The 57671-nt window shown below is 43.8% G+C and carries 52 protein-coding genes, 4 tRNA genes and 1 pseudogene (2 of these 57 only partly in view); 47 read left to right on the plus strand and 10 right to left on the minus strand.

Annotated elements, in window-relative coordinates:
• The 3 genes in view from EYS00_RS06490 to EYS00_RS06500 are tightly spaced (at most 31 nt apart) and all read left to right on the plus strand, a layout consistent with a single transcriptional unit that may run on beyond the window.
• Window positions 1-84 carry the end of a 7-cyano-7-deazaguanine synthase gene (locus EYS00_RS06490; RefSeq protein WP_130635754.1) on the plus strand. 1590 nt of this gene lie to the left of the window's left edge, so only the last 84 of its 1674 coding nucleotides appear in the window; the start codon falls outside the window, past its left edge; its stop codon occupies window positions 82-84.
• A gap of 31 nt (window positions 85-115) precedes the next feature.
• On the plus strand, window positions 116-661 hold the full coding sequence (locus EYS00_RS06495) for a heme NO-binding domain-containing protein (RefSeq protein WP_130635755.1): 546 nt from the start codon (window positions 116-118) through the stop codon (window positions 659-661).
• Between the two features lie 8 nt (window positions 662-669).
• Window positions 670-2139, plus strand: coding sequence for a sensor histidine kinase (locus EYS00_RS06500; protein WP_130635756.1), 1470 nt, complete (start codon window positions 670-672; stop codon window positions 2137-2139).
• 16 nt (window positions 2140-2155) lie between these two features.
• On the opposite strand, the gene EYS00_RS06505 is transcribed toward EYS00_RS06500, so the two are convergent.
• The 4 genes from EYS00_RS06505 to EYS00_RS06520 form a co-directional block, all read right to left on the minus strand.
• Entirely contained in the window at window positions 2156-2656 is a 501-nt protein-coding gene (locus EYS00_RS06505) for a DUF4199 domain-containing protein (RefSeq protein WP_130635757.1), read from the minus strand.
• Between the two features lie 267 nt (window positions 2657-2923).
• On the minus strand, window positions 2924-4243 hold the full coding sequence (locus tag EYS00_RS06510; protein ID WP_130635758.1) for an HD domain-containing phosphohydrolase: 1320 nt from the start codon (window positions 4241-4243) through the stop codon (window positions 2924-2926).
• Window position 4244: 1 nt separating this feature from the next.
• Entirely contained in the window at window positions 4245-4667 is a 423-nt protein-coding gene (locus EYS00_RS06515) for a response regulator (protein ID WP_130635759.1), read from the minus strand.
• The gene (locus EYS00_RS06520; protein ID WP_130635760.1) at window positions 4655-5593 is read right to left on the minus strand and encodes a glycosyltransferase family 2 protein; all 939 of its coding nucleotides are present in this window, start codon (window positions 5591-5593) and stop codon (window positions 4655-4657) included. Before EYS00_RS06520 ends, EYS00_RS06515 begins: the two co-directional genes overlap by 13 nt.
• 229 nt (window positions 5594-5822) lie before the next feature.
• Between EYS00_RS06520 and EYS00_RS06525 the strand changes: the two genes are divergently transcribed.
• From EYS00_RS06525 to EYS00_RS06590, 15 genes are all read left to right on the plus strand, one after another.
• Window positions 5823-6989 carry a glycosyltransferase gene (locus tag EYS00_RS06525; protein ID WP_130635761.1) on the plus strand — a complete coding sequence of 389 codons (1167 nt, stop codon included), beginning with the start codon at window positions 5823-5825 and terminating at the stop codon, window positions 6987-6989.
• The gene (locus tag EYS00_RS06530; RefSeq protein ID WP_130635762.1) at window positions 6986-8395 is read left to right on the plus strand and encodes a lipopolysaccharide biosynthesis protein; all 1410 of its coding nucleotides are present in this window, start codon (window positions 6986-6988) and stop codon (window positions 8393-8395) included. The genes EYS00_RS06525 and EYS00_RS06530 overlap by 4 nt, the downstream gene beginning before the upstream one ends.
• Complete coding sequence (locus EYS00_RS20850) at window positions 8392-8742, plus strand: hypothetical protein (protein ID WP_242618672.1); 351 nt, start codon at window positions 8392-8394, stop codon at window positions 8740-8742. Before EYS00_RS06530 ends, EYS00_RS20850 begins: the two co-directional genes overlap by 4 nt.
• Window positions 8743-8819: 77 nt before the next feature.
• Window positions 8820-9749, plus strand: coding sequence for an O-antigen ligase (locus EYS00_RS06535; protein ID WP_242618673.1), 930 nt, complete (start codon window positions 8820-8822; stop codon window positions 9747-9749).
• A 2-nt stretch (window positions 9750-9751) separates the two neighbouring features.
• Window positions 9752-10465 carry a DapH/DapD/GlmU-related protein gene (locus EYS00_RS06540; RefSeq protein ID WP_242618674.1) on the plus strand — a complete coding sequence of 238 codons (714 nt, stop codon included), beginning with the start codon at window positions 9752-9754 and terminating at the stop codon, window positions 10463-10465.
• Window positions 10462-11616, plus strand: a complete 1155-nt coding sequence (locus EYS00_RS06545) for a glycosyltransferase (RefSeq protein WP_130635763.1) — start codon at window positions 10462-10464, stop codon at window positions 11614-11616. Before EYS00_RS06540 ends, EYS00_RS06545 begins: the two co-directional genes overlap by 4 nt.
• Before the next feature lie 274 nt (window positions 11617-11890).
• Complete coding sequence (locus EYS00_RS06550; protein WP_242618699.1) at window positions 11891-13297, plus strand: sugar transporter; 1407 nt, start codon at window positions 11891-11893, stop codon at window positions 13295-13297.
• Entirely contained in the window at window positions 13297-14379 is a 1083-nt protein-coding gene (locus tag EYS00_RS06555) for a glycosyltransferase (RefSeq protein WP_130635765.1), read from the plus strand. The genes EYS00_RS06550 and EYS00_RS06555 overlap by 1 nt, the downstream gene beginning before the upstream one ends.
• Before the next feature lie 55 nt (window positions 14380-14434).
• Window positions 14435-16195 (plus strand): sugar transferase, encoded by a 1761-nt coding sequence (locus tag EYS00_RS06560; RefSeq protein ID WP_258313020.1) that lies wholly within the window; start codon window positions 14435-14437, stop codon window positions 16193-16195.
• A gap of 138 nt (window positions 16196-16333) precedes the next feature.
• A complete protein-coding gene (locus tag EYS00_RS06565) occupies window positions 16334-16663 on the plus strand; it encodes an STAS domain-containing protein (RefSeq protein ID WP_130635767.1) in 330 nt (109 codons plus the stop codon).
• A gap of 9 nt (window positions 16664-16672) precedes the next feature.
• Window positions 16673-17545, plus strand: coding sequence for an OmpA family protein (locus tag EYS00_RS06570; protein WP_130635768.1), 873 nt, complete (start codon window positions 16673-16675; stop codon window positions 17543-17545).
• A complete protein-coding gene (locus EYS00_RS06575; RefSeq protein WP_130635769.1) occupies window positions 17542-19626 on the plus strand; it encodes a polysaccharide biosynthesis/export family protein in 2085 nt (694 codons plus the stop codon). Before EYS00_RS06570 ends, EYS00_RS06575 begins: the two co-directional genes overlap by 4 nt.
• A 3-nt stretch (window positions 19627-19629) precedes the next feature.
• Window positions 19630-20343, plus strand: a complete 714-nt coding sequence (locus tag EYS00_RS06580) for a hypothetical protein (protein WP_130635770.1) — start codon at window positions 19630-19632, stop codon at window positions 20341-20343.
• 1 nt (window position 20344) lies between these two features.
• Window positions 20345-21859: a response regulator gene (locus tag EYS00_RS06585; RefSeq protein WP_130635771.1), complete on the plus strand. Its 1515-nt coding sequence runs from the start codon at window positions 20345-20347 to the stop codon at window positions 21857-21859.
• Window positions 21860-21916: 57 nt separating this feature from the next.
• Window positions 21917-23434 carry a sigma-54 dependent transcriptional regulator gene (locus tag EYS00_RS06590; RefSeq protein WP_130635772.1) on the plus strand — a complete coding sequence of 506 codons (1518 nt, stop codon included), beginning with the start codon at window positions 21917-21919 and terminating at the stop codon, window positions 23432-23434.
• Window position 23435: 1 nt separating this feature from the next.
• Here the strand turns inward: EYS00_RS06590 and EYS00_RS06595 are convergent, their stop codons facing one another.
• Complete coding sequence (locus EYS00_RS06595) at window positions 23436-24455, minus strand: glycosyltransferase family 4 protein (protein WP_130635773.1); 1020 nt, start codon at window positions 24453-24455, stop codon at window positions 23436-23438.
• Here EYS00_RS06595 and EYS00_RS06600 point away from each other — a divergent pair.
• Window positions 24454-24801, plus strand: coding sequence for an Hpt domain-containing protein (locus tag EYS00_RS06600; RefSeq protein ID WP_130635774.1), 348 nt, complete (start codon window positions 24454-24456; stop codon window positions 24799-24801). The genes EYS00_RS06595 and EYS00_RS06600 overlap by 2 nt on opposite strands.
• Here EYS00_RS06600 and yvcK read toward each other — a convergent pair.
• Window positions 24760-25719 carry a uridine diphosphate-N-acetylglucosamine-binding protein YvcK gene (gene yvcK / locus EYS00_RS06605; protein WP_130635775.1) on the minus strand — a complete coding sequence of 320 codons (960 nt, stop codon included), beginning with the start codon at window positions 25717-25719 and terminating at the stop codon, window positions 24760-24762. The two genes, EYS00_RS06600 and yvcK, sit on opposite strands and share 42 nt — an antisense overlap.
• 182 nt (window positions 25720-25901) lie before the next feature.
• Between yvcK and EYS00_RS06610 the strand changes: the two genes are divergently transcribed.
• The 3 genes from EYS00_RS06610 to EYS00_RS06620 all read left to right on the plus strand — a co-directional run bounded on the left by EYS00_RS06610 (window position 25902) and on the right by EYS00_RS06620 (window position 28132).
• On the plus strand, window positions 25902-27560 hold the full coding sequence (locus EYS00_RS06610; RefSeq protein ID WP_130635776.1) for an ATP-binding protein: 1659 nt from the start codon (window positions 25902-25904) through the stop codon (window positions 27558-27560).
• Window positions 27561-27586: 26 nt separating this feature from the next.
• The gene (locus tag EYS00_RS06615; RefSeq protein WP_130635777.1) at window positions 27587-27913 is read left to right on the plus strand and encodes a response regulator; all 327 of its coding nucleotides are present in this window, start codon (window positions 27587-27589) and stop codon (window positions 27911-27913) included.
• Window positions 27914-28040: 127 nt separating this feature from the next.
• Window positions 28041-28132: transfer RNA gene (locus EYS00_RS06620), tRNA-Ser, on the plus strand.
• 45 nt (window positions 28133-28177) lie between these two features.
• On the opposite strand, the gene EYS00_RS06625 is transcribed toward EYS00_RS06620, so the two are convergent.
• On the minus strand, window positions 28178-28996 hold the full coding sequence (locus EYS00_RS06625; protein WP_130635778.1) for a response regulator transcription factor: 819 nt from the start codon (window positions 28994-28996) through the stop codon (window positions 28178-28180).
• A gap of 491 nt (window positions 28997-29487) precedes the next feature.
• Here EYS00_RS06625 and EYS00_RS06630 point away from each other — a divergent pair, with 491 nt between their 5' ends.
• From EYS00_RS06630 to EYS00_RS06700, 15 genes and pseudogenes are all read left to right on the plus strand, one after another.
• Complete coding sequence (locus EYS00_RS06630; RefSeq protein WP_165399332.1) at window positions 29488-30105, plus strand: gluconate 2-dehydrogenase subunit 3 family protein; 618 nt, start codon at window positions 29488-29490, stop codon at window positions 30103-30105.
• A 13-nt stretch (window positions 30106-30118) separates the two neighbouring features.
• Complete coding sequence (locus tag EYS00_RS06635) at window positions 30119-31849, plus strand: GMC oxidoreductase (protein WP_130635780.1); 1731 nt, start codon at window positions 30119-30121, stop codon at window positions 31847-31849.
• Window positions 31850-31935: 86 nt separating this feature from the next.
• Entirely contained in the window at window positions 31936-34950 is a 3015-nt protein-coding gene (locus EYS00_RS06640) for a TonB-dependent receptor (RefSeq protein WP_130635781.1), read from the plus strand.
• A gap of 111 nt (window positions 34951-35061) precedes the next feature.
• The gene (locus EYS00_RS06645; protein ID WP_207301687.1) at window positions 35062-36639 is read left to right on the plus strand and encodes a tryptophan halogenase family protein; all 1578 of its coding nucleotides are present in this window, start codon (window positions 35062-35064) and stop codon (window positions 36637-36639) included.
• 1 nt (window position 36640) lies between these two features.
• On the plus strand, window positions 36641-38041 hold the full coding sequence (locus EYS00_RS06650; RefSeq protein WP_165399333.1) for a tryptophan 7-halogenase: 1401 nt from the start codon (window positions 36641-36643) through the stop codon (window positions 38039-38041).
• Between the two features lie 26 nt (window positions 38042-38067).
• Entirely contained in the window at window positions 38068-39570 is a 1503-nt protein-coding gene (locus EYS00_RS06655; protein WP_130635783.1) for a tryptophan halogenase family protein, read from the plus strand.
• Between the two features lie 128 nt (window positions 39571-39698).
• Entirely contained in the window at window positions 39699-40556 is an 858-nt protein-coding gene (locus tag EYS00_RS06660; protein WP_130635784.1) for a sugar phosphate isomerase/epimerase, read from the plus strand.
• A 148-nt stretch (window positions 40557-40704) separates the two neighbouring features.
• Complete coding sequence (gene ovoA, locus EYS00_RS06665; protein ID WP_130635785.1) at window positions 40705-42804, plus strand: 5-histidylcysteine sulfoxide synthase; 2100 nt, start codon at window positions 40705-40707, stop codon at window positions 42802-42804.
• A gap of 222 nt (window positions 42805-43026) precedes the next feature.
• Window positions 43027-43670: pseudogene (gene uvrY, locus EYS00_RS06670) on the plus strand (UvrY/SirA/GacA family response regulator transcription factor).
• A complete protein-coding gene (gene uvrC, locus EYS00_RS06675) occupies window positions 43670-45490 on the plus strand; it encodes an excinuclease ABC subunit UvrC (RefSeq protein ID WP_130635786.1) in 1821 nt (606 codons plus the stop codon). Before uvrY ends, uvrC begins: the two are co-directional and overlap by 1 nt.
• A gap of 130 nt (window positions 45491-45620) precedes the next feature.
• Entirely contained in the window at window positions 45621-46187 is a 567-nt protein-coding gene (gene pgsA / locus EYS00_RS06680; protein ID WP_130635787.1) for a CDP-diacylglycerol--glycerol-3-phosphate 3-phosphatidyltransferase, read from the plus strand.
• 172 nt (window positions 46188-46359) lie between these two features.
• A tRNA-Gly gene (locus EYS00_RS06685) sits at window positions 46360-46435 on the plus strand.
• A 6-nt stretch (window positions 46436-46441) separates the two neighbouring features.
• Window positions 46442-46515: transfer RNA gene (locus tag EYS00_RS06690), tRNA-Cys, on the plus strand.
• Between the two features lie 65 nt (window positions 46516-46580).
• Window positions 46581-46667: transfer RNA gene (locus EYS00_RS06695), tRNA-Leu, on the plus strand.
• Between the two features lie 205 nt (window positions 46668-46872).
• Window positions 46873-47655, plus strand: a complete 783-nt coding sequence (locus EYS00_RS06700; RefSeq protein ID WP_130635788.1) for a hypothetical protein — start codon at window positions 46873-46875, stop codon at window positions 47653-47655.
• 35 nt (window positions 47656-47690) lie between these two features.
• Here the strand turns inward: EYS00_RS06700 and EYS00_RS06705 are convergent, their stop codons facing one another.
• Complete coding sequence (locus EYS00_RS06705; RefSeq protein WP_130635789.1) at window positions 47691-49025, minus strand: MATE family efflux transporter; 1335 nt, start codon at window positions 49023-49025, stop codon at window positions 47691-47693.
• A gap of 25 nt (window positions 49026-49050) precedes the next feature.
• Window positions 49051-49503 carry a MarR family winged helix-turn-helix transcriptional regulator gene (locus EYS00_RS06710; protein WP_130635790.1) on the minus strand — a complete coding sequence of 151 codons (453 nt, stop codon included), beginning with the start codon at window positions 49501-49503 and terminating at the stop codon, window positions 49051-49053.
• A 157-nt stretch (window positions 49504-49660) separates the two neighbouring features.
• Between EYS00_RS06710 and EYS00_RS06715 the strand changes: the two genes are divergently transcribed.
• The 10 genes from EYS00_RS06715 (at window position 49661) to EYS00_RS06760 (ending at window position 56880) form a co-directional block, all read left to right on the plus strand.
• Window positions 49661-50419, plus strand: coding sequence for a hypothetical protein (locus EYS00_RS06715; RefSeq protein WP_130635791.1), 759 nt, complete (start codon window positions 49661-49663; stop codon window positions 50417-50419).
• Between the two features lie 27 nt (window positions 50420-50446).
• Window positions 50447-51061, plus strand: a complete 615-nt coding sequence (locus EYS00_RS06720; RefSeq protein WP_130635792.1) for an alpha-ketoglutarate-dependent dioxygenase AlkB — start codon at window positions 50447-50449, stop codon at window positions 51059-51061.
• Window positions 51062-51166: 105 nt separating this feature from the next.
• Window positions 51167-51850, plus strand: coding sequence for a tRNA-uridine aminocarboxypropyltransferase (locus EYS00_RS06725; RefSeq protein WP_130636019.1), 684 nt, complete (start codon window positions 51167-51169; stop codon window positions 51848-51850).
• A 101-nt stretch (window positions 51851-51951) separates the two neighbouring features.
• Window positions 51952-52446 carry a thiol peroxidase gene (gene tpx, locus EYS00_RS06730; protein WP_130635793.1) on the plus strand — a complete coding sequence of 165 codons (495 nt, stop codon included), beginning with the start codon at window positions 51952-51954 and terminating at the stop codon, window positions 52444-52446.
• 15 nt (window positions 52447-52461) lie between these two features.
• On the plus strand, window positions 52462-53256 hold the full coding sequence (locus EYS00_RS06735; RefSeq protein ID WP_130635794.1) for a sulfurtransferase: 795 nt from the start codon (window positions 52462-52464) through the stop codon (window positions 53254-53256).
• Between the two features lie 19 nt (window positions 53257-53275).
• Complete coding sequence (locus EYS00_RS06740; protein WP_130635795.1) at window positions 53276-53989, plus strand: NAD-dependent deacylase; 714 nt, start codon at window positions 53276-53278, stop codon at window positions 53987-53989.
• A 2-nt stretch (window positions 53990-53991) separates the two neighbouring features.
• On the plus strand, window positions 53992-54624 hold the full coding sequence (locus EYS00_RS06745; protein ID WP_130635796.1) for a LysE family translocator: 633 nt from the start codon (window positions 53992-53994) through the stop codon (window positions 54622-54624).
• Between the two features lie 93 nt (window positions 54625-54717).
• Complete coding sequence (locus EYS00_RS06750; RefSeq protein ID WP_130635797.1) at window positions 54718-55461, plus strand: stress protein; 744 nt, start codon at window positions 54718-54720, stop codon at window positions 55459-55461.
• Complete coding sequence (locus tag EYS00_RS06755; RefSeq protein ID WP_130635798.1) at window positions 55454-56245, plus strand: glucosaminidase domain-containing protein; 792 nt, start codon at window positions 55454-55456, stop codon at window positions 56243-56245. Before EYS00_RS06750 ends, EYS00_RS06755 begins: the two co-directional genes overlap by 8 nt.
• Window positions 56242-56880, plus strand: a complete 639-nt coding sequence (locus tag EYS00_RS06760) for a DUF2987 domain-containing protein (protein ID WP_130635799.1) — start codon at window positions 56242-56244, stop codon at window positions 56878-56880. Before EYS00_RS06755 ends, EYS00_RS06760 begins: the two co-directional genes overlap by 4 nt.
• Here the strand turns inward: EYS00_RS06760 and EYS00_RS06765 are convergent.
• Window positions 56869-57671, minus strand: the 3' portion of a protein-coding gene (locus EYS00_RS06765) for a patatin-like phospholipase family protein (protein ID WP_130635800.1). Its footprint extends 202 nt past the window's final position; only the last 803 of its 1005 coding nucleotides appear in the window; its start codon lies off the right edge, out of view; its stop codon occupies window positions 56869-56871. The genes EYS00_RS06760 and EYS00_RS06765 overlap by 12 nt on opposite strands.

Consider the following 57671-nt stretch of genomic DNA (forward strand, 5'->3'; position numbering starts at 1 on the left):
TTTCTTTGTGTTCTACACTGTTTAAAGGTGAAAAAGTCTACGTCACAAATAAACTTTGTAAACAAGATAGTTTCTTGGCATTAATGTAAAGCATTGCAAGTAAGGGAGTAATTGTATGAAAGGTGTAGTATTTGTTCAGTTCGCTGATTTTATCGAAGAAAACTTCGGCCTATTGTTCTGGGATCAGGTGTTAGAGGTCGTGGATCCGCCCAGTGGAGGTGCATACACAACGGTGGGAACTTATCCCGACGAGGAGTTTCTGTCTTTGCTGTCTCACATATGTGAAGTTAAGCAGCTTGACAGTGGTGATGCGCAGGTTATGTTTGGGCGTTGGCTTTTTGAAAAGTTGCACGCAATTGCGCCGCCAGGCAATAAAGCACAAGGCGACCCGTTTGCTTTTCTTAGACGAGTGCAAGATGTTATTCACGTTGAAGTTAAAAAGCTCAATCAAGATGCTATTCTCCCAGAGTTTCGGTTTATCTCAGAAACAGACACCTGTATGACTATGGAATACATATCACCAAGACATCTGAATCGCTTTTGTGAAGGCTTGATCCTCGGATTGGGTGATTACATGTCCCAACCACTTGAAGTTGTTCACAAGCAAAGTATTCTCAATGGAGACCCAGCGAGTATTTTTGATGTAATAAAGAAAGGGTAGCCAGTTATATGGATGATAAAGACGCACTTGTCGCTGCGTTAATGAAAAAACTCACGAGAGAAAAACGCGCTAGGGAACTTGCCGAAAAGCAGTTGGAGCAGTACTCGTTAGACATTTACAACACCAATACTGAGTTGCAGTCGTCTCTACTGAAGGCCGAGCGTAATCAGACAGAATTGAAGTTCCTGAATGATATATCGTCGGAAATATCCTCAGATACGTCCATCAATGAATTATTCAATAAAACACTGAGTTTAATCTCGACGTTTATGGAATCGAAATACGGTTACTATATTCATGTGTTAGATGGAGAGAAAAAGCTCAGTGGTCAAATAGCACCACCAGATTGCGATGGTAGTCATGCTTCCGCGTTATACCGTCAACTCTCAAGTTTCTTGGATATCGATGTTAAGAACGTATCACATCGTTGGCTAATTAACGTTTTTGAGCATGAGGAGTTTCCTGACATTCACTGGTTGCTTTCTACTGCGGTATCAATCAAGGAAAACGAGGCATTGTGGCTTGTCGTACCTTATCATCAGGACATTCTTGATGAAGAATATTTATACGTCCTAGATACTGCCAGAGCACAACTTAAAACCGGTTTAAACCGAAGGATTAATGAAGCAAAAATACTGACACGAAACAGGGTATTACAAGAGACTATCGCTAATTTAGAAAGCGCGAGAAAGCAGTTAATTCAGTCAGAAAAAATGGCATCTTTAGGTCAATTAGCGGCAGGTGTCGCTCATGAAATTAACAACCCTATTGGTTTTATTCAGTCTAATCTTCAAACGCTTAAAGAGTACACCAAAGATTTACACACCTACTCAGATAAGATAGGAAGTGCGATTGCTGAGAACACTGCTGATGATGGTTTTCATCAATCATTGAAGAAAAAATTAGATATTGATTATATTTTTGACGATGTGGGGGATCTTATTGATTCAAACTTGCAGGGTATTGAACGGGTCTCTGAGATCGTACTCGGCTTGAAAACATTTACCCATGGTGGGAATGAAAAAGAGTTTATCTCTGTAAAAATAAACGAAGTGATCGAACAATCGCTTAAAATAGCGTGGAACTCGATTAAATATGACTATACCTTAAATAACGAGCTAACAGAATTACCCGCAATTCAAGGTAACCCTGGGCAACTCCAGCAAGTATTTATTAATCTGTTTGTTAATGCCATTCAGGCGATGCCAGAGGGCGGTACGCTGAGTATTACCGAAGAGAGACTGTCCAACGCTTTCATTATTAACGTGACCGACACGGGCATGGGTATGGATGAAAAAACGCTCAATCAACTGTTTACTCCGTTTTATACAACTAAGCCTGTAGGAGAGGGCACGGGCCTGGGCCTCTCGATTTCCTACGCCATACTCGAAGCTCATAATGTTGAAGTTAATGTGCGTTCAGAAGTAGACAAAGGAACTACGTTCAGCCTGAAGTTTTTGTTGGATAGTGGGGCATAAGCTTTTTCGCGTTTGATTAATCCGCAGTGGTTTTTGTCGTTCGTTTTACAAACACCGAGACTACTGCTGCGGTTATTGCACCCATCACAATGGCACCAACCATACTTTGAACAACATAACTTTCGTAATTGAAATACCCTTCTGCCTCCTCACGAGTCATTTGTCCGTTGGCCACGACGTATTCGATAATATTAGGGAAATAGTCTGGGGAGATAACATTACTGATAAGCCATTGAGTGAGAGGACTAACGACGCACACAACAACAGCGATTATCAGGCCACTGGTAAAACCTTGGAAGTAAGTCATGTTGCCCTGGTAGTCGGCTTCCCGTTTGTTTCTGAGTGCAAAAACATAAATAGCGATTGCAGGGATCATAATTAGGTTTGTGACATACATATGTAGGTCAATGCGTTCACCATGAAAACCACCCAAACGCTCCAACACCATCCAGCACAAGAGCATGGCGACGAAGATTAGACCCCATTTTACTTCAGTAATAATAGATTTGACTTGCATTGTCTTACCCTTGAAAGCAGTACTGTTAAGCACAGCTTAGAATATTCTTCGCAATGATCCCATGGATTTTTAATCTATTGATGCGGGTGTAGCGAGTTTGGTTTTTTTACGACGGATCGTTTCGATAGCAGCTTTAGAGATAGAGAGCTATTTATTACTCTGAAATCTCAGCGATCTCCATAGATCTGCCTATTCCTTGCAACGCTAATTTAATAGTGATTTTTTTTACAAAAAAAGAGAGGGTTGACCTCTCTTGTTGTAGTGCTTTTACTCAATGATCAGGGTTTTGTCAGCATCATTTGGCTCAATCGTTTTAACGTTGAATTTGAACCTCGTATTCTGTCGTGCTTCATATTGTCTAATGCGTTTAATGGTATCCTCTGAAAACTCATGGCCCTCTACGAGTACCATACGATGTTTTTCTGAAAAGACACCTTCAAGTAACACCATACCGGGCGCTAGCTCCAGACTGGATACCTGTTCCCCATAATGTGCAGAAATCAGTTTGTCGAAATCAGATTCTAGGATATTCACAATCGTAGGATCATAACGTTTAGCTCTCGCTTTTTTGAGCTGAGATAGGGCCGCTTGATAGTCGAGTTTTTCATCGACGATTCGCCCTTCAACCCAGCGCCAAAAATCTCTCGACACTGACAGAATCCTTGCCCCTAAACAGATATCTTGATCACTTCGTTGACCTGGAAAACCCTGACCATCCCAACTTTCATATTGCTGCGTAATAATATCAGTAACGTCACTCAAATGAGCTGCTGGTAATAGTAGTGTGGATGCATCGTTAATTTGTTCAAAATAAGCCTCCCGCTGCTGAATATTCAAGGTTTCGAACGGCTTTAATACATCTTCTGAATCAGCACCTAAAAGACCAATTTCACATAACATCGATGCCATTTGGATCGAACTGACCGCTCTAGCAGGAAGCCCCATTTTCCGAGCAATACTCGATGCTAAACGACTCACCTTGATCGCGTAATCACTACTCAACACATTGTGTATACCGATAAAGTTGAACAAAATTTTAACCGTGTCTTTTCGTTCATCTTCAATGCGTTTAAGCGCGACTTTTATTTGCTTGGTACGCTGTACTACTTTTCCTTCCAGCGCTTGGTTGGCTAGTTTTAGTCGCTTGTTTTTAACCTTGATGAGTGAGTTTAATCGTGCGTTTTCGTCCTTCAACGCAGTGTATTCGATAGCTTCTGTAACTGCGCGAGTAAGTTCGTCGTTACTCCAAGGTTTTTGCAGAAAGCGCTGCACGCTACCGCGGTTGATAGAATCTACAATGCTATTTAAATCGGCAAACCCTGTCAGTATCATTCTGTAGGTATCTGGGCTGTGTTTACACGCCCAAGAAATGAGTTCTGCTCCTGACATTGATGGCATTTTCATGTCTGAAATAAGCACATCTATTTTACATCTGCGCATGATTTCGCAGGCTTTTTCACCACTGTCAGCAGTGAAAACCTCTGCCGGCAGTGGGCGAATCGCACGGAAAAGCGCTTTGATGATTTCAGGTTCATCATCAACAATAAGAATTGTGGGTATTGGCTGATTTTCGTGATTGTAGTTCATGTTAACCTCCACCTTCTAACTGCTCAGACAACGAAGCAATCTGCTGCTTTAATTGTCTGTTCTCTGCGAATAACTTGACGATACATTTCAGTTCAAAGTTATCCCATGGTTTGGGAATGATGTATTCAAAAAGTCCCTGCTCAATAGCTTGCTGGCAACGGTCGATATCGGCGTATCCCGAAATACACAAACGGGTAATATCCGGCGCTTGTTGTTGTATTTTATCCATCAAGGCAAAACCATCCATAAATGGCATACGAATATCGGACAAAACAATATCTACAGGGCCGCCTTGCTCAATATGTGTGATGCAGTCAGCACCGTTATCAAAGATCTCTACATCAAAATCATGTCGGAAAAGACGCTTCAGCGCGCGCAATATTTCTTGCTCATCATCAACAACTACTAGGGTTAAACGCGCCATAACTTACGCTCCTTACCGATAACTACTTGTTTAATATCAAAGCACAAGTGTTTAAACATGCGCAAGTGTGGCGACAGATAAAGCGCCTTTACATCGTGAATTATTGCTTGTAAGTACTGGGCGTGTTCACGATTGAATTCAGCATACCCTTCATGAATGTTCGCTTGTGCAATGTTAAGTGCATTAGCATTAGCGATATCTTGTACTCTCGAGACAATGATTTCCATTGCCGATAGCCGATTCAACCTGTTTGCCGTTATGGAACCTTGGCGCATTAGGTATTTCATCAGCGGCGCAGAGCAGTAAGCAAAGCAGCCTTTTTGAGTTAGCTTCAACCACATATCCCAATCGCTAGCTGAGTTTAAGGTAGGGTCGAACAATCCCACATCAATCATGGATTGCTTTCGCGCAATTACGGTAGAAGTGCCCACAATATTAGCGCTAAGGAGCACGTTAAGGGGATCATGTAGTCCCACGAATTGCATGGCTGAACTTTGATTAAGGGCGGGGTTTTTCCAGTAGCTAAAGCAGTCGATAATGTCATTACCAGCTTCGTCGATATGATCGTAATTGGTAAAGGTTAGTACGCAGCCCTGATGCCGCTTCATGTAGCTAACTTGAACAGATAGCTTATTCGCTGTCCAGGTGTCATCTGCGTCTAAAAAGGCAATGAGTTCACCTTTTGCAGCAGCGATACCTGTGTTTCGTGCTTCAACTACACCTTTGTTCGCTTGGCTGATCACTTTTAATGGCGCATAGATACGCGCTTTCTGTTCCAGCCACTGTGTACAACCGTCTGTTGAACCGTCGTCAATAACAATGACCTCAATATTGTCCATCTCTTGTGCGACAATACTGTCGATACATGCTGGCAAGTAAGCCATACAATTGTATACCGGTATAATTACGCTCAAATCCACCTGCATTTTAAACCTCAACAATAACTACGTATTAACCTCTGCTAATACAGTGGCAAGCACCATGCCAGCAATTTTGTGCCTAAAACCCTCGTTAGTTGCATAACTCCATTGCATTTTGCAGTGGATTTTCCTCTGTCGTTGCATTTTGCCACTGATATCCGTGTTTACACGCTGAAAATTCTCGGCATGGGTTTTGTTATCTCAGTGATAAGCACAGACATAGTTGAGTAGAAAGATGAAGCACATCGGTATAGTAGTTCCAACGTTTCCAGTAGCGTCAGAAACTTTTGTGGTCACTGAGATAAACGCTTTAGTCGCCCTGGGACACAAAGTGACGGTATTTGCTTTTGAAAAAGGACCTGCGAATCACCTAGAAATAGCACCTACTGTTGAGTGCCACTACGCAAACGATCTTCCGGATGCATCTTTTAAGGATGTCGTTTCCTTGCCAATACGGCGAGTATTAAATGCGTATTGCGCCGCGTCGAAACAATCCAAGAGTGCCACTCTATCATTGCTTCGTTTTGGAGCTCGATTGGGAAAAGCCGCTCGTAGTGTTGGGATTGACCACTTACATAGTCATTTTTTAACGTCGTCCCTGGCTCACGCCGTTGTTGGTGCTGCATTGTTTGATTTACCCGTGTCGTGTGTCGGTCATGGGCACGATGTATATCAGACGCCTGTTGATCTTCCTGCAAAATTAAAATACTGCGATTTTGCTGTCGCGGTATGTGCTCATATGCAAAAGCAATTGTCCGCACTCACCAAAACACCACTTCATGTTGTGCACTGCGGTGTAAATACTGATGCTTTTTCTTTTCGTACTCTTCCGAAAAATACCACAACACGCTTCCTATTTATCGGTCGTCTTGTGGAAAAGAAGGGATTGAAGTACGCGATAGAAGCACTTGCCAATATTCCAGCGTCAAGTCGTCCTTCTTTTCATATCGTGGGGGATGGAGAAGTAAAGGACGCTTTAATGAACATAGTGCAAAAGTATCAATTGGAAGCGAGTGTGAAATTCTTGGGATACAAACCACCCCAGTGGCTTCAGGACAATGCAGGTTATTACGACGGACTGATTGCACCGTTTTGCGAGGCAGCGAACGGTGACCGAGACACTGGCCCCGTGGTGTTAAAAGAAGCAATGGCAATGGGGCTGCCCGTAATATCTACAGTATTTATGGGCTGTCCTGAAATTGTCGATAACGCATCTGGTTTTCTTGTTCCTCCCAAATCAAGTGAAAAGTTAAAAAGCGCCATAGAACACTTTTGCACTATGAGTTCTGTGGACAAAAAGCGGATGCGCGAGTGCGCGCGCCAACGGGTTGAAGATGCGTTTTGTGCTAGTAAACAAGCCAGGCAGCTTTCTCGTCTGATTAATGGGGGAGGTGCAGTATGACAGCGTTAAAATCTATGGCGTATTACGGGATCTCTGTAGCGATTATCAAAGGTAGCAGCCTGATAATGTTGCCGATCACAACGTCTTTTGTGGATATTGCCTCTTACGGTGTGCTTAATCTCTTGAGCAGTTTTGTCTCAATTGCGGGGCTAATCTTAACACTGGGGTTAGGAGAGTCTCTCTATCGATTCGCGTCGGACAAGCGCAGTAAGCGTCCAGCAGATGTGTACAAATGGTGTTATACCGTATCGCTAGTGGGCTGTTTTTCACTGGTTTTTATAGCTTACCTATTTAATGACTACCTAATTTCACTGTTTCCATTGGAAGTGGAAACCTACCAGTTCAATTGGGTACTCACAACCTTGCTATGTTCGGCATTGGCGACTGTGCCCTACGCGATGTGGAGGTATCAAGGTCAAGTACAAAAGTATTTTGCTTTTGCCGTTGGCGTTTCTCTTGTTCAAACAGTCATCACACTGGTACTGCTTAACATGGGAATGGGTATAGATGCTGTTTTGCTATCTGGTGCACTCAGCAATGCGTTTTTCACCGGAATACTTTTATTGGTCCATCGAAGACTCTTTTCACTTCAGGTGTTGCAAAAATCCGTTGTTAAATGGCAGTACTCGCTAAGTATCATGCTTGCTTCTTGTATTAGCTTTGTGTTGCAAGGCAGCGAACAATGGATCATAGCCAGTAAACTTGGGGCAACATCTCTTGCGAGCTATTTTATTGCGGCTCAATTGGGTGTTGCCGTGTCTATCGCGGTTGAACCCTACAAACTGTGGTGGTTTGCCCGTAGACACAAATCGGTGGATAACCCAGACATTAACAACCCTCTGTTTTCTGTATTAGGGGTGGAGCTAACGCTCATTTCTGCCCTTGTGATGATGGCCGTTATGCCATTACTACTTACCTACATTATGCCTGAAGCTTATTTGGGAGCCATAGAATGGCTAGGGTGGCTGTGCGTTGTCGCCGTTATCAAAACTCATGCAGAGATGCTCAATCTTGGCTGTTATGTAAAGCTTGGTGGCAAATCTCCACTCGTTATCAATGCAATAGCTGCGGTTTGCATGCTCTGCTTATCTTTGAACTTAGTTCAACCACTTGGTTTATTGGGAATAATCATCTCCGTAGCATTAAGTCATAGTGTGCGCGCGATCCTATTTATTGTCGTTAGCCAGAAGCTGCTTCCTCAAGCTTATTCTAGATTTCGACTCCTTACTGTCGGCACTTCACTGTTGGCGGGATTTATTGCTTATCAAACTGCAAGTTTTGGTGCGGTAGTTGCAATTACCTGTTTATACGGTGTGTCAGTGTTGGTGGCATACAAAGATTTATATCTAGAACGACTGATGCGCAGCATACGCAGGCACCAAACACAAGCAGTAGGTAAGTTATGATTAATGTAAAGCAAATAGATCAACAATGGGCGATAGCTATCATGGGTACCGCACTCATTGTCGCAGCCTTCTATTCAGCGGGTATTTTGATTGCCTTTGCTCTGGTTCTACTGCCTTTTGCAGCCACTATGGCGGTGCGTATCAGCAGTGTGTTTTTAGTGTTGTTCATTCTTTTTTCTTACTTCCGCCTACATGAGGCATTTCCCGTCCTTATGCCCTTTAAATTTCCAAAATTATTGGCATTGGCGTCGCTGGTAGGTATTGCCTGGCACCTAATTGTTACTCAGCGTTTAACACCTTACTGGCACTCTAGTTTGTTGATTTTTGCATGTTATTTGGCTGGCTAACGGTGTGTACTTTTTTGGCGGCGAATCCTGGCGTAGCTATCGCGTACTGGAGTGGCACCCTTACTAAGGTATTTATCATGGTGTTTGCTATAGCTTGGTGGATCAAAAGCGAAGTCGCCTTCATGTGGGTGAGGTTAGGCATCATGGTATCTGGCGTGTCGGTAGCCCTCGTCGCACTCTACAACAAGGCCAATGGTATTGGATTGGTTGAAGGCACCCGAGTCACTATATCGCGCGACTTACGCTCGCAGTTGGGCGACCCTAATGACCTCTCTCTCGTGCTTATGTTTCCTGTATCGTTTTTGGCCGCTGAAGCGTTTAATACTTCAGGCACACGTACGCAGAGATTCTTTGGTATTGCAGGCTTACTCATTGTAATTAATGGCATTATTGCTACACAAAGCCGTGGTGGTTTGCTGGGTATCTGCGCGGTACTTGGTTACTTTTTCTATCAGAGAGTCCGCAGTATTTATATCACTGGTATTGTAGGGGTGATAGGGATCATGTGCCTTGCTGTAGTTGCGGGTATATCCGACCGTTCAAGTGGTGGTGCGGCGGAGGGGGGAGTCGACGCCTCGGCAATGGGCAGACTGTATGCGTGGCAGGCGGCCTTCAATATGGCGGTAAGAAACCCATTTACCGGTGTCGGTATCGATAATTTCTATGCCAACTACTATTTCTACAGCCCTCATTGGGACGGAAAAAATCACGCGGTTCACAGCACCTGGTTACAGGTAATGGCTGAAACCGGTTTTGTTGGTTTTACCCTCTTCGTTACGCTTATCGTTGCTATTTACAAGTTACTTCGACGTTCTCAACAACTTCTAGACACACATGCAGACGCTGGTCTTTTAATGGTAAATCGCTCGCTGCAAGCGGGACTCCTAGCATTTTGCGTATCTGGCACGTTTCTTACACAAGCTTTTACATGGCCCTTGTATATTATTCTGGCTTTATCTGTCGCTTTCGAGCGTATGGTTCAAGCCCGTTCTTCGGATCGGAGGTAAGTATGATTCCCTTAACCCTTGTAAACTGGATAAAAAACGACGATTCAACACCCGCTAAGCTCTCACGCGCGTGTTACTACAATGCTAGGAACTTCAGCATTCCACCTGTGAAGGCTATCTATGTACCCTTGCGTGTGTTGCATAATGCAATGCGCAATACCTTGCAGTCGTTCATGACAAAGGTTTATTTCACGCCAATGTTTAAAACCTATTTAACGAACAACCCGAAAGATCTGTTTTTGTACAGTGGTATGCCGCAAATCCTCGGTACCTTAGAGATTACCGTTGGAAACAACGTACGCATATCAGGTATTTCTACGTTTTGCGGACGAACTGCAGCAAAACAAACCCCTCAGCTAGTGATTGGTGACAATGTTGACATTGGTTGGCAAAACAGCATTTCTGTGGGTACTCGAGTAGAAATTCAAAACCATGTAAGACTCGCCGGTAAGGTATTTCTTTGTGGATTTCCAGGGCATCCGTTAAATGCGGAACAACGCCGCTTAGGTGCACCCGAAACCGATGCACAGGCTAAACCCATTGTACTGGAGGAAGATGTGTGGGTAGGCACTGGCGCGACGATCATGGGGGGAGTATCCATTGGAAAAGGCAGCATTGTGGGAGCCGGCGCTGTAGTGACGCAATCAGTGCCACCCTATTGCGTGGTGGCAGGTAATCCGGCCAAAGTGGTAAAATCACTGGAGGCATATCAATGAACAAGCTTGTAATATTTGGTGAAGACTGGGGAAGTCACCCAAGCAGTACTCAACATCTGGCTAAGCACTTGTTGCAGGCACATGAAATTGTGTGGGTAAACTCGGTTGGCATGCGCGCACCATCATTTAGCTTTAAAGATGTTCAACGTATTTTGCAAAAAGCGGTAATGATGTTTAGTAAATCTTCAAAAAGTACTGAGAGTACTGCTAGCCAATGTGTCAACACTGATCTTAATGGCAAGCTCCGCGTTATCAACCCGTTCACGCTGCCATGGCACAACAATCTAATGGTTAATAAGTTCAATCAGCGCCAAATTAACAGAGCGATTGGACCTGCAATGCCCAATGAAAAGCGCACTTATTGGCTAAGTCTGCCAACGGCAATGTCTATGATTGACCCCACGCCGCAAGATACGCTTGTTTATTACTGTTGTGATGATTTTCATGCTCTCGATGGTGTGGATCAGCGTATGACTGCAAAGTGGGAACCTGAGCTTATCGCCCGTGCTGATGTCATTCTTGCTTCTAGTGAAAAGCTCCTAAAGAAAATGCCTACAGAGAAGTCACATTTGCTCGAGCATGGCGTGGATTATTCGCTGTTTGCAAATCGAGTAACACCTCATCCAATACTTAATACCCAACGTCCGATTATAGGTTTTTACGGTAGCATATCGTCGTGGGTAGATACGGATTTGCTATACCGCCTTGCTACCGAGCATCCGGAATACGACATCATGTTGGTTGGTAAAGTGAAAACTGATGTCACTTCACTAGTGTCACTGCCTAATGTTGTATTTGTTGATGCGGTCAATCACGCTGAACTCCCTCAGTTTTCTCAACACTGGGATGTGCTAGTGATGCCATTCAAAGACAACGAGCAGATCCGAGCGTGTAACCCGTTAAAACTTCGCGAGTATCTCGCTGCTGGACGCCCAGTGGTAAGCACGTATTTTCCAGCGGTAGATACCTATAGTCACTTGGTACATATTGCTCAAGATGCAACCTCCTTTGTTACTTGTGTTAAAAACGCTGTCGCTTTCAGTGATGAGCAATGCAAGGTACTCAGGCACAGACAGCAAGAAAGCGTAGCTCACCACGACTGGGCGCAACGTGCGCTACTGGCCAATAAACTCATTACTAACGTCGCCTAAGGCGTACTCTCCCTGAAACTTCGGCGCTGATTTCAGCGCCATTTTTTTATTCACCATTTTTCAAAGTTGGCAATGATATTGCGATATCTACTGTAACTAAGCCAAACAGGAAAGAGTATTTGCAATTTGCAACGGTATTTACGATTAGACGCCTTAATCGTTGTAATTTGCAAAGTACTTATTGAGAACAATGACGGTAAGACAACAAATCAAGAGACTGATTTATATATTGCTTTACGCTCTGTATCGAAGAGCGAGGCTTTTTGTTGTGCCTATGCTTATTTTACCTGTGGTTGTCGTTTTACAGGGCATAAGTAGCGAAAAGTATTATGTAAGCCATGCTTCCGTACTTCTGGAAGAATCATCATTATTGAATCCATTCTTGGATGAACTGTCTTTTTCTTTTGAGTTAGAAGACAGAATCGACGCATTGAAAACGCTCGTGCTAAGTCGCGATGTGTTATCGGAAGTGGCTAAAAATGCGGATTTAATGCCAGATGAATTGGGTGTTGTTGAAAAAGACATCCTTATTGAAAAACTTAAATCAAATCTGTCAATTACAGTGGTAGGTGATGAACTGGTTAGAATTCATTTTCGTTGGAATCAGCCAGAGAAAATGGTGCCTGTACTAGAAGGCGTTGTCGACGCCTTTGTAGAACGCTTGCTTGCACCTACCAAAACTTCACTCGATTCTTCAGAGCAATTCTTTGAGGTTCAAATTGAGCACTTTCGCGAAGACTTAGAAGAGGCCGACGACAAGCTGGCTGAATATCGCGCCGCACACAGTAGCGAACTTCCACAGTTATTTATCAGTAATCAAGAGGCGCTTCAAACTATAGAGCGTCAGCGCCAACTCAAGTCTGTTGAGTTGTCTGGTGTGAAAGCGCGGCTAGATATGCTCGAAAACAAGTTAGGTAAAGCAAATCCGGTATTAGGCATACTTGAAGATAAAATAATTCGCGCTGAGTCAGAACTTGCGCTACTTCGAACAAAATATACCCTCAAGCACAGTAAAGTCGCTGCAGTGGTTAGAGAAATTGAAACACTGAAACAACGTCAACGCGAGATCCTTCAATCGCCCGAGAGTACTCAAGATCTGGACATTGATCGCTTGTGGCAACTTGCGAATACCTTGCCCGACAGTGGCAACCCCAACGAACCAAATTTATTGGTCTCGCAAATCATCGCTTTGCAAGAGGCTAGAAATCACTACGCCCAGGTGATTGAAGAAATGACCATGCTAGACCTCCAGGTAGAAGAGCTCAGTAAACGATTGAGTTCCTCAAGCGAGGTGGAGCGTCAGTTGCGTATTTTGGAGCGCGACTACGAGGTTAAGTCTGACCTGTATAGAGACATGTTGTCACGTTACGAAATGGCAAAGATTTCCGGTGAACTAGTGCGTTATGAAGGGCCAGACAAGGTCAAGCAGATTGAACGTGCGTATAGCCCCACGCAGTCAACTAATGCGCCATTTATTGCCATTCTGTTGACTGGAATTGTCTTGGGTGTTGTGGCTGGTGGTCTGTTTGTCTTCGTCGCTGAGCTGCTAGATGCCTCTATTAAAGACAAAGTTACCGTAGAAAAACTCACGAATAAACCTGTGTTGGCGATATTGCCGGTGATTCCGGTAGCGAGCGCAGTATCGAATAATCACTATGCTATCCCGAGTAGTAAGGAGTAATGATGAATATTTTGCAAATCGTACAACACTTAAAAACTGGCGGTCTTGAGACCATGGTGTTGGATCTAATGAAAAACAGCCAGTATTGCGATACGACGTACATTGTTGCTTTAGAGGGAAACAAAGAAGACGCGTTAGCCGCTTTCCCGCAGCTACAACGTATTGAGCACAGGATCATTTGCTTGAACAAAGCACCAGGATGGAAGTTAGGTGTAGTAGAGCAGCTCACCACTATCATAAAAGAAAAGCGCATTGATGCATTACACAGTCATCATATAGGCCCGCTTATTTACGGTGCTATGGCGCAAAAGCAATGCAAAGGGGTCGGCCATATTCATACCATTCATGATGCGTGGTTTCTTAATACTCGCCGGTACCGTTTTATGTTCCAGTTTATCGTCAAGATGACTAATGTGACCTTGGTGGCAGATGCAAAAACTGTTGCCAATGACATCAAAGATCTTGCGGGGATCAATGTAGATGAAACCATATTGAACGGTATCGACATTACACGTTATTCCTCAGGCGACAAGATGCGAGCTCGTCAGTCATTAGGGTTACCACTGTCAGAGTACCTCATCGGTTGTGCGGCGCGCCTTGCACCTGGCAAGGGCCATAAGGCGCTCATTGAAACACTAGCTAAGCTACCCGAGAGCGTTCACCTTGTTCTCGCGGGTCAAGGAGAGCTAGGGGAATCTCTAGAAGCCCTGAGCCAACAATTGAAAATTGCTCATAGGATCCATTGGTTAGGTCAATGTGAAGATATGCCTTCTTTCTACCAAGCCATCGATAGCTTCTGCTTGTTTTCCGAGCGGGAAGGCCTGCCTCTCAGCGTGATGGAAGCCATTGCGAGCTATAAACCGGTGGTATCAACCAATGTAGGTGGAATTCCCGAGGTAGTCACGAGTGATGTTGGTATGACTCTTGAACCTACTAATACACGTTCTTTGCATTCTGCATTACTTGAAAGCTTAAGAACGCCCGTTGATAGAACGAAAGTTAAGGCATTGCGCAAGAGAATCGACGTTAGAACCATGTCAGCTCGGTACGATGCCTTAGTCAAACCAATGAGTTTCCAATAGGAGCACCGCTATGACGACGTTATGGGTACTATTTACAATTTGCATTGCATTATTCATGTACCACCATTTTATATACCCGCTGCTATTGAGATTTGTTGCAAAACGCCAAAAAGTGAAACATTTAGCACCTAATGCGGTTCAAACGCTTCCCAGAGTAGGCATAATCATGTGCGCATATAATGAGGAAGCATACATACGCGCCAAGTTAGATAACCTAGCGATGCTTGACTATCCACCCACGGCGTACGATATACACATCGGGCTCGATGGTTGTACTGATAACACAGAGGCGGTGATCAACAGCGTCTCCCAAGATTTGGTTCAAAAGCGAATTCAATGTACACCGCATGTATTCACTACTAATCAAGGTAAAGTGAAAACACTCAATTATCTAATTGAGAAAACCAAAGACCAATATGATGTTTTGCTTTTCACCGATGTTAGTGCGCTTTTGAGTATTGATGCGCTACGCAACGTTGCACAGGCTTTCCAATCTCCTAATGTCGGTGTTGTTTCGGGCGACTATCAGTTTTTAAACCCTGCTCAGCCAGAACAAACTAAATATTGGCAATATCAAAATAAACTAAAACGCGATGAGGGCGCTCTAGGTGCTGTTATTGGTGTTCCAGGTGCTATGTTTGCCGTGCGCGCTAAGTTAGTTAAAACCGTACCTGAAAACACGATAAATGATGATTTTGTCATTCCTATGCGTGCGATAGAGCAGGGCTACGAGGCTATTGTTGATCCTGATTTAGGCATTGTAGAGCTAGAGAGTGACACTAGTGATCAAGAATTAAAACGTCGTGTTCGTATTGGCGCAGGCAACCTTCAACAACTTGGGTTTTTAAAGAGCATGTTGCGTATGCGTAATGGATGGAAAGCGTTTAATTTCTTTTCAGGTAAGGCTATGCGTGCAGTTATGCCAATTATTATCGCGGTCGGCAGCATCAGTATAGTGTCATTAGCTGCACTTGGTAGTACATTCGCTCAAATAGCGACTGCTGCTACGGCGGGAACGTTACTTGTCGAGAGTGCACTCAAGCACGGTTTAGGCATTAAGAAAGTTCCCGTATTGTCTTCACTGAGTTATTTGGTTGTGAATTATGCCTATGCGTTAGTTGGCATAGTTAAGTGGTGTTGTGGGCATTACGCTAAATCTTGGAATAACGGTGGCAAACGTGATCTTGATTATGTGCCTTTATCGGTTCGTTTTGGCAAGCGCACCATTGATATCCTTGGAAGTGCGAGCGGCTTACTCATGTTAATGCCCCTAATGATCCTAACGGCTGTGGTGGTAAAAGTATCTTCAAAGGGACCTGTATTTTACAAACAATGGCGTGTAGGCAAGGCGTCAGGCTCATGGGTATCGTTGTTTTATATGTATAAATTTAGAACGATGGTAGTCAATGCAGAGCAAAACACGGGTGCAGTGTGGTCTAAAAACAATGATCCTAGAATCACCCGAGTCGGACGCTTTTTGCGAAAAACTCGTATTGACGAGTTACCCCAACTCTGGAACGTACTCATTGGTGATATGTCGTTAATTGGCCCACGACCCGAACGCCCTGATTTTCATAAAAAGCTCGAATTTCACATCCCGTTTTTCAGTGAACGAACTATGAATGTAAAGCCTGGTATTTCTGGTTTAGCACAAATAAAAGAAGCGTACGCTAACGACATCAATGGTATGCGCCAAAAATTAGCCTGGGACATGGCCTACACGTTGAGCTTGTCGAGCCCTATGCGCTGGATAAAAACTGAAATTACCATTGTGTTTGCAACGCTAAAAGTCATGCTTTTAGCAAAAGGGCAGTAAGGCATATTGCAAAAACACAGATTCGCAATATGCAAATAACAAATGCTATATCTATTAAGTTGTTGATAATTAACATTAAATAAAGTTGGCCTCCAAATTGTACTGTAATAAATAGCAGATGAATTTGGAGGCTTTAACATGACCAATACACTAAACACCCAAGTAAAAAACGACACCATTTCAGTTCAACTACCCGAAGAGTTCGATGGTTTTTCAGTGGATAAAGCCAGAGAGCAGTTAGACAGCATAGCGTTAGATATGCATCACCACGTGGTTCTTGATTTCGCAGATACACAATTCATTGATTCTTCTGGCGTAGGCGCCATCGTGTTTTTATTTAAGCGTATCACTAAGCAAGGTCGTACATTGCAACTCGTTCATGTGGAGGGGCAACCTCACAAGCTTCTTTCAATGTTGCATGTTGATAGAACGATTTCAGTTAACGCTGCTACACCAATGAGCGCTTAGGAGAGCACCATGAAACACTTACTTGTTGCTGCACTTTGTTTACTTACTTCAGCATGTGCGAGCTGGCCAAAAGAGGGGCAGGGCGGATGGGCTGAGAACTTTCACTATGGAAACGAGACACCATCGGTGTGGTATTCCCAAAGCCAAGGACTACTGCAGCATGACTTTGACCACTTGAGTTTGCGACTTGAAATTATGCGTGCAAGTGGGATCCGTCAGTGTATGCCAGCACAGCATAAATTAGCGACCTTGATGCAGAATCGTATTCAACGTCAAATGGCAGCAAGTATGTTTTCTCAAAGCCAGCACGATATTGTGGTGTTTTATCATCAAATAAATTTGCTGCAGAATCACTTCACTGAGGTGAATGAAAAAACCGGCTGTGCGTCATTCACTATGTCTAATACGCTCGTATCTGACACACGTGATGCTGCGCTAAGTCTGCTTAACAGCGACAATCAGTTCGCGTTTGCAGATGACAATCTTACGCCCAAATATCGCGATAAAATTAAGCAAGCTGCAGAGCTACTTAAATTGTTTGATAGTGTTGAGCTATTACTCGTTGGGCATACAGATCACATAGGTACACCTTACGATAATATTCAGCTTGGCATAGACCGCGCTCGTAAAGTTGCTCAAGCATTACAAGACGAAGGATTAACCAACGCAACCATATCAACGGTATCTCAAGGAGAAAGCGCGCCTTATTCAAATGAAACAACCGTTGCGGCACGTTTATCTAACAGAAGAGTCGTTGCGCACATTCTCTCAGCTAATGGAGAAAATCCAACGCATCAGACAGGGAACTCAACTTATGGCACGAATATTCCATTGTTGTATTGGACTCAAGCACTAAACAGTGAGCAAGGAGAAAGACAATGAAATTCTCAAGATTTACTTTATTCGTGATAATGATGGCATTTTCGATTAGCGCACTGGCTAATCAAGACGTCATCAATGTTGGCAACAAAGTATACCTAAACATGCCTGGCGAAGAAGGATTTGAAGAACTCTTTATTGTTAATGAAAAAGGCACGTTAACCTTACCTGAAGTAGGCAATGTACACGTAGCTGGAAAAACTGTTCAGGAAGCTGAGCAACTCATTAAACTTAGCTTGTCTACTGTATATGTTGATTTAACGACCTTCTATCTTGAAGTTACATCAAGGGACATTAGCGTAACTATTTTGGGCTATGTTAATACGCCAGACAGATACGGTATTCCAGAATATGGCAATGTACAAATGGTAATCAATGCTGCTGGCGGCTTAAAACCTGGTGCACAGTTAGACAAGCTACAATTACGCAGAGGTGAAGAGTTCGTTGAGTTTGACTACAAAGCGTACTTGGACTCAGGCGACGTCCGTATACTACCCACACTGGTAAGCGGCGATATCTTATTTGTTCCTGCATCACCTCTTATCGGTAACGTACAAGTAGACTTTGATGCACAAACACTCAGTGCTGCTGGCGATGCTTCAGACAGTTCCTTGGCCATTACCTTGATTGGTGAATTACATAACCCAGGTACCTTCTCTTTCAAGCCAGATATGACTATCGTCGACGCGCTTATGCGTGCTGATGGGGTTACGCGTTACGCTGATGTGACCAGTATTCGTGTGATAAACAATGAAGTTCCAACGTCTTTCGATTTAAAGCAATACTTAGACAGTGGTGACAAAACGCTACTTCCTGATATCGCTGGTGGCACCATGATTTACGTTCCCATTATGGTAGAAGATGTAAACACTACTGCTCGCACAGTGTACGTTATGGGTGAAGTTCAAGCGCCGGGTGCATATGAAGCAAATGAGCAAGTTGGCTTAATGGATATTCTTGCGAACGCGGGTGGTCCAACTCGTTTCGCTGAAACTCGCCAAATCAAAATTCTAAAAGAGTCGGGTGAAAATCAATTATTTGACTTGTCTGCCTACAGCGAAGGACTTGTATCCGTTGAAATCCCTCCGATTGCTCCTGGTGACGTTATCTTTGTTCCTGAAAAAACAGACATGAACGAAAAGAGTTGGTTAAAAGTAGCACCCAACCGCGCGGTAAAGGTGATTGGCGCCGTTCACTCTCCGGGCCGTTACGAGTGGAGTGATGAAATGGATTTAATGGACTTGTTAGCACACGCTGGGGGCCCAACAAAAGGCGCTAACGTGAACGATATTAAAGTTATTCGTGAAGGTGAGGCAACGTTTCGATTTAGCCTAACTTCTTTCGCACAGCTTGAAGGCGAGTATGCAACGCTTCCTGAAATTATTGCTGGCGACACAGTAATCGTTGAAGAGTTACCTCACGATCCTAAAGACAACAAATCTCAATGGGTTCGTCAAAGTACTGAACAATCGATTTACGTGATGGGGCAAGTTGGCGCAGCTGGCCGCTATGCATTCGATAAGAAATTCCACTTTTTAGATATTTTGGCCGCTGCCGATGGTCCAACAGGAACTGCTGATATTCGCAATATTCGCATTACGCATCGCAATTCGAATCAAGCACGAGTTACAAAGCTAGATCTGGCCCTATATTTCGAGACTGGTGACGAAACATTGTTCCCGACCCTTAGCCCTGGTGACACCATTTATGTACCAGAGCGTGACAAAGAGTGGTTGAGTCGTCCGAAAGAGGAGGTGGTAAGACTGATTGGTGCGGTGAATCGCCCTGGTCGTTATACCTTCAATGACTCAATGACATTGTTAGACCTTATCGCAGAGGCAGGTGGTCCGCTCAATACAGCAATGATCGACAAAATTGTAGTGGTAAACCACACATGCTGTGCAGACCAAGCACGTACGTTTGACTTGGATAAGTTTATGAAGCGTCCAGATGCTTACACCATTCCTGTGTTACGTGCTGGTGATACGGTGTTTATTCCTGACCAGTCATCAGATTCTTTCGCAAATTTCTGGAAAGACACTTTAGATGTTCTAGCCGTAGTTGGCATTGTAGCGGGGTTATAAATCATGAAAACTAAGCCACAGTTTTATCACGAGTTAGATAGCATTATTCATGAATCAGCAGAAAAAAACGCGCGGTGTATCTGTTTGTTTTCACCGTGCGGCAAGGCTGGAGTAAGCAGCTTAACGATTTCATTGGCGTCTCGCTACAAAGATGCGTCGCCTAGAATTCTTGTATTAGACTTGAATCATAAAAACCCAATGTCTTCAGGTTTCTTTAGTCATGAAGGCCCTGCTGAAAAGTGGCAGTTCGATACCATCAGTGCACAGCTGAATGTGAATGATGACGAGGGGATATACTATTTGAGTATCACGGAACTCGATTACAAAGACGCACTTCATGATATCAGTGTCATAGATGATGCGTTTGCTCGATGGAGAGTCGAATTTGATTATGTCATTGTTGATTTGTCACCTTTGCTAACAAACGACACCAGTGCGATTCCTCCCAATGTTTTTGCCCATGTAGCAGAATTAACTTTGCTTATGGTTTCAACAGGAGAAACCACAGAGGAACAATTAGTCATGGCGTGTCAAAAGCTCAACGAATTGAACTACAAAAACGTAAACATGGTGGTATCGCAGGTAAAAATGCCACCTCTAGGACCCTTACTAGTAAAAAAAGTACAATCATTGTCGTTTATTCCTTTTAAATTCAAACGTATGGTGATCGGCTTTATTGAGCGCCAGTACTGGTTGTTTAGGCCCATCGGAGACTGATATGTTGGTTTACTCAACCCGCTTTTCCCTGGCGTGGTCCATATTGGGTAATGTGAGAACAAATTTATTCCACGTTTTAAGGCGTTTGTCGGTGGAGGATCACGACATCGACAACATTGGCCTGCTGCTCACAGAATATCTCACTAACCTTTTAAGACATGCCAATGGCGAGGGTGCTAGCGTTTGTATCGAGATGTTCCGCTCGGGTGGGAAAATTACACTATCGATTAAAGACCAGACCAGTTTCAACGATTCTCTAGATAATAAATACAACGAATGTGATGAGGAATCGTCTTCGTCAGATGCGCCCCATCCGTTAAAAGAGGGAGGTATGGGTTTAGATCTAATACTCGGACTCTTTCCGTCGTCGAGATACTTCTATAGTGATGGCGTGAACCAATTTGAGTTAGAGGTTTCGATATCAAACGAACGCAAGCCGCACATTGTTATTGTGGACGACTCTGAATCGAGTATCTTGCTGCTCACCACTTACCTTAACGAAGGGTATGATGTTACGAGTTATAAGGACCCTTCTAAAGCACTTCGAGCCTTAGTCCGCAATCCACCTGACATCGCAATCATCGATATGATGATGCCAGAAATGGCAGGGGATGAACTGATTGATCTACTGCGAACCCACGAGAAACTCAGTCAGACGAAAATCATTGTGAATACTGGAGAGCCCAACAGTGCAGCGGCTCAACGGGCGAATGGCCTAGGGATACATGCCCTGGTACAGAAGCCAGTGACTAAAGCCCAATTAAACCAACTGGTTGAAATGCTGTTGAGTAATAACCTTAGAGACGGGCAGTCAACACAATCAACGAGTACCGCAGAGACGTTCAAAATGGGTAACATTAATTGTTTTCCTCGGGGAGCAGTTAATACCAAGCAAAGTGGTGACATGCTGTTTCATTTTCCCACTAGTACGGGCGACCTTTTAATTTTATGTGATGTTATGGGGCATGGCGCATCTGCGAGTGTGTATCGGGACCGATTATTTGGTTTATTTAATGGAATGATAGTGTCGGGTGTAACGGGGGCTGCCAATATTGTAAAACGATTTGCTGACGCTATGTATCCTGGAAATTTTACCGCAGACTCAGTGGTATCATTATTGTGTATTCAAGTGACTGATCAAAAACTTACCTGGGTTTCAGCAGGGCATCCTGCGCCTATTGTACTCTCACCAAATCAGGTGACCTTCAATCAAGACCGTGTACAGCCTTTAACGGGGTTGATGGAGTATTATGAGTACACTGAAAATGTCATAGTGCTTGATGATACCACTCGCGTTCTATTAGTTAGCGACGGGGTTTATGAAAATATTGATAAGCAGTTATTGACGGCAACCAATATAAAATCTCATTTAGAGGGGTGCTCTAGTTGCACCAATAGCCTAAACTCAGATAAGGTACATCGAAAAGATGCCGATCTGGTTAATTGTTTATGGAGCAATAGTTTATCCTTGTTGAGCCAGGCGTCTGATGATGCCAGCGTAGTCTTGCTTTCGTAGTATGAGGTTACGTGCTAAATAAAAACCACATTCGGAACCGATTTTACAGGGAGTCCCATGTCAGTCAGTGTACTTATTGTTGAAGATACCCGTTCTTTAGCTGCGCTTTATGAGAATTACCTTATCCCTACCGGTGTTAAAACAACGACTGTTGGTTCTGCCGAAGAGGCGAGAAATGCGATAAGCCAATCAAATTTTGATTTGGTGTTGCTGGACGTCATGCTTCCAGATGGAAACGGTATCGATGTACTCGCATGGATAAATACCTTACCGATAAAACCACAAGTGATTGTGGTGACTGCCCATGGCACCAAAGAATTGATTGTAGAGTCAATGCAATTAGGCGCGGTGGACTTTGTCGAGAAACCTATCGAGGCTGACCGGCTCAGAGTCACTGTTAACAATGCTCTCAAAATTAAGCGCTTAGAGAAGAAAGTAGCGGGATATTCCACTCATCGCACTGAAAACGGTTTTTGCAATATGGTTGGCCAATCGCCAGCTATGGAATCTGTCTATCAAATTATTCAAAACGCTGCTCCCAGCAAAGCCAGCGTGTTTATTACCGGCGAAAGTGGTACGGGTAAGGAGCTTTGTGCTGAGGCTATTCACCAATGTAGCGACCGCAAGAACGGAAACTTCGTGGCATTGAATTGTGCTGCGATTCCAAAAGATTTGATTGAAAGCGAGATTTTTGGTCATGTGAAAGGTGCTTTTACTGGCGCAACTTCAAGTCGTGATGGTGCGGCTGGCCAAGCCAATGGCGGTACGCTGTTTTTTGATGAAATTTGCGAGATGGATATCAATTTACAAAGCAAGCTCCTCCGTTTTATTCAAACAGGAAGCTTTCAAAAAGTCGGTGGTGAGAAACTCGAACAAGTGAATGTGCGATTCGTCTGTGCAACCAATCGAGATCCATGGGAAGAGGTTATAAAGGGAAACTTCAGAGAAGATCTCTATTATCGACTTCATGTAGTGCCCATTCATTTACCGCCTTTGCGTCAACGAGATGATGATGTAGTGGCCATCGCTGACGCGCTGTTTCGGAAGATTTCCAATGAAGAGGGCAAAGTCTACAAGGGCCTAACGTCCGGTGCAGAAGCTCTAATTCGTAATTTTGGTTGGCCGGGCAATGTGCGTCAGCTCGAAAACACCATTCGGAACGTGGTGGTACTCAATCAAAGTGAGTTTATTGATGAGACCATGTTTCCTTTACTCAGAGACAAAGCGGATTCAGGACAAGCTGCACCAGTAATTCCTCCAGTGTCAGCTCCACCTCAACCCCAAACTGTGCCTTCTGCTCAACCCAGCTATCAACAACCGGTAAGCCAATCTTCACCGGTGTCTAACCATTCTCATAACAGTCTTAGTGATACTGCTAGCCCAACCAACGAATTTGACGAAGTAGATAATCCCTTCGCTCAACAACAGGTGCAAGCAATGTGGATTATTGAAAAACGCTACATTGAACATGCCATTGGTCTGTGTAATGGCAACGTCTCTAGAGCGGCGGGTTTACTTGAAATAAACCCATCCACTATTTATCGAAAAATGAAAGAGTGGGGCAAGTCAGCGTAAGCTATACAAGCCCATAGAACTTACTGTAGAACGACCATTGGTCTTCTCCAGAGCAGAATCGTCTAACATAGTTGTGTGCGTGCAGCTTTAGTTCGTCAGACTGACGTTGATTGAGGTCTATAAACTGATTTAGCGCGCTAATGAGTTCATCAACACTGCTATTGGAGGTAACAATACCCCGGTTAGTGCTGAGTAGGTCGGGTAGTGCGCCGCAGGGGGTAGCAATAACGGTGACGCCGCGCATCATTGCCTCTATTGCCACCATCGGCATGCCTTCTTGACGCGAGCTGATCATGAGCACATCTAGTTCATTCCAATGGTTTTCCATGTCGTTGCAAAAACCTTTGAATTTAACGTTATCTGTAGCGTTGGCCTCCAGTTCAGCGCGCATTGGGCCGTCGCCAAACATGGTAAACGTGAAGTGTTTAAAGTTTTGCAGTCTGTTGGCACATGCAAGAAATATATCAGGGCCTTTTTCGTGAGACAAACGACCGACAAAACCTATGTTAACTTGGGCGTTTCTTGGTTTGTTTACCAAAGATTCAGGGCTGACAAAGTTATTGAGCACTTTAGCCCTATTGCCCAGCCACGCATTAATACTCGAAGAGACCGCAATATTAGTTGAGAGGTGAGCGGTGTATCTGTCTAACCAAGTATATAACGCAAGTAGGCCTGTGCCCGTGTCACCCGCATGATAAGTGGAATTACAGTACTTGCCGGTTAATTTACAAAACAATCTGCACAGTATTCCTGCTTTGTAACCATGACTATGAATGATGTCACGGGGATTGAGTGACTTAATAAACTGATACAAACTCATCGGCGTGCCCTTTAAACAAATGCACTCGATACCCCGTTTTTTGAGCTTTTGTCTCAAGAGGTGTTCACCGTAATCTTTATAAAAAACGAGAATAGGATGACCTTTTTTCCGTTTTATTAGCTGAGAAAGATGAAAAAGATGAGACTCTATGCCAGCATAATGTCTAGAGTCGACTACCAAATAGATTTTTTTATCTACCATGAGTTATTCTCCCAACGAAAACGAAATTAAAGATCCCGACGTACTCTCAAGACTTGAGGCTGAAGTAGGGGATGCGTTACTAAACGACTTAATAAACCTGTTTATTAGTGAAACCCAGTCATTGCACACACAACTTATTGATTCGCTGGCAAGTGCAAAAAATGATGATGCAACTAGATTTGCCCACAGCATAAAAAGCGGTGCTCGCACGTACGGTGCTAACGCGTTGGCTGACAGTGCAGCCATTGTGGAGAGCGCACTTCGTGAAAATGATGTAGACCTAGCAAACCAAAACATGTCGAACCTACACGCAATGCTCTTGGCTACTGTCGAACAATACTCGTGAAAGATTCGACAGCGCCTTGGTGTGTTTTAGTTTGTAGTGATAGGCATCCGAGATACACAAGCTAAGTGCCAACGCGAGAGACAACCTCGAAATGTCATGCTTGGGTTCTTTTGTCCATTTGAGTTGTTGTGCATGAGTCGCTAGCGAATAAGTGACACCGTCTATTATCACATGGTCTTTCATCAATTGACCGTTCACGATGCCTTCTCCCACTTGACCTTCAAGCCATTTAAACTGCTTTTTGGCATCGAGGACACTTACTGGACTGGCTTCCGGCTGACAATTGTGAATTAGCAATTTCAATCCTTGATGAGCCTTAACTGCATTCTTGATTTCTGGGACTAAAAGTGGTGGTAATACACTCGTAATTAGGCTGCCTGGCCCCAGACACAGTACATCGGCATTTTTGATTGCTTGAACAGCTTCAGTGGGCGCGTGTGCTGGTCTATCTAGTAACATGGTCATTGGCATATCTGCCATGCTATCTACATTCTCTTCACCGTAGACAAGTGCACCGTTTTTATTAATTGCCATAAGATCAACAGGGTTATCGGCCATTGGGAATACGCGGTTTGTTACACCTAACAGATCACCTAATGCATTGATAGCAAGTAGAACATCGCCGTTTTGCTGGTAGAGTGCTTCTAACATGAGGTTGCCGAAGCAGTGACCAGTTAATCTGCCCAGCTCTTCGTAGCGTTGACCAAGAGTTTTCGTCAGCGAGGTATTGGATGACATGGCTACTAGAACCTTGCGGATATCGCCCCATGGGATTGGGCTACCAGCATGACGTAACCGACCACTACAGCCACCATTGTCTGTAGTTGCTACTACAGCGCTTGGATTTATTTCGAGTTTAGTCCATGCTTTAACCGTAGACGATAAACCTGTTCCACCACCAATGCATACAATATTCACGGTTTTTTCCTATCAATGGGTTTTGTGAATAGCTGTTACAAGTTAAGGGCCAATGTTGAATAATCTCTCTAACTTGTTGAATAATATTATTTTTTGTTTTTGGTGTTTAGTGGAATTATTTTTATTTGCAAAATGCAACGCATTTTCCCGACAATACAGTGCGCAATTAATGGATAAATGAAATGGATAGCAGCGTAATACTCACAATGCTGGATGAGCTTGCAGATGCATCATCACTCGAAGATGCGTTTGCGCTGTCGCAAAAGTTTTTTCGGGAGATTGACTACCGGTACAATGATTTTTCTATCCTCTCAAAAGATACTGACCAAACAATAAAAGTTGTGGCGTCTAATAACAGTGGCTTAATGCACACACTGTGGCCGATTAACGAGGTATTGATCCCGTTGTGTGAAAAAGGAAGTTGTACTGTAGAGCGAAACACTTCACCGCCTTGGCTTGAGGTTCAAGTAGCGAGAGTACGAGATCAGATCCACAGTGCCCACCTTGTTGATGTTGATGGTTTTGTTTTAATGTTTTCTCGATGGGCTGAGCCTGCATTCTCTAGTCATGATGAAGAGATTATTTCTCAAGTTACCCCGCTATTACGTCAACTTGTCAGTGTGCTTAAAACCCATTTGGGTGTGCTTGAATCTGACCAAAGGCATAGTTTGTCTGTAGCGTCTGAAAATGAAAAACGTTTTAGGGTCTATGCAGAACTTGCGTCGGATTGGTTTTGGGAGTCAGATGAGGCGTTAAACTACACCATATTATCGCCCAATCAAAAGACTACCTTTCAAGGCTTTGATGGCTTAGCGGGAAAGACGCTGTTTGATATTAGGGCTAAATCAGAAACACGTTTACTCAAAAAGTGGAATCACTTTCTTTACCTGACAAACAAACATCTACCGTTTAAAAACTTCGAATTTGAGATAGAAGTTCCTGGTGGAAATCGATGGATTTCGATAAGTGGACAGCCAACGTTTGATGATAGCGATGGGTTTACTGGCTACTTGGGAACTGCGACGGACATTACCTACATCAAACAGCGTGAGCTTGAGATAAATACGGCTAAGCAAGGCGCTGAAAAAGCAAATGCTGCTAAGTCTCAGTTTATTGCGGTAATGTCTCATGAACTCAGAACACCTTTAAACGTCGTGTTGGGCAATCTAGAACTTTTATTGCAAACTCAACTCGATAACGAGCAGCAGAGCATGCTGGAGTTCACGCAAACCAGTACCAAACTACTGCAGGCTATTATCTCTGATGTTTTAGATTTTTCGAAGATTGAAGCGGGCACTCTTGATATTGAAAAAGAAGTTGTCGACCCAGTTAAACTCGTCAACGAAGTAGTCGCACAGTTTCAACGTCAGGCAGAAATGAAAGGATTAGCACTTAACATAGTGTTCGAATCCACGGTTGATGAAAAGGTCTTTATTAGCGCCATTCGAGTGGCGCAAGTGTTGTTCAACCTTATCGGTAATGCCATCAAGTTTACCGATAAAGGTGAGGTGGTTGTTTCTATCGAGCAAATCAGTAAGAAACTCGTATTTAGCGTCAAAGATACTGGATGCGGTATTGATAATGCCGACCACGGAAAAGTGTTCAAACCCTTTGAACAAGTGGCTGAAAACCCCAAAAAACGCAGAGAGGGTGCAGGTCTTGGCTTGAGTATTAGCCAACGTCTGGTTGAACTCATGAAGGGTGAAATTAAGTTTACCAGCTCGCCAAATAAGGGCTCGACTTTTACCTTTTCCTTCCACTCGTTCCCGTGCCTGAATCGATACCTGTTAATGTTAAAACCGATAACCAGAATAGTAAAACGAGATCCCTTACCATTTTAGTCGCTGAGGATCACGTTGCGAATCAAATGCTAATGACAGCCATGCTCAAACAGCGTGGCCACAATGTAGTGATTGCAGAAAATGGAAAAGTTGCAGTAGAGCAGATTCAAGCTCACGACATCGACGTTGTTCTTATGGATATGATGATGCCAGAGTTAAATGGAATTGAGGCAACACAAGCCATACGGGCGCTAGGCGATTTTGACAGTGTTCCCATAATTGCACTCACCGCAAATGTGAGCCTTCAAGATAGACAGGCATGTACAGACGCAGGAATGAATGACTTTCTTACAAAACCCTTGAGTGGCAGTGCGCTAGATAACGCTTTGGTGAAATGGACGAGGGCAAACTAATGCCTTCTGAGTTCATTAAATCGCGGTGAATTTAATCAGTATGATCAATAAAAAAGCAATCAGACATTTTATGTGAAATTAATGCTTTACAGCGCAAATAATATCATTAAGATACGCATCACTTCTCGGAGAGATGGCAGAGTCCGGCTGAATGCACCTGACTTGAAATCAGGCGAAGGGTCAAACCTTCCGGGGGTTCGAATCCCTCTCTCTCCGCCATATTATGAAAGGCCCGCACTTGTTGCGGGCTTTTTGTTTTCTGTGCTAATTCAATGATTCTTGAAGTGCGCTTTGCGCCAATACTGATTCTCTTGTTGCTGGTAGTTCTTGCTGAGACGATTGCTTTATCATTTGCTCTCTAAGTGCAGAGGGCAGGGTACCAAACATCTTTTTAAACTGGCGGCTAAAGTAACTGTGTTCAGAAAATCCGCATCGATAAGCAATTTCTACTATTGGAAGTGCAGTATCTGTAAGCATACGCCTAGCGTTTTCTAGCCGGACTTCGTTGACGAATTGCTTTGGTGTTTTACCCAAGTGTTTCTTAAATCTGCGCTCTAATGCACTCACAGATAAAAAAGACACCTTTGCCAGATCTTCCACCGTAAAATCTTTCTGATAGTTTTCTCGAACAAACTCTACGGGTGCTCTGATTGCATCAATACTCGACAGCGCTTGAGAGGTTTGTTCGAGGTGATGAGTGAAGCCATATGTACCAACAATGGTGCCATCGTCATTCTGTAGCGGACGTTTAGACGTTGAGTACCAGCCGAATTCTCCACTAGATAGCATATTGAGTTCAATCCGGTTAGTTACTATGTCACCGGTCATGACTTTGCGGTCATCAAGAATGTACTGACGAGCTAAATGGGGAGGAGAGATTGCATAGTCTGTTCTGCCAACAATTCTCGATAAACATCGCATTCCGCTATGCTCAATAAATACCTGATTTGCATGTATAAAACGGCACTGTTCATCCTTGATCCAAAACAGCGTATTGGGCACAAGATCAAACATTCCAATGAGTGTTTGGACATTAATATCGTTAACAACTAACTGGTTTTTACTACTTTTTCCAACACCCATTTACTTCTCCTTTTTGTACTAATAAGTAACTGTGATGCGCCGATTATCTTGCATAGAAAACCGAATTTGTCATAACGCAATTTGGATGCGCTTAGCAATAATATTACACAATGTTTACATAAGTCCATTGCCTAATTTTTACATTTTTTAGAAATGCGGTTTAGGTTTTTTCTTATGGTTTACATTTTTAAAATTGCGTATTCAAAGCATATGAGCGCTGAAAACTTTTGTAATTATCTATTTTATAATAGGTTTAATTGATTTTTTCAGCGTGTGTATTTAGTAATCCGGTTTTTTATAGACTACATTGAGTGGACAGTTGTAAAACTCGCTTTATGTGGTTGGGCGAAAAGTTACTAGTGTACAGTTGTTTGAATGTAAATATTGCGTTAAATTGGAACCGCTACCAACTTTTGCTTGCTTTGTGATGGTATTTTATACAGCGCCGATTGCGTTTCACTAAGCAAGACCGTGGTAAAAGGAGCATGAAAATGAGTGATGTGACAATGCAGAGCCCATCGAGTGAACTCAGAAGATCAATACTAAAACGTATTGGTGCGGCTATTGGTGTAAGTGCCACTGGGATAGTAACAAATACGTCGATTTGTTCCGCGGCAGCTTTCTATCAAGGAAGCGCAACGCACTCTACTAATACCAATCCTTTCACTCGTGACGAAATGCTTACGCTGCGTTCAGTGTGCGAAACGGTTATCCCAAAAACCGACACGCCAAGTGCTGCAGATGTCAAGTGCCACGAATTTATCGCTCATCAACTCGTTGCGTGTCATACAAGCGATGAACTTGCCAATGTTAAAAATATCATCTCAGCAATCGATAGCTTTTCGAAGTCCGAATACGGCAATTCATATATTGCGTTAGACAGTCAAATACAAACTGTAGTGCTTGAATCTATTGAAGGTACCAAGGGGTTTGACCAGGTCAACGCGCAACATTTTTCCTTTCTCAAAGGCCTTATTGTTTTTGGATACTTTACCAGTGAGGCCGGCGCAACCAAGGCGCTAAGTTATCAAATGGTTCCCGGTGGCTACAAAGGGTCAATTCCCGTTACACCGGAAACCAAATCTTGGGGTTCGTTGAATTATTACTGAGTATGAATCTAGCATGACTGAACTTTATAACAAAAATACCCGCGAAGAATTTGATGTACTAGTAGTTGGTTCTGGTATTACAGGTGGTTGGGCGGCTAAAGAGTTTACTGAGCGGGGTTTTAAAACCCTAATGATAGAACGTGGTCGCAAAGTTGAACACCGTAAGGATTACCCGACAGAAGGCAAGGGCCCTTGGCTTTTCTCAGAGCGGACCAAGGTGTCGAATGTTTTACGAGAAGAAGAGTACCCCGTTCAATCAACCTGCTATGCATTTAATGATTCAACGAAGCATTTTTTTGGTAGTGATAAGGACCTTCCTTATTCTACAGAAGAGGGCACTGATTTCCGCTGGATACGAGGGAACCATTTAGGTGGTAAGTCACTTACTTGGCATCGTCAGTCATATCGCATGAGTGATTATGATTTAAATGCCAATAAAGCGGATGGTCATGGCAATGACTGGCCCATTCGTTACAAGGACCTTGCACCTTGGTATTCATATGTAGAGAAGCATGCTGGGATCTCAGGGAATAGAGATGGACTTGCCCAACTTCCAGACAGCGATAGCTTACCTCCTTTTGAAATGAATTCTGTCGAGAAGCATCTCGTCGAGAAGTTCGCCCAACACTATCCAGATAGACCTATGGTTATCGGTCGGTGCGCGCATTTATCTCAAGCAACGCCAGAGCATATGTCTCACGGACGAATTTCATGTCAAGCAAGAGATGAATGTCAAAAGGGCTGTTCATTTGGAGCCTATTTTTCAACCCAAAGCTCGACGCTTCCCTTCGCCATGGCCACAGGCAAATTGACTATTGCCACCGACAGTGTGGTGCACAGTCTGATATACGACGAAGCGACAAATCGCGTAAAGGGTGTGCGAGTCATTGATAACGAAGACCTTACTGAACGGGAATATTATGGTTCAGTTGTCTTTTTATGCGCCTCTACACTAGGCTCTACTCAGATCATGCTTAATTCTGTGTCTCGCAGATTTCCAAAAGGCATCGCGAATTCTTCTGGTGTCTTGGGTCACTACTTAATGGATCACAATTACAACGCTTCTGTTGGTGGTGTTATCGATGGGTTTGACGACGAATATTATTCAGGTCGCCGCCCAACCGGTATCTATGTGCCTAACTTTCAGTACGAACCCAGCCGCTACAAAAAGCACTATGTGCGTGGCTATGCAATGGGCGGTGGCGCATCAAGAGGTAATTGGAAGTCTGGTCAACACAGAAAGGGTATTGGAGCCGGTTTTAAAGACAGCTTAACTCAACCTGGTGATTGGTATTTCGGTATGTACGCACAAGGCGAAATGCTACCGAGATTTGACAATCAAGTCGCTCTTCATCCTACGAAAAAGGACAAATGGGGGATCCCGCAGCTCCATTTCAATGTGTCTTGGTCAGACAATGAACGCTTGATGATGGAAGACTGTGCCCAAGAGTGCGAAGCCATGTTGAAGAAGGCTGGTGCTAAGTACGTCAGTAGCAATGTGTCTATATACGACAGTGCACCAGGGCAAGCGATACACGAATTAGGTACTGCAAGAATGGGGCGTGACAAGAAAGATTCTGTACTTAACGGATTCAATCAGACCCATGATATTCCAAATCTATTTGTTACAGATGGCGCTTCTTATTGTTCGTCGGCAACCGTTAATCCATCGCTTACTTTTATGGCATTAACGGTTCGAGCAGTGGACTATTGTGCGAAAGAGATGGCGCAGAAAAGGATTTAAACAACTTCGGTGCAACTATGCACCGAAACATATTGTTAATAGCGCCCATACGGGCCGAATTAACACATAAAAACAAGAGGGTTCGTATGAAAACCGAAAAGCAATTATTGCTACCAACCAACAAGCGATTCAAATATTCCGTGCTTGCGTCTGCTGTATTGGGACTATCAGCAGGTCAAGCGTTCGCACAGGAGGCAGAGGAAGAGTCAACGGAGGAACAGGCTGTAGAGGTTATTGATGTTAGAGGGACACGAGCAGATTTGTTTAATGCTCAGAACATCAAACGCTTCAGTGAAACCGTAGTAGATGCACTTGATGCATCTGACATTGGCGGCTTTCCAGACCGCTCCGTACTAGAAGCGATTTCTCGTCTACCGGGTATTACTATGGGGCGTTTTGCGGCACCGAACGATCCAGACCACTTTGGTACAGAAGGTAGTGGCGTCGTCATTCGTGGTTTAACCCACGTTCGTAGTGAATTCAATGGCCGTGACAGTTTTACTGCGGACTCTGGACGCGGATTGAGCTTCCAAGATGTTCCTCCAGAACTGATGGGCTCAGTTCAAGTATTTAAAAACAGTACTGCCGATATGGTTGAGGGTGGTATAGCCGGTACGGTAAATCTTATCACGAGAAAGCCATTTGACACCGACGGTCAAATGATTGCTTTTTCTGCCGACGCAACGTATGCCGACTTTATTGAAGAAACCACACCAACATTTTCAGCGCTTTACAGTAACGTGTTTGAAAACGATAGCGGTAAGTGGGGTCTACTATTAAACGCGTCACACTCAGAGCTAAAAGCGCAATCTGATGGCGCCATGGTGGGGCAGTATTGGCCACAAGCGGACAATGACTATCTTATCCCAGAAGGTGCACGTTTAACGCGAAAGCAAGATGACCGTACTCGTCAGGGTTTTGCAGCAGTAGTGCAGTGGCAAAATCCAGATCGCACCATACTCGCCACTGGTGAATATATTCGCAGTGAGTCTCAGTTAGCGTGGACTGAGAATGCGGTAGAGATGGATGATGGCGATGCGCAAGATGGCTTGATCCCCATTGACGGTACGCAGTTTGAGTTCGACTCAAACGGGTACTTTGAGCAGGGTATTATGACATCAAATGAAGGCTGGCGTGGTAACGAAGGTGATCGTACGCCAGGCGGTATTTTTGGTATGAACCACGTGCTTCAGTCCCGTTTTCGTGACAACGAATCTTTGGTTGAGGACCTGAGCTTTAACGTTAAATATACCCCTAATGATTCTTGGGCGTTTAATTTTGACTTGCAGTTCGTAGAGGGCACCAATGACGTTATCGACTTCTCGATAATGGGTGCGACAGATGCCGTTGTTGGCCTTGATGTAACGGGTACGGGCAAACCTACCATTGATTTTTATGCGCCTACATACAATGGTCAGGCGGATTTTGATAGAAACAACAATCACTTCACTGATCCAAGCCGTTCGTTCTTTAGAAGTGCAATGGATCACATATCAATGAACGAAGGTGAAGAGATTGCAACTCGCTTTGATACCAAATATACCTTTGATGACGGTGCGATAACGTCAGTACAGTTTGGTGCTCGTTATGCTAAGCGAGAACAAACTACTCGTCAGTCTACATACAACTGGGGTGTATTGTCAGAAGCCTGGACAGGTGACGTAGCATGGTATGATTCTGCAGCTGGTTCTCAAGTACCTCACGAAGAAGTGAGCTTTGATAACTTTGCTCGTGGTGGTGTGTTGAACGTAGACGGCGGAAACTCATTCTTGTTCCCAGCCATGTCACTGGCAGAAAACTACAGAAGTGCAGCTTCAGCGTTGGCACCTGTTTCTAATGGTTGGACGCCTCTTTCAGCACGCAATGCTGATGGTTCGGACTTTATCAACAACGAAATCAACCAGACGGACGAAGTTAATACTGCGGTTTATATCAAGGCCAACTTCGAAGGTGAGTGGGGCGATATGGACTACTCGGGTAACTTTGGTTTGCGTTATGTCAATATCGAAAACGACACCGCAGGTTTCATCGTATTCCCAGATAACGTGCCGGATGATCCAAGCGATCCTACAGAGCAAGACAACTATCTACCTGATGATCAAAAAGCTTTTGGTAATGCAGCGTCAAGGTCACTGGTAGCGTCAAGTGATTACGATAAGATTTTACCAAGCTTCAACTTCAAGCTTAATATTACCGATGAAGTACTCATGAGATTCGGTGTTGCTGAAACTATTGCACTGCCTCAACTTGGTCTGTTGCGTAACTATGTAGCGATACAAGAGCAAGATAGAATCAATGTGGTTGGTGATGACAATGATGGCGATGGTCAACCAGATCTCGTTTCTTCAACTATTGGTCGTTACACCGCTAACTCGGGTAACCCTTTCCTGAAACCCATGGAAGCAGTTAATTACGACCTTACGTTGGAGTGGTATTTTGCGCCAGTGGGCTCTTTGACCTTCTCGTATTTCTACAAAGATTTAGAGAACTACTTTATCAGTGGTACTCGGACTGAGTCATATACAAATAACGGAGCAACTCAACAAGTTGAGGTTGCATCGGCACTCAATGGTGATGAGGGCTCAGTTCAAGGTTTCGAGATCGCTTATCAGCAATTCTTTGATATGTTACCAGCACCTTTTGATGGCATAGGCGTTCAAGCAAACTACACCTATGTGGATGAAGAAGGTTCACCGAATGCAGGTTTGTCTGCAGATAACCCTGATACAACGGCGAATGCTAACTTTGCGTTTGAAGGCCTTCCACTAGAAGGACTATCAGAAGACAACTACAACCTAGTGCTAATGTATGAAAAATACGGCTGGAATGCCCGTATGGCTTATAACTGGCGCTCGGCATACTTGTTGACTACCCAAGACGTTATTACTCAGTTACCTATTTTTAACGAGGACATTGGTTTCTTGGATGCGTCAGTATTCTATGATGTTACTGACAATATCAAAGTAGGTATTCAAGGTACAAACCTGACTGACGAAGTTACGCGTACAGCAATGCAAGTGGACCAAGAAGGAAACCGCAGACTCCGTGGCGCATTTGTTAACGACCGACGCTTTAGTCTAGTGCTTAGAGGTGTGTTCTAACAAGAAGCATCACCTATGTTAGCGGTGTCTACCCAGTGGTAGGCACCGCTGTTGTGCTTTGTGTGTTTTACCCTATGATATTAAAGATAAAAAATAACAACGAGGTAATGCGTGTTTAAAGCGCCTACCCATCAAATTAAACGAATTGTCATTTTAGGCGGCGGAACTGCTGGCTGGATGACGGCTGCTGCGCTATCCAAACTTCTCAATCCTAACCTTTTCACCGTAACCCTCGTAGAGTCTGATGCCATTGGTACCGTGGGAGTAGGAGAGGCAACCTTACCCCATTTACGCTTTTTCAATCAGCGATTAGGTATTGATGAGGGTGAATTCATCAGAGCGACAAACGCTACCATCAAAGCCGGAATAGAGTTTTCCAATTGGGGAAACATTGGTGATGCGTATATTCATCCCTTTGGTGATTACGGCGAACCGCTCAACAACGTCGGCTTTCATCACTATTTTTATCAGGCGCAAAAGCGCAATACTGCGCTGAGCTTAGATGATTACTCGCTACCTGTTATGGCGTGCAAACAAGGTAAGTTTGCCTTTCCGACTTCAGAGCCGAATCTATTAACATCGACATATTCTTATGCGTATCACATCGATGCTGGGCTATACGCAAAGTACTTACGTGGATTCTCAGAAAAGCTAGGTGTTGTTAGAGTTGAAGGGAAAGTAGAGAGCGTGGCTATGCGCAAAAGTGATGACTCAATAGCATCGCTCAAACTCGATAATGGTGACATTATTAACGGTGACTTTTTTGTCGATTGTTCGGGGTTCAGAGGGCGTTTGATAGAACAGTGTTTACACGCTGGCTATGAAGATTGGTCTCATTGGTTACCTTGCGACCGAGCGATTGCTGTGCAAAGTGAACATAACGGAAAGCCGTTACCTTACACTAAAGCCATTGCGCAAGAAGCGGGTTGGCAGTGGCAAATTCCATTGAAGCACAGAATGGGCAACGGTTATGTGTATTCAAGCCAATATATAAGCGACGATACTGCGCTACAAACTCTGCTTGATAATCTACCCGGTAAACCCACGTCCGAGCCAAACCGATTGAGATTTACCACAGGCAAGCGTAAATCGAGCTGGGTAAAAAACTGTGTTGCCATAGGGCTGTCCAGTGGTTTTTTAGAGCCTTTAGAGTCGACCAGTATTTATCTTATTCAAGCGGCCATTATGAAGTTGGTTGAGTTGTTACCACAGCGGGAAAATCTTGACGCTAAGCGCAGCGAGTATAACCGCTATTTCAGCAATGAAATGGACAAGATCCGTGACTTCCTCATCCTTCACTACCACGCGACGAAAAGGGAAGACACGCCTTTTTGGTCGTTCTGCAATCATTTGAATATACCGCAAAGCCTTGCTGAGAAAATGCAACTTTATAAAGAGATAGGCGTTATTGAAGACTACAAGTATGGGCTTTTTCTCACACCGTCGTGGTTGGCGGTATATCATGGTCAGGGCGTTACGCCATCACAGGGTGATGTGCGTGTAAATCAAGCCACGCTAGCCCATGCTGAAAAATACATGAATTTGCTAAAACCTAATATTCAACGGTGTGTCAATAAGATGCCGACCCATGAACATATTGTGGCTATGTTACACGAGACTGAACACAACAACCCCACAGCGTCTCAGTTAAATCGACCAGCTAACTTTAGCTTGTATGGACGTAGTTAGTATGAGCGATTTACACATTAACGGCGAGCTACAGCAAATAAAGGTGATCAGTGATGAGCACAGTGCGTTTGGTGGGTGGTTCACTGCGGCAATGGCAGCATTTGCCCTTAGAGATACTGAAATATCAATAAGCCATGCTACCTGCAAAGATTTTACACTGAGTCACGGAAGCCTCACGTTGCAAGCGGATGTACTCTTAGCACTCCAAGACGTCGGCATAACTGAACAGGTACTAATTGAACAGGCGAGTGCAACGCCATTTCTTGCAAATCAGTACATTGGCTGGGGCAATAATGCACATTCATCTCTTGCTGGGCTTGCAAAGTCGGGAGTACCGCTGAACGGCGTAGGTTTTGTTCATTATCTGACTCGCTTACGCAATGAAACGCACGACAGCCAATGGAATATAGAAGCGTTTTCGCTCAATACTATGTGTGCGGCGCACAACACCTTTACTCGGCCTAGTGCTGATCCTCGCTCAATTCTCTCCAGTTTAGAGTATGGGCTTCGAGTTAACGCTAAGTCTTTATGTGCGTTGCTTAAGCAAGTCGCAGTAACTCATGGCAAGGTGTTGGAGCTATGCTCGTCGAACCTAGAATCCAATAATAAAGACAGCGCGAGTGTGGTGACTTTAGATTGTCGCTTGTGCGTCAGTGTAGATTCAAGTGATAGCTTGCCGATAGACAGCATCAAGATTGTTGGACACGCCCCCAAAGAAGCTAGTTTGAGTAATGTATTGGAGTGCTTAGACAATGGCTATGTTGAGCGCCAATACCTGCAGAGTAACTGTTATTCCAGATGGTTCAGTTCGTCAGGGATTGAGAGTGGGGAAGTACTAGTTGAGAGTGAATCAAACAACGACAGTCGACAAATTTCGATTGCACCTCTAGCGAGTGACACATGGCACTCTGATAGCTCTACTATCTACCTATTTGAAACAGGTGTGCACCAATTGTTGGATGACGGCGGGTTGGGGTACAGAACACAACAGCTCGCTTCCCTTTGGCCGCTGTTAAGTGGCGCAAGGCTTTCGGACACAGCGGCAAAATATTTTTGTCGTTTGTCAGCCCAGCGCTATAAGTACTGGCGTGACATAGCGGTGTTGCCAATGTATTTGTGCAACAAAGATAACACCGCGTTTTGGCAATCAGCGAAATCCCAATTGGTTAACGACGACCTTAGTTATCTTGTTAACTTTTATATTGATACTGGCGTGTTGCCCCAGCTCGAACACTATCCAGAAGACTTAGGTTCGCTTGAGAATACCCTGTTGGCATTTGAACATTACCCGCGAAACGCTGACCCTTTAAGCTATGTTTGGGATCTCTCTGAGCTGGTGTCGCGGTTAGATAAACTTCGTCAACAAATTAAGCAAACCGCTGTGCAGTTGCCACAGATTTAACAAAAAACGATTGAACAGGATTTATAATGCGAGCAGTAAATAAAGTCGTTATTTTAGGAGGTGGCAGTGCTGGGTGGATGACTGCCGCAGCGCTAGCCACAGTGTTGAAGAACCAATACGCCGAAATCGTTCTTATTGAATCTCAGAGTATCGGCACCGTGTCGGTTGGCGAGGCCACTATTCCACAAATTGCACTGTTCAATAGTATTTTAGGCATTGATGAAAACGAATTTGTTCGTGAGACTCAAGCAACGTTTAAGTTAGGTATCGAATTCGCTAATTGGAAGCAAAAAGGGCATGCGTATATGCATCCCTTTGGCAGTTTCGGTACGGATATGGATGCCATCCAATTTCACCACTATTGGTTGAAGATGTTTCAGCAAGGCCAAGCTCACGATCTCGATGCTTACTCTCTAGCAGCAGTTGCCGCTAAACAAGGCAAATTTATGCGCCCTGAAAATCGGGGTAATTCGCCCTTATCGAAGATTGCATATGCCTTTCATTTCGATGCAACCCTTTACGCTAAATATTTAAGAAAGCTTGCAGAGGGCCGTGGTGTTAAACGCATTGAGGCCAAGATGGAAGATGTGTGTTTGCGTGATACTGACGGTTTTATTGATAGCTTGGTATTAGATAACGGCCAGACTATCAGCGGTGACTTATTTATTGATTGTTCGGGTTTTAACGGCCTGCTTATAGATAAAACACTCAATGCAGGGTTTGAGGATTGGTCACAATGGCTACCATGCGACAGTGCCGTGGCTATGCCATGCTTAGCAAAAAACAGCGTTTATCCATACACAGTGAGCACTGCTCAAGACGCCGGGTGGACGTGGCGTATTCCGCTTCAACATCGTATTGGCAATGGATACGTGTTCCCAAGTCAATTTGTCGATACTCAAAAGGCGGTTGATGTATTAACGCAGCAAATGGAGAACGAGCCGCTCAACGAGCCGAATATTCTCCGTTGGAAAACGGGGATGCGCAAAGAATTTTGGGTTAAAAACTGTGTTGCTATTGGCCTTTCCGCTGGATTTATCGAACCCCTGGAGTCTACTGGGCTACATCTCATTCAAGCAGGAATTGCAAAGTTACTAGGTATGTTCCCGCATCAAGGGTTTGAGCAAATTGATATAGATACCTACAACCAACAGACTGCAGTAGAAATGGAGAGGATCCGAGACTTTATTATTTTGCACTATAAGGCAACCGACCGCGAGGATACTGAGTTTTGGCGATATTGCAAACACATGACAATTCCAGAGTATTTACAGCAAAAAATTGATCTTTATAAAGCTAATGGCCGCATTTATCGACAAGACGTTGAACTATTCAATGAGACCTCCTGGTTAGCGGTAATGCATGGGCAAGGCATCATGCCTAAAGGCTACCACCCGCTGGTTGATACTTTACCTGAGGCCGAAATACATTCTAGGTTAGAGCATATCAAGCAAGTGATTGATAATTCAGCAAATGTAATGCCGAGTCAGGCTGCTTTTATTGACAAGTACTGCAAAGCGAGTGGGTAGGGTTGGTCGATGGTAATGGCGCCGAATTTGTCTTACTGATAACCGATTTCGGGCTAGGGTAAATCTTTGATTGTGCGTTAAGTTTACAAACTGATAACAAATCCAAGTGACAGGCAAAAGAGGACAATATGGCTAAACGAAGGGGTATACTAACCACAATTAAGGCACTAAGTGCGTGCCTTGTTCTTTCATCTATGGCTCAAGCTCAAGAGCTTGGCGTACAACTCTACAGTCTGCGCCACCAAATGGCAGAGAGCGTTCCCGATTCAATTGCGCAACTCAGTGAGTGGGGCATTCATGCAGTAGAGGGTGGTGGGAATTTGTATGGTCATTCTGTGAGTGATTTTAAAGCTATTCTCGACAAGAACCACATTCAGATTGTTAGTGTTGATACCAATTATGAAGAAGTGAGAGATAACCCCATAGCTATAGCGTACAAAGCACAGTTTTACGGCGCCAGATTCGCTACGTTTTATTGGATCCCACACAATGGTGAATTCACAATAGAGCACGCAAAAGAAGCGGTGGACATCATGAACAAAGCTGGGGCTCTGCTTAACGAGAACGGAATTACACTTCAGTATCATCCACACGGCTACGAATTTGGTGCTTATGGAGACGGTACGATTTTGGACTACATGCTAGAAAACGTTGAAAATGCCAAGTTTCAAATGGATGTGTTCTGGGTAAAACACGGTGGGCAAGATCCCGTAGCCATGCTCAATAAATATCCGGGTAAATTTACCTCGCTTCATATTAAAGACCGAGCCCACGGTACACAAAATACGTTAGACGGCAAAGCCGATCCAGAGACCAACGTAGTGCTCGGGCAAGGGGATATTGGTATTCCCGAGGTACTTGCCACTGCCCGTCAGCACGGTCTTGCGTATTACTTCATCGAAGATGAGTCTTCGAGAGTGTTAGAGCAAATTCCGGAAAGTATGAAATTTTTTATGGAATTGAATGGTCAAAATATTCCTAACTAGAGTAATCACTAGTATCTGGACCCGAAATGCGAAACATCGAGTTTCGCAGTTTTTTTTATCTTACTTTTATGCATAGCCTAGACTGTTACCTAGAAGTAACACTTGTATGGTTTTATTGCGGGGATAGAAAGCATCTACTGGAGGAATAATGAAGTCGTTGCGTACACTACACTTGTCTGAGGGAAGCCCCGAACAGAAAAGAAATGAACTTCGTGAGTATTTTTTGGATTCTTTTGACACTTACGAGTCACTTTTCAGCGTGCTAAATCACAACGACGCATTCTACCAAAGGCCCGAAAAGCTCCGTCATCCGCTGATTTTCTATTTTGGTCATACAGCCACCTTTTTCGTAAACAAGCTCATGTTGGCTAAAACCATTTCAACGCGCATCAATCCGAAGTTTGAAGCTTTATTTGCTGTGGGTGTCGATGAAATGAGTTGGGACGACTTAAACGAGCGAAATTATGATTGGCCCAATGTTGAGGAAGTGTGGGCGTACCGCAATACGGTAAGGGATTTGGTGTTATCGCTCATTGAAACTCTACCGGTATCATTACCCATAACCTGGGAAAATGTGTTTTGGCCCATCGTGATGGGTATTGAACATGAGCGCATTCACCTAGAAACCTCTTCTGTTTTGATTCGACAGTTAGATTTAAAATGGGTGAACCCAAGCGAAGATTGGCCAGTGTGCACAGTATCTGGCCCCACACCGGCTAACCGCTTTAAGCCAGTGCCATATGGTGCGGTAAAAAGAGACAAACCTCTCGATGATAGCTACTACGGATGGGATAACGAATACGGTTTCCACTCGGCAGAAGTTGATCGCTTCGAAATGACTCAGCAGTTAGTCAGCAACGGTGAATTTCTTAATTTTGTGAAGGATGGTGGGTATTATACCGATAAGTACTGGGAAGATGAAGGCAATCAATGGCGCACCTACACCAAAGCTGAACACCCCACCTTTTGGCGAAAAACTGAGGGCGGTTACGTTTACCGCAGTATGCTTGAAGAGCTTGCGTTACCCTTGGATTGGCCCGTTGATGTTAACTATCATGAGGCCAAAGCCTACTGTAATTACATGAGTGAAAAACTCGGTGAGAGCGTTAGGCTACCAACCGAAGACGAATGGTCTCGTATGGTTGATTATAGCGGTTTCAAAGGCCGTCTGTTTGAAGAGGGTCTTAATATAGGGCTTGGTAAATACGCATCAAGTGAGCCCGTAATCAATAATAAGCAAGGAGAGTTCTTCGATATTGCCGGCAATGTATGGCAATGGACTGAAACGCCCATTTATCCCTTTGACGGCTTTAAAGTTCACCCCTTATACGACGACTTTACAACGCCCACTTACGACAACAAACACAATTTGATCAAAGGTGGCAGCTGGATCTCTACGGGCAACGAGGCTAGTAAAGACAGTCGCTATGCTTTTAGACGTCACTTTTTTCAACATGCAGGATTTAGAATGGTGAAATCAGACACTAAAATTACCGTCACAGATTTCGATTACGAAAGTGATACGCAAGTGTCCCAATACTGTGCGTTTCATTATGGCGCCAATCGATTAGGCGTAGAAAACTTTGCCAAAGCCAGCGCTGAATACTGTATTGCACAAAACCACGGGAAATCTTTTGGTCGCGCATTAGACTTAGGTTGCGCCGTCGGCCGCGCGAGTTTTGAACTTGCAAAGGTATTTGACCACGTTGACGGCATTGATTTTTCTGCACGATTCATAAAAACCGCTATATCCATGCAGGAACGTGGCGAAGTGCGCTATAACACGATCACTGAAGGCGAACTAACTCACTTCAACGTTAACAAAGCCTCTGATTTAGGGCTTGTTGACGTGCTCAGCAAAGTGAATTTTCATCAAGGGGATGCGGGAAACTTAAAACCGCAGTTTGATAACTACGACCTAATATTCATGGGTAACCTCGTGGACCGGCTATCAAACCCTGCCGAAGTGATAAAAGAAGTGATTAAAAGGGTCAATGTTGGTGGACTGCTTATTATCGCTTCACCGTTCACGTGGCTTGAGGAATACACTCCCCGAGAAAACTGGTTGGGCGGCTACAAGGATGACTCTGGCGAGACCCTGTCGAGTACGCAGGCGTTAATTGATACCCTGGCAAATAGTGCTGAACTAGTGAGTGAACCTCAAGAAATCCCCTTTGTTATCGCGGAAACTCAGCGAAAACATCAATACACCTTCTCTCAATTTAATGTGTTCAAGCGAATTTTGTAACAATCTATTCAATTAAACGACTCCCTTCTTGCTGAAAATGCTTAAATTATAAACGTTTACATGCTCAGGAGAGGGGATTCACCCCCTAAATACGCTAAATAAATATCCACGAACAAAACATCACTTCACGAAAATGAACAGCGTGGTATGATGTTCATCACCAAACAACAATTACTACTAAGAAAAGTAAGCGTTTGGCTAATGTAGTGAGTGGGAAACGCCGTGATAAAAATAATCCTAGCAGATGACCATGATTTGGTTAGGGGTGGCATACGTCGGATATTAGAAGACGTGAGTGATTTTAAGGTGATTGACGAAGCCAAAAATGGTGAAGACGCAGTCAAACTTTGTCGCAAAAATGCTCCCGATGTTGTGTTAATGGATGTCAATATGCCAGGGATTGGTGGTTTAGAAGCAACCAAAAAATTCTTCGCATGTCTGAAAATACACGCGTTATATGTTTCTCTGCGCATAAAGAAAATCCAATTCCGTCGCAAGTGATGAGTGCGGGAGCTTATGGGTTTCTAACTAAAGATGCAGAGCCAGATGAAGTTATACGTGCGATTTATAAAGTGCACTCTGGACAGAAATATCTCGATAACGATATTGCTCATAGTATTGCTATAGGTGCACTTAGCCCTTCCGAAGAGAGCCCCTTTAACGATCTGTCAACTCGAGAGCTAAACATAGCCTTGCAGTTATCTCGCGGAAAACGCGTGCCTGATATAGCGTCTGAGCTAAATATCAACGCTAAAACAGTCAACACTTATCGTTACCGTATGTTCAAGAAGCTGCAAGTGGAAAATGACGTAGAACTGACTCACCTTGCGTTGCGATACAAGTTGATAGACGCCAACGTTCTGTAATGGCCGATACTTTTGACTCTGCTGCCTTTCTAAAGAATCTAACCCATCAGCCTGGTGTGTACCGAATGTACAACCAGGCGAAAGAAGTTATTTACGTAGGAAAGGCGAAAAACCTCAAGAAACGCGTCTCGAGTTACTTTCGTAAAACCGTAGATAATGCCAAAACTCAATCTTTGGTAGCGCAAATAGCGTCTATGGACGTCACTGTAGTCAACAGTGAGACCGAAGCCTTTCTCTTAGAAAACAATTTCATCAAAAAATACCGTCCGCGATACAACGTGTTGCTTCGTGATGACAAGTCTTATCCGTTTATTTTGCTGTCGAATCACAAACATCCGCGACTCGCATTTCATCGAGGCAGTAAACACAAAGAAGGTGAAGTCTTTGGGCCTTACCCAAATTCATGGGCGGTGAGAGAGAGCTTACGCTCGATGAATCGTATTTTTCCAGTTCGTCAGTGTGAAGACACGGAATATCGCGCCCGCAGCCGCCCTTGCTTGCAATATCAAATGCAGCGTTGCAGTGCGCCCTGTGTAGAAGGCTATGTGACGGATGAGGAATATCAAGAACAAGTGAATTTGGCCCGATTGTTTTTAAAGGGTAAAAACTCTCAGGTCATCGGCAGTTTGGTTGCCAAAATGGAAAAAGCCAGTGAATCACTGAACTTTGAAGCGGCGGCTCGGTATCGCGATCAAATCAGCGCACTGCGCAAGGTTCAAGAGCGCCAGTGGGTCGAGGGTAACCAGAATGAAATGGATGTATTCGGCTTCGCAATGAAAGGCAATATGGCATGTGTGCATGTGATGTTCATTCGTCAAAGCCAACTGTTGGGCAGCAAAGCCTTCTTCCCTAAAATTCCAGCCAATGAAGAATCTGCAGCGATTTTCGAAGCGTTTCTTTTGCAATTTTACCTTGCCGGTAACAAAACTATTCCCAAGCAGATCGTGTTGCCGATGGAAGTAGATGATGAATCAGGTATCAAGACCGTCCTCAGTGGCGAAGCCGGCTATCAAGTGTCGTTCTTCAAAGGGGCGCGGGAAGAAAAGCGTCACTACCTCAAATTAGCCAATGACAATGCGCTTACTGCGATTGAAGCTAAGTTTATCGAGCAAAAATCCGTACACAGTCGGTTTATTGCCCTCGAAACTAATCTAGAGCTAGAGACTCCAATCGCTAGAATGGAGTGTTTTGATATTAGTCACACGGCAGGGCAACAAACCGTGGCGTCGTGTGTGGTATTCAATCGTGATGGTCCCCATAAAGCCAGTTATCGTCGATACAATATTGAAGGGATCACACCCGGTGATGATTATGCTGCCATGGCTCAAGCGTTAAAACGTAGATATAAATCGGTAAAAGATGCCGAGAACATTCCCGACATTTTAGTCATTGACGGCGGTAAAGGGCAGTTGGCTCAGGCAGAGGCCTTTTTCGAAGACTGGCCATTAGATAAAACACCTATGCTCTTGGGTGTTGCCAAAGGAACGACCCGTAAAGCTGGCCTTGAAACTATTTTCCTTGCCGGAAATTACGAAACTGTGCCGATGGAATCAAACGATCCTGGCTTGCACCTGATTCAACATATTCGAGACGAATCACACCGATTTGCCATCGCAGGGCACAGAAATAGACGTCAAAAGGTGAAGAATACGTCTACGTTAGAAAGCATTCCGGGTATTGGTGCCAAGCGACGACAAAGTCTGCTGAAATACATGGGTGGATTACAAGGTTTGAAAGAGGCAAGCAAAGACGAAATTGCCAAAGTGCCTGGTATTAGCGAAGAGTTGGCAGATACGATATACACCTACTTGCATCACTAGTGTGATTCACAGAAGGATTTTTAAGAAATAAATGTTACAGTAGCCAAAGGCAACGCAAGTTTAGTTTTCGATAATATAAAGACGTTGCAAAGATATCAGCGCTTTTTATACCTCACAACGAGAAGTAGTAATGTGGACAATTCCTAACGTAATCACCCTGTTTCGGGTGCTTTTAATTCCTGTATTTGTAGTTATCTATTTTTTAGATTGGCGTTGGGCACATGAAGTAGGGGCTTTAATTTTTTGGTTGGCAGCTATCACCGATTGGTTTGATGGCTACTTGGCGCGCAAACTTCAACAATCAACGCCATTTGGCGCGTTCTTAGATCCAGTAGCAGACAAACTCATCGTGGCAGCAGCGTTACTTATGATCACACACAGTTATGCCACGCTATGGATAACCATTCCCGCTGTTATTCTATTAATTCGCGAAATATACGTCTCGGCCTTACGAGAATGGATGGGGCAACGAGGAGTGCGCGAAGCCGTGAAGGTGTCGTTTATCGGAAAGGCAAAAACCACTGCGCAAATGTTAGCATTAATTGGTTTACTTTCCGGATTAGAAACCTTTATGGGCGTGACTATTTACTGGGTCACCCTTGGTTATGTGCTACTTTACCTAGCTGCCGTGTTGTCTTTGTGGTCGATGATTCAGTACAGTATTGCCGCTTGGCCACACTTAAAGGGTGATAAATAAACACTGCTTTGATCGCTATATGGACAATCTGAATAAAATTCCTGCAAACGATACAAAAATAAGAATTTACTGGGATTTACGTATTGACAGTTTGTCCGTTGAAGGTAGAATGCACCCCACATTTCGAGACGGCAACAGCAAAAACGAAATGTAGCAGTAACTTAAATTGAATGCGGGAATAGCTCAGTTGGTAGAGCACGACCTTGCCAAGGTCGGGGTCGCGAGTTCGAATCTCGTTTCCCGCTCCAATTTATGGCGGAATGGCAGAATGGCTATGCAGCGGATTGCAAATCCGTGGATCTCGGTTCGACTCCGGGTTCCGCCTCCACTTCAAGCTACGCCAAGTAGCTAGCAGGAACCAACCTGTACCAACTGCACACGCAGTACCCCAATGCCCGGGTGGTGAAATTGGTAGACACAAGGGATTTAAAATCCCTCGCTGGTAACAGCGTGCCGGTTCAAGTCCGGCCCCGGGCACCATTTTCAAATTCGATCTTTATCAGCTTTTATTCTCGATATTCAAGACTCGTTGTTTATTCATAATTTATTATTTATAACATTGGATTGTTTCGTACGTTCATCTTGAATACTCTCCCAAAACAAATAAAAATATCGCATATAGAACTGTTCATTAACGAAGAGAAAAGGCAGACTTTAAATTTGCATAAATAGGAAGAGAAACGACATGGATAAGTTGCTAAATAAATTTAGAATCGTACTCGCATTGCTAATACCATTCTTTTTTTCGTGTTCCACCATAGCTCGTTCCGAGCTATCTAATGAAATAATTGAAGAACGGCTTCCACCCGTCTTATCCATAGAATCTAGATTATTTCCACATGGGACGATCGTAGAGTTTACCGTTGAACATAGGTCGAGCGGGCCCGGTAGTTACATTGTTCAGAGGAAGTATGAAGGCTCTGAATGGGCAGATGTTAGCGGGCTTTTTAAAACTATCTTAAAAGATGGCTTTTTGGTTTATATGATTTCTGAGGTCGTCGACTCGAGTCTCTCGGGCGTACAATATCGTGCTACTGATTGCAATGTTAAAGGTTGTTCTCCTTGGTCTAGCACCACGACTCCTATTGATATAAAGACTTACAATAGAGATATTTCGGATGCGAACGCTAACGAAATCAGAGACGACGTAGAGGCGTTAATCGATCATTTAACCTATCCAGGAGGGTATGAGCACGCATATGCAATGTACTACGCACATGCACTTCAGGAGTTGGTTGATAAAAACTACAACTTGAGCGCCGATACATACATCAATATGGTAGGAATGACAGAGGCTCTGATTTGTACTAGTGACCCAAGCATTATCAATCACGTCAAAAGCGTAATTCTAGACTCAAACGAAGCGTTGGATAGATACTTAAAAGTAACAAATGAGTACGTTAATTCTCGTTATAGTAATTGGGACAAGCCAAATCGCTGCACAATTTCACCTGTTCCTGTTCGGTAGGTTTGAATTTGTTTACGTCATTGAATAAACCGAATTTACACACCAATTTTCCTCAATTGCCCTTTCGCTAAATACAAATTCAATGTCATTTGCACTAGCACTGTTGCTGCAGATAAATACCAGACTTGTTCGATGTGAAAGTTAGGTTGTGACGTTAGCCACACAAGTGGAATGATAAACGCGACGAGACGCAGCGAACTGCTTAATAGCCCGGGCCAAGTATTGCCAATACCTTGAAATAGTCCGGTACAGCTAAAAATAATTCCCGATGGAACAAAATTAAGGCAGATAATAGTTAGGTATGTTTCTGCTATTAACGCCACTTCTGTGTCGTTCGTAAAGAAGGTTACAACGTATTCGGCACTGAAGAAACAACACACCATTACCATGCACATTAGAGCACTGCTCATACCCAATGACCATCTAAAGCTTTGTTTGACACGCTGCGGTAGACTAGCCCCCACGTTTTGACCAACTACTGCGGGTAGGGCAAAAGCCACCGCCATAGCAGGTAGCATCATGGCTTGTAAAACCCTTGTTCCCAATCCAAATGCAGCTGTGGCGTTTGAACCAAAGCCCTGTATAGCCCAGTAGACAAATGCTGCGTTAATAAAGATGAGTAAAAACTCGGCGCCAGCGGGAAAGCCGATTTTCAGCAATTTGCGAATGGTAGTTTGCTTAGGTATCCACTGTGAGAAATCTACTGAAACATACTGTGTAAATTTTTCAAAATATCGCCACAATACAACCACTGCAAATATCATAGAAATTGAGCTTGAGAGGCCTGCACCGGCCACTCCCATGGGATAGCCTGTAATCCAGCCCTCAATCAATATAGGTGTAAGAATAATATTTACTACCAATGACAGCATTTGTACCTGCATTGCGGGTTTAACAATACCCGTACCGCGCATGGCTGCCGACATTGCCACTAAAGAAAATTGAAGCGCTAAGCTGGGTATAACATAGTAAAGGTAGGTTGTACCCTCAGTTCTCACTTGTGTATCGGAAGACAGGATATTCATGTAGGTATGTGCGCAGCTGTATCCCAAAACTAGCGTGACCAATACCATTGCCATAGATACCATCAACGATTGATTAAACACTGAATTGGCATCTTTTCTATCTTTACGGCCTACTGCGTGGGCGATAAGCGTACCTGTACTTACGTTTAGCATTTGCGTAAGTGCAAGTATGAACATCGAAAGGTTGGCTGCAGCGCTCACACCGCCAAGCGATTGCTCGCCAAGACGACCAACAAAGTACAAATCAATTAACAGGTAGCAGGTTTGAACGAACATACCGATAGCAATAGGCATCGCCATTCTAACAATATGCTTTGGAATTGAACCTTTAGTAAGATCTTCCATGATTTCCTCAATTTGTTGCTACAGGCTAGTCGAGTTGAGTTGCATCTATTGCCGAAAGGTGAAGGGTAGAGAGTAAACCCAAACACTGTTCCGCTTGTTGTTCATTCATCATGTTAGTCACTTTTTCAGCACCAAATTCAATACTTTTTGTTGCATCAGTGTACGTTTGCTGTCCTGCCTTTGTAAGGCGAACCAAGCTTACTCTTGCGTCTCTCGCTTTGGTGGCCTTTTCAACCAATCCTACTTTTTCCATGGGTGCTAATAGTCGAGTAACACCTGATGCTGTTAGTCCAATACTACTAGCCAACGACGCACGCTTGAGTGTGAAATCAGAGGTTTGACTTAGGCGATGTAATACTAGCCACTCAGTAAAACTCAAACCATGATAGGAAAGGGCACTTTCAAGGGGTTTTAATACCTGACCTTGAGTTTTTACCAACGTGAGTATGAGCTGCATTGAGTTTGATAAAGTCGACATAGTTTAAAATCCGATTTGATGTGATTGCATGATGCTTGATCACTCAAGCTTTTGTCAATCTTTTAATCTGGGATGTCTGCTTTCGGTTGTGTCGTTTAGAATGTAATCTACAGATTATCTTTCTTAATTGTGACAGCTTATTTAGCTAAGGACTGGCGTGGGTAAAGTACTTAAAACTATAGGTTTATTTGGATTATTGAGCTTTGCTAGCTTGTTTTCAGTAACATTTGTTTCTCCCGAAAAAGTTGAAGAGTCAGCAAAGGGATTTGTTACGCGCCAAATTGAATTTGAAGTTCGAGAGAGACATCAAGACTTTGCAGAATCTAGGTTTAGCGAGTCTGCATCGCTTATTGTAGAAAACCTAGCCCGTGAAAAAACGCAAATCTATACAGATTTGGATGATCAGCTACCTAAAAAAATTGCTCATATCATTGGTTCTATGTGTGGTTATGATTGCGAAAAGAAAAAGCATATTGAGCAGCTGATTACCTCTAGTTACCTCGGTAGGCTCAAATCAATTGAAGTTGCTGAGAGCACGCTAAGTGATGTTGTCAAGGGCAAGTACGTTGAAATTGTCGGCAGTCTTCAGTTTGACCTGCGGGTATTCCTTGGCGTAAACAGTGTAATGTTCTTTATACTCCTCGTTATCTCCTTATTGAACCCCCGTGCAATAAGGCACTTGTTTATACCGGGGATCTTGTTAGCTTTAGCTACCTTTGTCAGTTCGAACATATATATCTTCGGTCAAGACTGGTTTTACACTATTCTTTATAATAATTACATGGGCTTTGGATACTTAGTTTACGTATCGATAATATTCGGTTTTTTAATCGATATAACTTTCAACAAAGCACAAGTAACTTCTCTGGTATTAAGCGCCATAGGCACTGTTATTGACTCCGTATTTTCGTGCTAATTTAAAAACAAGTGGATTTAAGTTGTAATGGATCTCTTCGAAAAATTAGAAGACTCTCGTCAAAACCTACTACCGTACGACGGTACAGTGCATTACTATGGCAATGTGATGTCTCAAAAAGATGCTGGCGAGTTGTATTCGTCTTTGTTGATGACAATCGATTGGCAAAACGATCGCTCGATGATCTTTGGTAAAGAGATAATCACTAAACGCAAGGTCGCATGGTACGGCGACAAGCCTTTTAGCTATACCTATTCGAAAGTCACCAAAACTGCCTTGCCCTGGACTCCCGAACTCAAAGTGCTAAAGAATTTAGCTCAGGAAGAAACGGGCGAAACGTACAACTCCTGCTTACTGAATCTTTATCACGACGGTAGCGAAGGGATGTCATGGCACAGTGATGGCGAAAAAGAACTCAAAAAGAATGGCGCGATTGCCTCTATGAGTCTGGGGGCACAACGCAAGTTTGCTTTTAAACACAAGCGCACAAAAGAAACGATAGCGCAGTTTCTAGGCCATGGCAGCCTTCTCGTTATGAAAGATGACACCCAAGCTCATTGGCTACATCGTTTACCGCCGATGAAGGCGGTAACTACGCCGCGTATCAATCTGACTTTTCGTACGATTGTCGACCGCTATTAATCCCACAAAAATAAACTGTCTCTGTTGGTTCATACCCTCGGAAATCACTATATAATCTGCCTTTTGAGTTGAGAGTAGTTCTGCGCCGTGCATCAAAATTCCGTCATGCGTTTACGAAAACAGGAATTAGCTAAATCCACACGAGAGTTTTCTGCCCGAGGAAGCCGTGTTATTCGTTGTGAGGAGTGTTTGTTACCCACAAATAATTGCTTGTGCAAACAAAAGCCAACGCCCTCGGGTGACTGTGCAGTGGTAATGTTGATGTACAAAGGTGAGTACTACAAACCTACCAATACTGGGCGACTTATTGCCGACGTTGTTGAGAACAATCATGCATTTGTTTGGCATCGCACTGAGCCTCAAGAACAACTATTGGCGCTATTAAACGACTCAGATTTTCAGCCTTATATTGTATTTCCTCACGAATATGCGTTGGACGAACCCTGCGTTTCAGAAGTCACTAACGATGCACTGCGCAAACCGTTATTTATTTTTTTGGATGGTACGTGGCGTGAAGCAAAAAAAATGTTCACTAAAAGCGATTATTTGCGGGGAATACCTGTGTTGAGTATTCCAACGGATCAGGAGTCAGAATATAAACTTCGTGAAGCCAGTCATGGTTTTCAACAATGTACTGCTGAAATCGCCGTCGACATATTGAGACTCGCAGGGGAGACACAATGTGCCGAAAACCTAAAAACCTATTTCCACTATTTTAGATACCATTACATCAAAGGTAAGCCCCATATCGACGACATTCCTCACCCTGATGAAAGTCAACCTGTGTGAGCGCACTATTAAATAACAAAATAGTCATTAACTTGTACTTGCTTCACCCCTGATTTTACTCATATAGTTGCAGTTTCACTCACTGTTATAAAGGAATCACAATGGCAACAGTAACTTTTCAAGGCAATCCTGTTCAAACTATCGGCGAACTACCAGAAGTTGGCGCACAAGCTCCAGAATTTACACTTGTAGGTGCTGATTTAGGCGACATCACGCTAGCGGGATTAGCAGGAAAGCGTGTAGTACTTAACATTTTCCCTTCAATTGACACTGGCACATGCGCAACATCGGTACGCACGTTCAACGAAAAGGCTGCGAGCCTAGACAACACAGCAATTATTTGTGTTTCTGCTGACCTTCCTTTCGCTGCCGGTCGTTTTTGTGGTGCCGAAGGTATCGAGAGCGTGTCAACCGGTTCTACATTCCGTAGCTCATTTGGTGAAGATTATGGTGTAACGTTTGAATCTGCACCACTTACTGGTTTGCTTTCTAGAACTGTTGTTGTTATCGATACTGACGGTAAAGTGTTGTACACAGAACAAGTGTCTGAAACCACTGAAGAGCCTAACTACGACGCAGCGCTAGCTGTACTTTAATTCGGAGTTAGTTGAATGCTTGTACAGGGAATAAACAGTGCTCAGGTATTGCCTGTACGAGCATTAATGAACAACCCCATTACCGTAAAAGAAGACACCAGAACGCTTTCATCTATACCCAATAGCCTCGATATTGATATTGACGCGGGCGGCAGTGACCATTCCAAAGGCTTGCCGCATATGATGCCTTCCTCTGAGGTATTGTTGAGCCACTTTAAAGGTGGTGCAATTCCAAACCTTCCTGTTGTGGTTTACGACAATTGGGGAATGTTTTGTGCTCCACGGCTTTGGTGGATGCTCAAAGCCATTGGTATGCCACACGTATGGTTACTCGATGGCGGCCTTCCTGGTTGGCACTCAAACAACTCTCAAAACTCAGCTGAACTACCGGAAGGATTATTAAACGTCAATCAAGATAATGTTTGGTTTGCGTCGAGTGACGATATTCTAAAAGAATTAGATTCTCCTACCCAAATTATTGACGCGCGTGGTGCAGGGCGTTTTTACGGTACGGTTCCCGAACCTCGGGCTGGAATGAAAAGTGGTCACATACCGGGCTCTTTCAATATTCCTTTTGGGAATCTGTTGGACGACGGTCGTTTTAAATCCGTATCTGAACTTAGGCAGGTTTTTGAACAATCCGACATAGACTTATCTGCCCCCATTATTACCAGTTGCGGCTCTGGTGTTACCGCATGTATTGTTGGCGTTGCAGCTATTCTATGCGGTGCGGTCAATGTAAAGGTATATGATGGCTCATGGTCAGAGTGGGGCAGTGACGCATTCGATTTCCCTGTAACCAAAGGCTAAGTAATCCTGACTAAGTGCTATGAAAGAAAATATTGTCATACTCACCGGCGCAGGTATCTCTGCTGAATCAGGTATTAAAACTTTTCGTGACAGTAACGGTCTGTGGGAAAACCATGCTATCGAAGATGTAGCAACGCCAGAAGGTTTTGCACGCAATCCAGCATTAGTCTATCGATTCTATAACGCGAGGCGCGCACAGCTTCACGAAGAAAATGTGGTACCTAATTTAGGTCATAAATCGTTAGCTCAGCTTGAGCAACACGATGGATTTAATGTGGCCATCATTACTCAAAACGTTGATAATTTGCATGAGAGAGCGGGCAGCAAAAAAGTGCTTCATATGCACGGCGAGTTGCTCTCAGCATTATGTAGGTATTCTAATCAGCGTACCTATTACGATGCTGACTTCGATGAAAGCACCGAGTGCTCATGTTGTCAGCGTAGCGGTGGGTTACGGCCAGATATCGTTTGGTTTGGAGAAATCCCCATGTATATGGACGAAATCCAAACGCTTATTGAACAAGCTAATCATTTTGTTGCTATTGGTACATCGGGCCAGGTATATCCAGCAGCAGGATTCGTGAATTTTGCTAAACAGTTGGGAATAACAACGACCGAGATTAACTTAGAGCCAAGCGACAATAATTATCTTTTCGACCATACCTATGTAGGTCCTGCCAGTGAAGCGGTACCTCGGTTCGTCAGCGACCTTATTACTAATAAAAATAACTAATCATGCCTTATTTAAATGAATTTTTGACTATCGCTTTTGTTCACCTTATTGCTGTTGCAAGTCCAGGCCCTGATTTCGCTATTGTTGTTCGAAACAGCGTGGCCTATGGGCGTCGAACAGCCATGTTCACAAGTGTGGGAATTGGTTTAGGTATACTAGTACATGTCGCTTATTCATTAGTCGGTTTAAGTGTAATTATTGCAACCACTCCTTGGTTATATGACACCATTAGCTACTGTGCTGCGGCTTATCTTGTCTACCTTGCTATTGGCGCGTTACGCAGTAAACCTCAAGCAAGTAATGCCTCAAATGAAGAAGAACATGCGCGTGCTGTTGATTCAATTACCACTAAAAAGGCCTTGTGGATTGGCTTTCTCACTAATGGCATAAACCCCAAAGCAACACTGTTCTTTTTATCTTTGTTCACTGTACTTATCGATATAAACACGCCCATCGTCGTCAAGGCGGTTTACGGCATATATTTGGCCTTCGCTACAGGCGTGTGGTTTTGCTTTTTATCCTATTTGCTCAGTACTCATAAGGTCGCAAATTTTATTGGCGAAAAAGGGTATTGGTTAGATAGAGCGATGGGGTTATTACTGCTCGGATTAGCAGCAAAATTAGTGCTAGGGTAAACCAAGCATACAAATTTCACATCGTCTTAAGTTTGGGGTCGTATCTCAAGTCATGTATAATCTTGCCCGACCAGATAGTTGTTGTAAGAGGAAATGGTGGCAGGACCTTCACAAAACCCGAAGAGTGATAATAACAAACAACCTAAATCTACTCAGGGACTTAGCGTAAAGTCGGTACTTCAACAGGGTAATGCTTTGGTGAAAAGAGACTTTTTCAATTGGTTCCAAGCGACTGTGATACTTGCACTGGTCTTCATCGTTTTTGGCGCGGTAGCTTCACAGTATGTCACTTTTCACGAAGACAACACTTTCACTATACAACATCAGTCAATCATTGAGATCGTTGGAGTAGTGGTATTGGCTCCCCTGTTTACTGGGCTTTATGTGATGGGAGTCCGCGCTGCGCGTGGAAATAAAATTACCGTTTTCGAGGTGTTTAAATTTTTCCCGCTGGTATTTTTAGTCGCGTTAACCCAGCTACTTATCAGCATTTTAGTGCAAATAGGCGCTATATTATTAATTATACCGGGTGTGTACTTGTGGATGGCAAGTGTGTTTGCATTGCCATTAGTCGCAGAGAAACGCTTGTCTCCTATTCAAGCTATAATTACCTCGTGTCGTGGCTTTAATAAGAACTGGTCATCTTTGTTAGCGATATATGGAGTCATGTTTTTATTGTTCATTACCGTCCCGTTGAGTTATGGGTTAACAATTTTATGGGTAATGCCATTGTATTTTTGTGTAATGGGCATTGCGTACGCCTACATATTTGATGAAGCCGTACTTGATTCAAGTACAACCGAAAAGGTTAGCAACGAGTCTCACTTTAATGCTTAAACGGGAAACGCTTCGTATTGTTTTGATCACATTCGCCGTATTGGCGGTGATCGTTATTAATGCGTTGATTATTTCAAGACCAACACCGGATATTATTGATGCGCCCGTTGCGCAGCGTAGCGTTAAGCCCGTGCCTGATTTTGCCTCATATACCAATGTTAAAGATAAGAAAGCGGCATTTTTCAACTATTTGAGACCTGAGGTGGTTAAACAAAATAACTATTTGCTTACGCTACGTCACTATGTGCAGACTCTGTATAGAGACGTGTTGAACGAGCGCCCTCTCAATACCAATGATCAAGAAAGGTTGGCTTGGTTAACAAAAGAATATCGCGTTGACGATACACAGTCTGTAACTTTGCAATTGCTTTCGCTACTAAAAAAAATCGATGTGGTTCCAGTGGACTTAGTATTGGTTCAAGCAGCCAATGAATCTGCATGGGGAACAAGTCGGTTTGCGCAGCAGGGTTATAACTTTTTTGGGTTGTGGTGTTTCAGCGAGGGATGTGGTTTTGTCCCCTCAAGACGTCAGCCTGGTATGTCACACGAAGTAGCAAAATTCGACAATGTATCTACCGCTACCTACACCTACATGCGCAACTTAAATCGACACGAGGCTTACAGTGAATTACGTGAGATTCGAAGCCGTTTAAGAGCAAATCAGATCCCCATTAAAGGTAAAGCCTTGGCCGAAGGGCTTATGAATTACTCAGAGCGCGGCGCGGCGTATGTCGAAGAGCTTCAAAATATGATTCGATATAATCAGGAGTACTTATCAGAATGATAAGAAATGCACTTTTTGTTTTATTGGCTTCGCTGAGCACATTCACCAATAGTGAAACTATTGATGTTGAATACAGTCGTTTTTATAGCCATGTAAAAAAGCTTAATAGCGACGATACGCAAGGGCTGCAATTTGCCTTTGGTTTTTTACGAGTGGGTGAGGGGCGGCTTTGCGGAATCAATAACGCCGAAATCATTACAGACAAGCAAACTCTTCCGCTTGTTGTGTCTAGTGAAGGGCGCTTCACTGTCCCTCAAGAAAAAGCGTTGAAACTTGCAGATGGTATTGTTCGCATTGATCTTGCTGAACGAGCTAACCTTTGTGATATGTCTGTACAATTAGAGACGGTGCCAGAGTACGTCAAAACCGAATACTCTACTGATGACTTAAAGAATATCTATAGTCAGTACGATGCGTTTTTTAATGAGATGGGCAGTTTTCTATCTTTCATGATGCCCTCAGTAAAAGGCTTGATGTTTCAATTTGAAGACAAAGACTTAGACTTTCACTCTGATAATCATCCGCCCATTGTTAAAGGTATCATGCGCTTAGACGAATCGTGGATCAACGAGAGTAAAGGATTTACCTTGCCCGTTGAACCACTTCGAATAACAGCGATAGCTTCAGGTAAGTAACTGAAAGCGGATTTGTTCGGCGAGGCGCTCAACCGTCGCTTCGCCTTTCAAGCATAGCTCCCCTGCGCGATGGAACTCCATAATACCAACATCGGTCAACTGTGGCTCAATGAGTATATCGGGCGGCTCGCCGGCAAGTCGAGAGCGAGTAACACGAGCCTGAAGTATTTCTAAAGCGCTACTCATCACATTCATAATACCCGGTGCGGCACCCAAAGGCGGGATTTCTTTGACTTCCTGTTCAAAAACTTGAAGCTCTTGACTGTCACTTTGTACATCACCATCGGTAACTATTGCAGTAGCGTCGTTACTATCAAGGACTTCTGATTCCTTGCTGTTATCAGACTTAAACAACTGCTTAAGTGCATTATGACTCTTGGTGAAAAAGTCATCCGTTTTACGTTGGTTTTCTTCGTGGTCTTTACGCAATTTTTCTAAACGAATATGTCTAAAGTCGGCATTTAGATTAACCGCGATAACATAATCTGCTCCAAGTTGTCTGCACAGATTAACCGGGACTGGGTTAACTACCGCACCGTCAACTAGCCAACGCCCTTCGTGGGCCACTGGAGAGAATAGCGCTGGAATTGCGCATGAAGCCTGCACAGAGGTAGCAACATTTCCATGATTAAATGTTACCTCTCGTCCAGTGTGAATATCAGTAGCGACGCAGGCGAACGGCTTATGCATTTCCTCAAATGTAGGTAGGCTGAAGTCACTGGCAAGTTTATCGAATACTTTTTGGCCGCTGACAATACCACCACGCCTTAACCCTACACCGAGTAATCCTA

Source organism: Alteromonas sp. KUL49 (assembly GCF_006538345.1).
Taxonomy (GTDB): Bacteria; Pseudomonadota; Gammaproteobacteria; order Enterobacterales; family Alteromonadaceae; genus Alteromonas.

Coding starts and splice junctions, on each gene's coding strand:
- EYS00_RS06495 (WP_130635755.1), top strand. CDS start 116: ATGAAAGGTGTAGTATTTGTTCAGTTCGCTGATTTTATCGAAGAAAAC.
- EYS00_RS06500 (WP_130635756.1), top strand. CDS start 670: ATGGATGATAAAGACGCACTTGTCGCTGCGTTAATGAAAAAACTCACG.
- EYS00_RS06505 (WP_130635757.1), bottom strand. CDS start 2,656: ATGCAAGTCAAATCTATTATTACTGAAGTAAAATGGGGTCTAATCTTC.
- EYS00_RS06510 (WP_130635758.1), bottom strand. CDS start 4,243: ATGAACTACAATCACGAAAATCAGCCAATACCCACAATTCTTATTGTT.
- EYS00_RS06515 (WP_130635759.1), bottom strand. CDS start 4,667: ATGGCGCGTTTAACCCTAGTAGTTGTTGATGATGAGCAAGAAATATTG.
- EYS00_RS06520 (WP_130635760.1), bottom strand. CDS start 5,593: ATGCAGGTGGATTTGAGCGTAATTATACCGGTATACAATTGTATGGCT.
- EYS00_RS06525 (WP_130635761.1), top strand. CDS start 5,823: ATGAAGCACATCGGTATAGTAGTTCCAACGTTTCCAGTAGCGTCAGAA.
- EYS00_RS06530 (WP_130635762.1), top strand. CDS start 6,986: ATGACAGCGTTAAAATCTATGGCGTATTACGGGATCTCTGTAGCGATT.
- EYS00_RS20850 (WP_242618672.1), top strand. CDS start 8,392: ATGATTAATGTAAAGCAAATAGATCAACAATGGGCGATAGCTATCATG.
- EYS00_RS06535 (WP_242618673.1), top strand. CDS start 8,820: ATGGTGTTTGCTATAGCTTGGTGGATCAAAAGCGAAGTCGCCTTCATG.
- EYS00_RS06540 (WP_242618674.1), top strand. CDS start 9,752: ATGATTCCCTTAACCCTTGTAAACTGGATAAAAAACGACGATTCAACA.
- EYS00_RS06545 (WP_130635763.1), top strand. CDS start 10,462: ATGAACAAGCTTGTAATATTTGGTGAAGACTGGGGAAGTCACCCAAGC.
- EYS00_RS06550 (WP_242618699.1), top strand. CDS start 11,891: ATGCTTATTTTACCTGTGGTTGTCGTTTTACAGGGCATAAGTAGCGAA.
- EYS00_RS06555 (WP_130635765.1), top strand. CDS start 13,297: ATGATGAATATTTTGCAAATCGTACAACACTTAAAAACTGGCGGTCTT.
- EYS00_RS06560 (WP_258313020.1), top strand. CDS start 14,435: ATGTACCACCATTTTATATACCCGCTGCTATTGAGATTTGTTGCAAAA.
- EYS00_RS06565 (WP_130635767.1), top strand. CDS start 16,334: ATGACCAATACACTAAACACCCAAGTAAAAAACGACACCATTTCAGTT.
- EYS00_RS06570 (WP_130635768.1), top strand. CDS start 16,673: ATGAAACACTTACTTGTTGCTGCACTTTGTTTACTTACTTCAGCATGT.
- EYS00_RS06575 (WP_130635769.1), top strand. CDS start 17,542: ATGAAATTCTCAAGATTTACTTTATTCGTGATAATGATGGCATTTTCG.
- EYS00_RS06580 (WP_130635770.1), top strand. CDS start 19,630: ATGAAAACTAAGCCACAGTTTTATCACGAGTTAGATAGCATTATTCAT.
- EYS00_RS06585 (WP_130635771.1), top strand. CDS start 20,345: ATGTTGGTTTACTCAACCCGCTTTTCCCTGGCGTGGTCCATATTGGGT.
- EYS00_RS06590 (WP_130635772.1), top strand. CDS start 21,917: ATGTCAGTCAGTGTACTTATTGTTGAAGATACCCGTTCTTTAGCTGCG.
- EYS00_RS06600 (WP_130635774.1), top strand. CDS start 24,454: ATGAGTTATTCTCCCAACGAAAACGAAATTAAAGATCCCGACGTACTC.
- EYS00_RS06595 (WP_130635773.1), bottom strand. CDS start 24,455: ATGGTAGATAAAAAAATCTATTTGGTAGTCGACTCTAGACATTATGCT.
- EYS00_RS06610 (WP_130635776.1), top strand. CDS start 25,902: ATGGATAGCAGCGTAATACTCACAATGCTGGATGAGCTTGCAGATGCA.
- EYS00_RS06615 (WP_130635777.1), top strand. CDS start 27,587: ATGCTAATGACAGCCATGCTCAAACAGCGTGGCCACAATGTAGTGATT.
- EYS00_RS06625 (WP_130635778.1), bottom strand. CDS start 28,996: ATGGGTGTTGGAAAAAGTAGTAAAAACCAGTTAGTTGTTAACGATATT.
- EYS00_RS06630 (WP_165399332.1), top strand. CDS start 29,488: ATGAGTGATGTGACAATGCAGAGCCCATCGAGTGAACTCAGAAGATCA.
- EYS00_RS06635 (WP_130635780.1), top strand. CDS start 30,119: ATGACTGAACTTTATAACAAAAATACCCGCGAAGAATTTGATGTACTA.
- EYS00_RS06640 (WP_130635781.1), top strand. CDS start 31,936: ATGAAAACCGAAAAGCAATTATTGCTACCAACCAACAAGCGATTCAAA.
- EYS00_RS06650 (WP_165399333.1), top strand. CDS start 36,641: ATGAGCGATTTACACATTAACGGCGAGCTACAGCAAATAAAGGTGATC.
- EYS00_RS06655 (WP_130635783.1), top strand. CDS start 38,068: ATGCGAGCAGTAAATAAAGTCGTTATTTTAGGAGGTGGCAGTGCTGGG.
- EYS00_RS06660 (WP_130635784.1), top strand. CDS start 39,699: ATGGCTAAACGAAGGGGTATACTAACCACAATTAAGGCACTAAGTGCG.
- ovoA (WP_130635785.1), top strand. CDS start 40,705: ATGAAGTCGTTGCGTACACTACACTTGTCTGAGGGAAGCCCCGAACAG.
- uvrC (WP_130635786.1), top strand. CDS start 43,670: ATGGCCGATACTTTTGACTCTGCTGCCTTTCTAAAGAATCTAACCCAT.
- pgsA (WP_130635787.1), top strand. CDS start 45,621: ATGTGGACAATTCCTAACGTAATCACCCTGTTTCGGGTGCTTTTAATT.
- EYS00_RS06700 (WP_130635788.1), top strand. CDS start 46,873: ATGGATAAGTTGCTAAATAAATTTAGAATCGTACTCGCATTGCTAATA.
- EYS00_RS06705 (WP_130635789.1), bottom strand. CDS start 49,025: ATGGAAGATCTTACTAAAGGTTCAATTCCAAAGCATATTGTTAGAATG.
- EYS00_RS06710 (WP_130635790.1), bottom strand. CDS start 49,503: ATGTCGACTTTATCAAACTCAATGCAGCTCATACTCACGTTGGTAAAA.
- EYS00_RS06720 (WP_130635792.1), top strand. CDS start 50,447: ATGGATCTCTTCGAAAAATTAGAAGACTCTCGTCAAAACCTACTACCG.
- EYS00_RS06725 (WP_130636019.1), top strand. CDS start 51,167: ATGCGTTTACGAAAACAGGAATTAGCTAAATCCACACGAGAGTTTTCT.
- tpx (WP_130635793.1), top strand. CDS start 51,952: ATGGCAACAGTAACTTTTCAAGGCAATCCTGTTCAAACTATCGGCGAA.
- EYS00_RS06735 (WP_130635794.1), top strand. CDS start 52,462: ATGCTTGTACAGGGAATAAACAGTGCTCAGGTATTGCCTGTACGAGCA.
- EYS00_RS06740 (WP_130635795.1), top strand. CDS start 53,276: ATGAAAGAAAATATTGTCATACTCACCGGCGCAGGTATCTCTGCTGAA.
- EYS00_RS06745 (WP_130635796.1), top strand. CDS start 53,992: ATGCCTTATTTAAATGAATTTTTGACTATCGCTTTTGTTCACCTTATT.
- EYS00_RS06750 (WP_130635797.1), top strand. CDS start 54,718: ATGGTGGCAGGACCTTCACAAAACCCGAAGAGTGATAATAACAAACAA.
- EYS00_RS06755 (WP_130635798.1), top strand. CDS start 55,454: ATGCTTAAACGGGAAACGCTTCGTATTGTTTTGATCACATTCGCCGTA.
- EYS00_RS06760 (WP_130635799.1), top strand. CDS start 56,242: ATGATAAGAAATGCACTTTTTGTTTTATTGGCTTCGCTGAGCACATTC.